Origin of the sequence: Streptomyces sp. NPDC059679 (genome assembly GCF_042734105.1) — a bacterium.
In the GTDB taxonomy this organism is placed as follows: Bacteria; Actinomycetota; Actinomycetes; order Streptomycetales; family Streptomycetaceae; genus Streptomyces.
Genome location: NZ_JBHWES010000008.1, coordinates 171644 through 228329, shown reverse-complemented (window position 1 = coordinate 228329; position 56686 = coordinate 171644). Strand labels below are relative to the sequence as shown.

Below are 56686 nucleotides of genomic sequence, written 5' to 3'. Positions count from 1 at the left end.
TACCGCGAACTGGTCCGCACCGGCGACCCCCTGCTGCGCGGCCCGGAGCAGGCGCGGTGGCTTGAGAGGTTCGAGGCGGAGCACGACAACGTACGGGCCGCGCTGCGGCGCGCCGTGGAGCTGCGGGAGGAGCAGGAGGGGCTGTGCCTGGCGCTGTCCATGAGCTGGTTCTGGCAGCTGCGCAACCACTACGGGGACGCCCGCTCGTGGGCGCCCGCCGCCGCCGCGCTCGGCCCCGACCCGTTCCTCGCGCCCGTACGGCCCGCCGTGCCGCTGGCCGACCCCTGCACCGCCCAGGCGCCGCCCTGGTCCGAGGAGCAGCTGTGGGAGGCCCGGCGCGGGGTGCGGCTGATGGTCTTCGCGAGCGGCGGAGGGGGCGCCGACCCGGCGGACGGGGAGGGTGCCCAGGAGTATCTGCGCGGGATCGTCGACGCGTACCGGCCGGGGTTGCCGCAGACCTGCCGTCAGCCCGGCTTCCTCTGGTTCTCCGCCAGGCTGCTCACCGGTCAGTCGGCGAGCCTCGGCGAGACCCTGGACGACGCGGTGCGGGACTGCCGGGAGTTCGGATACGTCTGGGAGCTCGGCCTCGTCCTGCTGCTGCGGGCGAGGCTGCGGTACGGCCACCCGGGCGGCCCGGAGCGATCGGAGGGCGACGCCGATCAGGCGCTGGCCCAGTTCGAGCGAACCGGCGATCCGTGGGGGATCGCGGAGTCGCTGTCCGTACGTGGCGAGGCGTACGAGTGGCGGGGCCGGTACGAGGAGGCCGCCGCCGACTTCGCGCGCGCCATCGGGATCGCCGCGCGGGGCGGCGCCAAGGCCCAGGTCCCGGCGCTCAAGGCCAGGCTGGCGTCCGTACGGCTTGAGACCGCCCGGGACGCGGGGGAGGAGGCCGAGGCCGAGCGGGTGCTGCGGCAGGCGGTGGCGGAGTCGGGCCAGTACGCGGGGGAGGCCCTGGACACGGCGCGGCTGATCCTGGTCCAGCGCCTCGGCCGCACGGGCCGTACCTCCGCCGCGCGGGATCAGCTCGACCAGCTGGAGCAGGCTTTTCCGGCCGCCACCCCGGCGTTCCTCACCGGCATGGTGGCGGGCCTGCACGGCTGGCTGGACTGTCTGGACGGCGCGTACGAGCGCGCCCAGGGGCACCTCCGGCGGGCCGTGCGCTCCCTGGAGACCCTGGCCTATCTGGTCGCCCCGCATCTGGTCGCCGAGCAGTTCATCAGCGCCGCCTGGGCGAAGGCGCACCTGGGCGCGGCGGAGGACGGGGCGCGGCTGCTGGGCGCGTACGACCGCGGGCCCGTGATGGAGGGCTTCTGCTTCCGCTCCTTCTCGGCCGCGGCCGAGGTACGGCAGCGGGCCGAGGCGGAGCTGCGCCGCGCGCTGGACGCGCGGGCGTACGAGCGCGCCTACGCCGAGGGCGGCGGCCTCACGGTGAAGGAGGCCGCCGCCCTCGTGTGACGGCGCCGAACCCTCAAAGAAGGGCCGCCTCAGCCGTTCGGCTCCGACCGCGCGTCCGCCAGCCGCTCCCGCGCCTCGGCCAGGTCCTCCTCCGTCGGGGCGTCGTCCTGGGTGAGCTTCAGCCGCCAGTAGCCGGTGAAGTCGACCGACCGCCGGTCGATGCCGCGCTCGTCGACCAGGTGCCGGCGCAGGCTCCGTACCGCCCCTGCCTCACCGGCCAGCCATGCGAACACCGAGCCGGGCGGGAAGGCGGCCGAGCGCACCGCGTCGAGCAGCAGCCCGCGGGATCCGGCGGGGCGTCCGCCGCGGTGCAGTCAGTGCACCTCCACCTCGCCCGCGGTCGTGAAGCGCTGTTCCTCCGCCGCGTCGGCCACCTCGATGTACGCCAGCGCGCGGGCGCCCTCGGGCAGCGCCTCGATCAGCGTGCCCATCGCGGGCAGCGCGGACTCGTCACCGGCCAGCAGCGTCCAGTCGGCCGCGCCGAGCGGCACGGGGCGGGCGAAGGCCGCCGAGGGGCCGAACATCCCGAGCGTGTCGCCGGGCCCGGCCGCCCGCGCCCAGCGCGTCGCCGGACCCTCACCCCCGTCCCCGTCCCCGTCTCCGTTCCCGTGCAGGACGAAGTCGATGTCCAGCGCTCGGCGCCGCGGGTGGTACGCCCGGATGGTGTAGCTGCGCATCCACGGCCGCTCGTCCTCGGGGATCGCCTGGTACGCCTGGTACCACCGCATCACATCACCGTCCGCGCCGGGCTCCGGGAGGACGGGCGCCGACTGGCCGGGCCTGGGGAAATACAACTTGACCTGCTGGTCGGGCGCGTCGCAGACGAAGTCGGCGAGGTCGTCCCCGCCGAAGGTCACGCGCGCCATGCGCGGGGTGATCCGCTGGACCTCGGTGACCTGGATGAACCGGACCGGCAACGACCGCTGCACCGAACCTCCTGAAGGCAGTGGGGGCTTGGACCGGGCGGCACACCGGGTGTGCCGCCCGTGCCCATGACGGTCCCAGCCGCTCCCTACAACCGGTCGACAGCTCGCCTACAGATCGATGGGCGCCTTACTCCGGATAGAACGTGCGCGGCCGTCCCCTGCCGTCCCGCAGCCGCCCCAGCAGGCTCGCCGGGTACTCGATGACCCAGTAGCTCACCACCGCGCCCACCGTGGCCACCGCCAGCACGACCACCACGGCGAGCGGGAAGCCCGAGGGGCCGGCGGGCGGCAGCAGGCCGCCGTCGTAGAGGGCCAGCATGATCGGCTCGTGCCAGATGAACATGCTGTAGCTGATCAGCCCGAACCAGGTCAGCCAGCGGGCCGTCAGCGCCCGGTGCAGCCGGGTCCGCCGCCGTCCATGGACGGTGCCGAACAGCAGCACCGTCCACAGCAGGGCGGCGAGCGGGTGGTAGAAGGTGAACGCGGCGTTCTCCGGAGCCGAGTACAGCGACAGCAGATACAGGCCCGCCACCGCGCCCACCTGGAGCCCCAGCGCCGTGCGCGTGCCCAGCCGCCCGCGCTCGCCGAGGCCGACCAATGCCACGGCCAGCGCCATGCCCGCCGCGAACCCGCCGAAGCGGGCCTGCGGGCCGAAGTACACCGGCCAGTCGGTGTGCGGCACCTCGAACCCGTAGCGGGCCACCGCGATCCACACCATCGGCCCGACGTACAGCAGCAGACATCCTCCCGCGCACACCGCGACGCGCGTAGCGCGCCGGCGAAATGGCCGGCAGGCGCGCACCGCCAGCGGGCCGAGGGCGACGAGCGCGAGGTAGAACAGCACCTCCAGCGACAGCGACCAGGTCGGGCCGATGGTGTAGAAGATCTGCTCCCGGTCGAAGACATGGGTGAAGGTCAGATGCGCGACCAGGTCCCGCCAGTTGCCCGGCAGCTCCGGGTTGCGGCTCGCCCAGACGACCAGGACCGCGAGGAAGTACAGCGGCAGGATCCGGATGGCGCGCCGGAACAGGAACGCCCGGGCGGGCCGGGTCGAGCCCCCATCGATCGCGGCGCGCGCGTACGACAGCGTCAGCAGATACGCGGACATCACAAAGAAGAGGTCGATCACCTCCAGGGATATCAGGGAGCCGAGGTACCGGTTGCCGACCGGCGGATGCGAGCCGTCGCGGTCATAGGTGTAGTACTGCTGCCAGACGTGGAAGACCACCGTGCTCAGCGCGGCCAGGCCGCGGTAGCCCTCGATCTCGCCGGCCCGGCGGCGGGTAGGCGCCTCCTTGGACGGCCGGTGCGGCGCGGGGGTACGCCCCGTGACGGGGACGGAGTTCACGGTCACCGTGTGCGTGCTCATCGATTCGCCGCCCCCTTCGCCGCCCGCGGGGTGACCCGCCACTGACGGTCCCGCACCGCCTCCTTCAGACATGCCTGCCGGGCCACGATGTTCTTGAAGTGGCTGTAGAAGAAGGTCGACACGAGGAGATACCGCCAGAACCACGCCTTGCGGCGGCGCAGTTCGGGCACCGCGAGCCGCCAGGCGAAGGCGGCCTGCACCACCCCGGCCGACAGGGTGAACAGCATGGCCAGCACACAGACCGGCACCGCCCAGTCGAGCCGTCCGGGGCCGCCCGCTTTCCACACCGCGTACATCAGCACCGGCAGGATCTGCAGGGTCAGCCACGGCTGCACCTCGCGCCAGCCCAGCAGCACCAGGAGCCCCAGCTTCTGGCGGAGCGTGAAGGCGGGGGAGCGCAGGGCCCGCCACAGATGGCGGAGCGAGACCTGAAGCCACCCCTGGGCCCAGCGCGACCGCTGGTTCCACAGCGACCTGAGCGTGGTGGGCGCCAGCTCTCGCGAGATGAGCGTGCGGTCCATGGCGATCCGCGCGCCCTCGCCGAGGGCGCGCATCGAGGAGTCGATGTCCTCGGTCAGCATCGACCCGTGCATCCGGGTGCGGGCGAGCAGATCGGCGCGCCAGAAGCCGTTGGAGCCGCCGAAGACCCCGAATCCGTACAGCCGGGTCCGGCCCGGGTGGCTGACCGCGTAGATCGCCTCGAACTCCACCCCCACCAGCCCCGCGACCCAGGAGCTGTCGCCGTTGCGGATCACACAGTGGCCCTGGACGACGTCATAGCCGTGGGAGAGCCAGTGCCAGGCGTGGCGGAAGGCGTCGGGGGCCGGGTGGTGGTCGGCGTCGAAGATCCCGACCACCTCGCCGCGGACCCGGCTCACCGCCGCGTTGATGTTCTGCGCCTTGGAGGTGGATCCCGGCACGTGGAGCAGCACCAGCCGGGCGTCGCGGCGGGCCATCTCGCGCAGGGTGTCCTCGACGGGCAGGGGATGCGGCGTGTTGTACGCCACCACGATCTCCAGGTCGTTCGGGTACTCCAGGCGCAGGAACGACTCGACGGTGTCGACGATGGTCGCGGCCTCATTGGGCAGATAGGCGGCGATCACGGCGCTGGCCGGGGGGTACGGCTGCGCGGGCTGCTCGGGCCGGTCCACCGAGTCGAGCGCGAACAGACACTCCACCACGATCAGCGCCGCGGACAGCAGCAGACCGGCCACCACCACCCAGTACATCGCCGACCCCAGGTCCCAGCCCAGCTCGTACATCCGCTGGTACAGAACGAACGGCACGCCCACGCCCAGCAGTAGCACCAGGACCGGGGACAGCGCCGATATCAGCGGGCGCAGGGCCAGGGAGAACGGGCGCCGCCGCCGGTGGCGGCGCGGCGCGCCGCGCATCCACGGCGCGTAGCGCACCGGGCGCAGATCCCGGTGGCGCAGCGACTCGGCCACCGCGTCCCGGGCCTGCTCGACGGCCTGGTGGTGGTCGGCGCACTCGGCCAGCGGGGTCCAGCCGATCGCGGGCGTCAGCCGGACGTTCTCGTCGGCGACGATGAACCGGGTGCCGGCCACGGCGCCCGCGAACTTCTGCAGGCTGCGCCGCGCGGCCTCCTCGTCCACGCCGGGCAGCAGCATCAGCAGACGGCCGTCGTCGTCCCAGCCGAACCGGTCGCAGGCGCCGCCGAGTTTCTCCGCCACGCCGGCCAGCCGCTCGGCGACCTCCCGGCGCACCCGTGGCCCCAGCCGGGACTCCAGGACGCCCGTCTCGGCCACCTCCACCACGGCCATGACCCCGGCGCGTCGGCCGGCCACGGGCCGCTGGAGCTCCCGGCCGAGCTCGTCCAGGAAGTGCTGGCGGGAGTAGAGCCCGGTGCGCGGGTCGAGCAGCAGATTCTCCACCGGGACCGGGACCCGGCGCAGCTTGGCCTCGATCCGGGCGGCCAGCTCGACCGGGTCGGAGGTGTCCGGTACGCAGTCGTCGGCGCCCTGCCGCAGCATGTCCGCGACGCCGGTGGGCCGGGGGGCGGCGGTGACCATGAGCAGCGGCAGCGCGCGGCCTGCCGGGGCGGCGCGGACCTCGCGGATCACCTCGAGGCCGTCGTGCCCGTCGTGTCCGCCGTGTTCTGGGGGCTGGTCGTCCAGCGCGACGATCGCGTCCGGGGGAGCCTGCCGGACCCGCAGATCGACGTCTCCGGGCAGGGCGTGGCTGACCTCGTGCCCGGTCGAGCGCAGGGTGTCGGTCAGCCGGTCGAGTCTGGGCCCCGGCGTGCCGACGGCCAGTACATGGCCGGTGGGGCGGGAGGTGGGCGGTGGGGATGTCATGGGCATGGGGCGGTGCGCAGCGAGCACCTGGCCCAGACGTTCAGGCATAGACGTGGGTCCCATCCTGTCCGGATCGTGGGGGCGGACCGAACACAACTGGTGGTGCCGACCAGCGAGTTGTGGGGGTGCCGGTCAGTCACACCAATCACAGTGGATCACTGTGACACCACACGTACAAGACCGTCACGTTGTCATGAAGGGGCCGTGTCCGGGAGTCCGTACCCGTCCACCAGCGCGCGCGCCGCCCGCGTGGCGCGGGCGGCCACCTCCGCCGCCACCGCACTGGGGTCGCCGAACATCCCGTCGAGCAGCAGGGCGACATAGCCGCGCGCCATCACCGAGAGCGCTTCGAGCAGTTCGACCGCGGTTTTCGCGCCCTGCCCCGGCGGCACCACCTCGAACGCGCTCGGCAGCAGCAGATCGATGAACTCCCGGGTGCTGTTGCGCAGTTCGACGTGGTGGGCGCGCAGACCGGGGGCGAAGAGCAGCTCGAAGGCGCCCCGGTGGACGGCGGCGGCGCGCACATAGCTGCCGGCGACCATGGCCAGGCGCTCTTGGGGCGAGGAGGCCGTGGCCATGGCCTGGAGATGGATGGCCCGCAGCCGGTGTGACACCTCCAGGGCGGCGGCCGCCAACAGCGCGTCGCGGTCGGCGAAGTGGCGGTAGGGCGCCCCGGGGCTCACCCGGGTGCGGCGCGCGGCCTCCGCCACCGAGAAGCCGCGCACCCCTACCTCGTCTACGATCTCCAGCGTCGCCCGGACCAGCGCGGCGGCCAAGTCGCCGTGGTGGTAGGCGCCGCGTTCCCTGCCCCCGCTGCGTGCCATCCGGCTGACCTTATCGGATATCCGTTCGGTTTTCTCCGGCCCCGTCACGCATCGCCCGCAGGGCCTCGCGCGACCGCTCGATACGGATCGGCAGATCGCGCACCCGTACCCCGGTGGCGTGGTGGAAGGCGTTCGCGATCGCGGCGGCCGAGCCCACGATGCCCAGCTCGCCGATGCCCTTGCCACCGACCGGGTTGAGCCGGCTGTCGCGCTCGTCCAGCCAGTGCACCTCCAGCTGCGGCACATCGGCGTTGGCGGCGATGTGGTAGCCCGCGAAGTCGTGGTTGGCGAAGTCGCCGAACGCCGGGTCCACCTCGCCGACCTCCAGCAGCGCCATGGAGAGCCCCATCGTCATCGCCCCCAGGAACTGCGAGCGGGCCGTCGTGGGGCTGAGGATCCGCCCGGCCGCGAACACCCCCAGCATCCGGTCGACGCGGATCTCGCCGGTGTCGGCGTCCACCCGCACCTGGGCGAACTGCGCGCCGAAGGTGTGGCGCGAGAGGTCCGCCCGCTCCTGGAGGTCCTCGGTGGTGTCGGCCGTCACCTCCAGGCCCCCGTCCGGGACGACACCCGCGTAGCCGCGCATCTCCTCCACCAGCGCGCGGCACGCCTTGTGGACGGCCCAGCCCCACGACGACGTGCCCATCGAGCCGCCCGCGAACGCCGCCGCGCCCAGCGACGCCCGGCCGATCTCCAGCCGCAGCCGCGTCAGGGACACCCCGAGCGCGTCCGCCGCCACCTGCGTGAGCGCGGTGCGCGCCCCCGTGCCGATGTCGACCGCGCCGATCCGGACCACGAAGGTCCCGTCCGGCTCGGCACGCGCGGTGGCCGTCGAGGGAAAGGTGTAGTCGGGGTGGTGCGAGGCGGCCATGCCGGTGCCGACCAGCCAGCGCCCCTCCCGGCGGACCCCCGGCGCCGGATCGCGCCGCTCCCAGCCGAAGCGCGCCGCGCCCTCGCGCAGACACTCGACCAGGCTGCGGCTGCTGAACGGCTTGCCGGTGCCCGGGTCCAGCTCCGGTTCGTTGCGGATACGCAGCTCGATCGGGTCCATGTCCAGCTCGACGGCCAGCTCGTCGATGGCCGACTCCAGCGCGAACATGCCCGGGGTGTGGCCGGGCGCCCGGAACCAGGCGGGCGTCATGATGTCCAGCGGCGCCACCTTCACGGTGGTGCGCACATCCGGCGCCGCGTACATCATCCGCGTCGAGGACACCGTCTGGTCGGCGAACTCCAGCATCCTCGAGCGCGGCTGCACCGACTCGTGGTCGATCGCGGTCAGCCGGCCGTCCCGCTCGGCCCCGAGCCGGATCCGCTGGATCGTCGGCGCCCGGTGGGGGACCAGCGCGAACATCTGCTGCCGGGTCAGCGCGATCTTCACCGGCCGCCGTACGACCTGGGAGGCCAGCACCGCCAGGACGGCCGGCGAGCGCGGAATGCCCTTGGACCCGAAGCCGCCGCCGACGTGTTCGGTGACCACCTCCACCGCGTCCAGGTCGAGCCCGAACAGCGCGGCCATCAACTGCGCGGCCATGCGAGGGCCCTGGTTGGAGTCGTGCAGGGTCAGCCGGCCCTCCTGCCACGAGGCGATGGTGGCATGCGGCTCCATCGGGCTCGGATGCTCCACCGGGGTGGTGTACGTGGCGTCGGTGCGCACCGGGGCGGCCGCCAGGGCGCGCTCCACATCGCCGCGCTCCTCGAACCCGGGGCCGCCGTCGGTCACCCGCTCGGGGACGTACGCCGCCTCGTCGTCCGCGCGCAGCACCACATCGTGCGGCTCGGGCGCATAGCTCAGCCGCACCGCCGCCGCGGCCTCGCGCGCGGACTCCAGGGAGGTGGCCACCACCGCCGCCACGATCTGGCCGTGGTAGGCGACCTCGGGGGACTGCAGCACGAACAGGTCGGCGCTGACCTCCGCGTCCGCGTTCAGCCGCGGGGCGCTGCCGGAGTCGAGGACCGTCAGCACGCCCGGCAGCGCGAGGGCCGCGGAGGCGTCCACCTCCGTCACCCGGCCGCGGGCGATCGTCGACTGCACCGGCCAGACATAGGTGATGTCCGGGGTCGGGAACTCATAGGAGTACAGCGCCTCCCCGGTGACCTTCTGGGGGCCGTCCACCCGGGTCAGCGGGGCGCCGATCGTCTGCTCGACGGTGGTCATGCGCGGTCCTTCCTCGCGACCAGGTCGCGGATGGCCGCGACGATCAGATCAATGGTCAGGTCGACCTTGAACGCGTTGTCCGGCAGCGGGCGAGCGGCCGCCAGCTCCGCCCGCGCCGCCTCGCGCAGCGTCTCCACGCGCAGTGTCCCCTCGTCGGGGCGCTGCCCCCGCAGCAGCTCCTCCGCCGCCCTGGCCCGCCACGGGCGCGGCGCCACGCCGCCGAGCGCGATCCGGACGTCCGCGAGCCGGCCCGCCTCGTCCACACTCACCGCCGCGCCGACGCTGACCAGCGCGAAGGCGTAACTGCGGCGGTCGCGTACCTTGCGGTAGACCATCGCCGCGCCCGGCGGCGGGGCCGGCAGCTCCACGGCGGTGATCAGATCGCCGTGGACCAGTACGGTCTCCCGCTGCGGCGTGTCGCCGGGCAGCACGTACAGCTCCTCCACCGGGACGGTGCGCATGGCGCCGTCCGCCGAGCGCACCCGCACCACCGCGTCCAGCGCGACCAGCGCCACCGCCATATCGGACGGGTGACTGGCCACGCAGTGCTCGGAGGTGCCCAGGATCGCGAGGTCGCGGTGCGCCCCCTCGATCGCGGGACAGCCCGAGCCCGGCTCGCGCTTGTTGCAGGGCTTGGTCACGTCCTGGAAGTAGCCGCAGCGGGTGCGCTGCAGCAGATTCCCCGCCACCGTGGCGACCGTACGCAGCTGCCCCGACGCGCCCGCCAGCAGCGACTGCGACAGCAGCGGGAAACGCTCCCGTACGCCCGGGTCGCCGGCCAGCTCGCCGTTGCGCACCGCGGCGCCGATCAGCGCCGAGCCGTCCGCGCGGTGCTCGATCCGGTCGTGGTCCAGCCGGGAGACGTCCACGACCAGGCCGGGCCCGGCGACGCCGAGCTTCATCAGGTCCACCAGATTGGTGCCGCCGCCCAGATACACGGCGTCGGGCCGCTCCGCCACCAGCGCGGCCGCCTCGGCGGGGTCGGCGGCGCGTACGTACGCGAACTCCCTCATCGCGCGCCCCCCTCGGCGCCCGCCGCCTCCAGGACCGCTTCCACGATGCCGCCGTACGCGCCGCAGCGGCACAGATTGCCGCTCATCCGCTCGCGGACCTCCTCGTGGTCCAGCGCGCCGACGCCCTCGGCGGTGTCCTCAGTGACCTGGCTCGGCCAGCCGCGCCGGGCCTCGTCGAGCGCCCCGATGGCCGAGCAGATCTGACCGGGGGTGCAGTAGCCGCACTGCAGCCCGTCGTGGTTGAGGAAGGCGCGCTGTACCGGGTGCAGCTCCGCGCCGTCCGTAAGGTCCGCCACCCCCTCGATCGAGACGATCTCCCGCCCCTCGGCGGCCACCGCGAACATCAGGCAGCTGTTCACCCGCTCGCCGTCCATCAGGACGGTGCAGGCGCCGCACTGCCCGTGGTCACAGCCCTTCTTCGTACCGGTCAGGCCCAGCCGCTCGCGCAGCACATCGAGCAGGGTGGTCCGGTTGTCCACGGTCAGGGCGTGTGCGGCGCCGTTGATGCGCAAGGTGATGTCGCTACTTGGAGACGAATGTGAGAGGGTCATACATCCAATGTATCAATCTCTTACATGAGTTGAGGGAATTTCAGACATGCCAGAGGCAGAGATGCCGCGTGTCGCGATGCCGGGCCCTGGGGGATGGGCCGCCGGGGCCCCGGGTGGCGAGGCGCCGAGGGCGGTCGAGGAGGCGTACCGGTGGTGGCGGGCGGGCGAGCCCTTCGCCCGCGCCACCGTCGTGGACACCTGGCGCTCCTCACCCCTGCCACCGGGCACGAGCATGCTGGTCGGGCCGGACGGCTCCGCCGTCGGCAGCGTCTCGGGCGGCTGTGTCGAGGGCGCGGTCTACGAACTCGCCCAGGAGGTCATCGCCTCGGGCACACCGGTGCTCCAGCGCTACGGGGTGAGTGACGACGACGCCTTCGCGGTCGGGCTGACCTGCGGCGGAGTCATCGACATCCACGTGGAGCGGATCGACCCCACCGGATTTCCCGAGTACGGCGAGGTGGCCGAGGCGATCCGGGCCGGGACGCCGGTGGCCGAGGTGATCTGCGTGGCCGTCGATGGCCCCGACCCCGAGGGCAGGCTGGGCCGCCGACTGGTGGTCCGGCCCGACGGCACCACCGGGTCGCTCGGCTCCGAGCGGCTGGACGCGGCGGCCGCTCAGGCCGCGCGCGGCATGCTGGCCGGCGGGCGCACCGGCACCCTGCGCCACGGCTACGACGGCCGGCGCCTCGGCCAGGAGCTCACCCTGTTCGTATCCGCCCACGCCGCGCCGCCCAGGCTGCTGGTCTTCGGCGCCGTCGACTTCGCCGCGGCACTGGCCCGTATCGGCGGCTTCCTCGGCTACCGCGTCACCGTCTGCGACGCCCGCCCCGTCTTCGCCACCCGGCGCCGCTTCCCCGAGGCGCACGAGGTCGTGACCGACTGGCCGCACCGCTATCTGCGGGCCGAGGCGGAGGCGGGCCGGCTGGACGAGCGGACCGTGGTCTGCGTCCTCACCCACGACCCCAAGTTCGATGTGCCCCTGCTCGAGGTCGCGCTGCGCCTCCCGCTCGGCTACATCGGCGCCATGGGCTCCCGCCGCACCCACGAGGACCGGCTGCGCCGCCTGCGCGAGCGCGGCCTCGGCGAGGACCGGCTGGCCCGCCTGGCCTCGCCCATCGGCCTCGACCTGGGCGCCCGTACCCCCGAGGAGACCGCGGTCAGCATCGCCGCCGAGATCGTCGCCGACCGCTGGGGCGGCAGCGGCACCCGCCTGACCTCGCGTACCGGATCCATCCATCCGGCGGCCGGTGGCTGACATCCGGCGGCCGGTGGCTGAGACGGCCGTACGGAGCGGGGCGGGCCGGGGTCACAATGGGTCCGTTTCCGGAGATGGATGTAAGGGGAATCGAGTCAGCCGTGGAGACCGCGAGAAACACCGAGGAGGAGACCGGCCCGGCGCAGGAGGGCCGACCCGCCGGGGACGAGCCGAGCGGGGACGGGCCGGCCGGAAGGGGGTGGCGGCGGTGGGTCATGGATGTGCGGCCCCTGCGGCACCGTCCGTTCCGCCGCCTGTGGGCGTCCACCTCCATCACCACGATCGGCAGCCAGCTCACCGCGGTGGCCGTGCCCAAGCAGATCTACGACCTCACCGGCTCCTCGGCCTGGGTCGGCTACGCCAGCTTCGCGGGGCTGCTGCCGCTCGTGGTCTTCGCGCTGTGGGGCGGCGCGATCGCCGACCGGGTGGACCGGCGGACCCTGATGCTGGTCACGGGGGTCGGCATCGCCGTCATCTCGGTGCTGTTCTGGGCGCAGTCCGCCGCCGGGATCCACTCGGTGGCGCTGCTGATGGTGCTGCTCGCCGCCCAGCAGGGCCTGTTCGGGATCAACTTCCCGGCCCGTAGCGCCTCGATAGCCCGGCTCGTCCCCGCCGAGGAACTGCCCGCCGCGGGTGCCCTGCAGTCCACCGTCGCGCAGACCGGCATGGTGCTGGGGCCGCTGCTGGCGGGGGCGCTGATCCCGCTCATCGGCCTGTCCACGCTGTATCTGATCGACGCCGTCGCGCTGTGCTTCACCCTCTGGGCCGTATGGCGGCTGCCCGCGCTGCCCCCGCTGGACACGGGCAAGGACACGGGCAAGAAGGCGGGCAAGGACGAGGGGCGCGGCAGGCGGCGGGCCGGCGGGCGGGAGGTGGCGGACGGGTTCCGTTACATCGTGGCGCAGCGGGTGCTGCTGCTGTCCTTCCTCGCGGACATCGTCGCGATGGTCTTCGGCATGCCGCGCGCCCTGTTCCCGCAGCTGGCGTCGAGCACCTACGCGCCCTGGGGCGAGGGGTTCGCGCTCGGGCTGCTGTTCGCGGCGATACCCATCGGGGCGGTGGTCGGCGGGCTGCTGTCGGGGACCTTCTCCCGGGCCCGCCACCACGGGCTGATGGTCAGCGCCGCCGTGGTGGTCTGGGGGCTGGCCATCACCGGGTTCGGGCTGAGCGGCGGACTCTGGTGGGCGGCGGCCTTCCTGGCCGTGGCGGGGGTCGCCGACATGGTCTCCATGGTCTTCCGCGGGGCGATCCTCCAGTCGGCCGCCACCGACGATATGCGCGGCCGGATGCAGGGCGTCTTCACGGTCGTGGTGGCCGGTGGGCCACGCCTGGCCGACCTGCTGCACGGCACGGGCGGCTCGCTGTTCGGCCCCCGGGCGGCGGTGACCGCGGGCGGCCTGCTGGTCGTCGTCATCATGCTCGCCATGACCGCCGCGGTTCCTTCCTTCCGGCGCTACACCGCCTGAGGACCCTGGCGTGTCCTCAGGCGGCGGGCGGTCAGACGCGGTCGGCCGCGATCAGGAAGTACTGGAAGGAGCCGTCCTTGTAGGAGTTGATGAACGCCTCCTCAATGCCGGTGACCAGTGAGGACGTGGCCCGTAGCGCCCAGTAGGGCAGGGTCGCGGGAGTGAGGTCGACGACGGCCTGCGGTACGAGCCGGTTGTCGGCCATGGCGCGCAGATACTCCCGGCGGGAGTGGATGTTGCACTCGAAGTGCGCGTTGATCTGGGAGACCCACTTCGAGGGCTGGCCGTAACGCGGGTTCCAGCAGCCGGTGATGGTCACATAGCGGCCGCCGACCGCGAGGATGCGGGAGTGCTCGGCGAAGAGGTCGTGCAGGTCGACGTACATGCTCGACTCGTTGTTCCACGAGGCCGCGGCCTGCCCGGTCTCGAAGGGCGTACCGAGCATATTGCAGACGCGGGCGTGGACGTGGTCCTCGATGCCGAGTTCGCGGGCGCGCTGGTTGGCGAAGTCGGCCTGCCTGGCCGACAGCGTGACGCCCTCGACCGTGCACCCGAAGCGCTGGTGGGCCATGACCATCGAGCCGCCGCGGCCGCATCCGGCGTCCACGAGCGTGTCGTCGCGCTCGATGGGGCCGAGGTGGTCCAGGAGGAGTTCGGCCTGCGCCGACTCCAGGCGGTGGAGCTCGGCGATCAGCCTCTTCTCGTATTCGCCGGCGCCGTCGTCGGCGTTGCCCAGGGCGGCGTGGTCGACGTTTCCGATGCCGTAGTGGTGGTGGTAAAGGCCGTCGACATCGCCGAGCCGCAGGTTCACGGGCCTGGCCTCGTGGTCCCAGTAGCGGGCGATGTCCCCCTGGTAGGGCGTGCTCGGGGCGGGGATGAACACGGAGGTGTCGGCAGAGGTGGCGACGGTGGTGAGATCGGCGCTGGTCACGGATGAATCCATTCTTCTTTACCAGAAATCGGGCAGGGTGTAGCGATAGGTGTTGGTCTGGTGCCAGTAGTGGTTGCCGTCGACCCATACGGCCACGCCGCGCACAAAGCGCTGCACGCTCGGGACGGGGCAGGTGGCGGCCAGGGCCGCGGCCTCGGCCTCGAAGTCGTGCATGAGCTCGTTGTGGACCTCGACCGCCTTCAGATAGCCCTCGCGGTCGGAGCTGCCCTCACGTTCGGCGATCACCACGGGCAGGTTCAGATGCCTGCCGGGGCTCGCGAGTTCCTTGGTGTACGAGTACAGGTCGTTCACGATGGTGGTGGCGTTCCCGGCGAGCGCGATGACCCGCTGCATGGCGGGCTGGGCGTGCAGGTCCGCGGGGAGTTCGTAGCCGCCGACGGTGTCGGTGATGGTGGGGCAGGGACGGAAGTTGTTGAACTGGCGCATCGCCAGGTACTCCCACACCTCGGGGACGTGGTCCGTCTGGGCCCAGGCGGCCTCGGCGAGGTACCCCATGTGCAGCCGGGCCATGTCGTGCCGGAACCGGTCGGCCTGGGAGGGGCCGGCCGCTTGGAGGAAGTACTCCATGGCGGAGCGGTAGGCGCGTCGGGGCGCGTCCGAATGAAGCGACTCCGCCCACCGCGGTTGGTACTCCTTGGTCGTGTGCAGGGGGTCGAGGGCGGTGTGCGCCAGCAGAAGGCGTCCGCCGAGGCCGATGGGCGAGCCTCCGTGGTCCTCGCAGTAGCAGTCGTCCACCGCGTTCTCGGCGACCATCAGGCGCGTGGCGAGCATCAGATGGTCGACGGTGGGGGCGTCCGGATGGCAGGCGACCATGTAGCGCCCCACCGAGAAGCCGTCGAACTGGTCCTCCCAGTCCTCGGGGTACAGATCGACCTCGTCCAACGCCCATGCCTTGATCCTGCGGCTGACCTCCTCCACCCGCACGGGGTCGGGCTCCGCCACCGGGTGGTGGTAGAGGCCCGGAACCGGGTTGCCCTCCGCCGGAGTTGCGGGAGCCGTAGGCAGTTCAAGCGGCTCCGACGGTGTTGGTGGTTCCTCGCGCCGGGCCAGGTGCAGGCTCGCCGTGCCCAGGCCGCTGGGGCCACGCAGGATCCGTTCCAGGACGGTGCTCGGTGCCTCGGAGCGGGAAGCAGCCGCGGGCAGGCTCGACTGCGGAGGCTGTGGACTGGACTGCCGAGACGGCTCCGGCTGTGCTTCCGGGCTGGTGTCAACAGTCATCGGGCGAACTCTCCTTCGTCAGGGCGGTGGCCGGCGTGCGTGCGCGTCACCGGGAAACGCGTCACCGGGAAAGCGGAAGGGAGGGGGCGAACATCCGGGAATCCGTCCAGATCCCGGGGAACAGTAACGGCCGGTGCGCCCAGGGGGCCTTCGGAAGCCGATGACATTAACTCGATGCGATGATCTGACCCCGCACCATGTTTGCCCGGGCGACCGACGGTATTCGGACAGGGGCGTGGGTACCGTGATGATCAACGGACGGCCGTGGCCATGCCAACCCCGCGCGAGCCCGTCCGGAACCGCCGAGCGGCCCAGGAGGCTCTACTCAGCATGCCCACCCTGCCTCAGCAGCCGTCGGCGGATCCGCCCGGCCCGCACATGGTCGTCTGCGGCGACGACGCGCTCGCCCACCGCCTCGCCGCCGAACTCAAGGATGTCTACCTGGAGCGGGTGACCGTCGTCATCCCCGCCACGCCCTCCGCCTGGGAGCCACGGCCGGCCCGGACCGCGGCGCCCGGGGCAGGGCGCGGACGGGCGCGGGCCGCGGCGCTCTTCGGGCGGATGACGGCGGCCGTGGGCCGCCCGTCGCTGTCCCCGCCGGAGCCCGCCGCCGCGCCTTCGGGTGCGGGCATACGGGTCCTGGAGGCGGTCGAGCCGGACGACGAGGTGCTGACCGAGGCCGGAGTGGAACGGGCCGCCGCCCTCGCGCTGGTCTACGACGACGACGAGACCAACATCCACGCCGCGCTGCGCGCCCGCCGCCTCAACCCCCGGCTGCGGCTGGTGATCCGGCTCTACAACCGCAAGCTCGGCGAGCATCTGCGGGAACTGCTCGACCAGGCCGCGGCGGTCGCCGACCCGGGCCTCGACGCGACGGAGCCGGACGCGTCGACCACCGTCCTGTCGGACGCCGACACCGCCGCGCCCGCGCTCGCGGCCACCGCCGTCGCGGGCACCAGCAAGGTGATCCAGGCCGACGGGGTGCTGCTGCGGGCCGCCATCCGCACCCCGCGTGGCCGCGACGCCATCGCCGACCCCGGGCTGGCCACCCTCGCACTGCTCTCCTCGACCACCAACGACCCGGCGGGCCAGGAGGGTTCGGACAGCAGCGGGGCCGAAGGGCCGCGCATGCTGCCCGACGACCAGGCCGCGGCCGCCGCGACCGGGCGTCGTACGGTGGTGCTGGAGGCCGTCTCGCACACCGGATCCGCGCTGCCGCCGCGCCGGCTCGGCGGCCGGGGCGTGCCGCTCGGCTCGCTGTTCTCCCGTCGGCTGCGGCGGACCGTCCTGGGGTTCGCCGCGGCGCTGCTGGCCCTCGCCGTCGCGTCCTGGCAGATCACCGGGGAACACCCGCTGCGCGCCGCCTATTTGACGCTGCTGGACATCCTTGGCACCGGCGACCCCGCGCTCGGCCAGCCGCTCGCCCGGCAGATTCTGCAACTGCTGTCCGGACTGGTCGGCCTGATGCTGCTGCCGGTCCTGGTGGCCGCCACGCTGGAAGGGCTCGGCACCTTCCGGACCGCGTCCGCCCTGCGCCGGCCGCCGCGCGGGCTGTCCGGCCATGTCGTACTGCTCGGCCTCGGCAAGGTCGGCACCCGGGTGCTGGCCCGGCTGCGGGAGATGGACATCCCCGTGGTGTGCGTCGAGGAGGACCCCCAGGCGCGTGGCATTCCGCTGGCCCGCCGGCTGCGGGTGCCCACCATCATCGGGGACGTCACGGAGGAGGGCGTGCTGGAGGCCGCCAAGATCGACCGGGCACACGCACTGCTCGCGGTCACCAGTTCCGACACCACCAACCTGGAGGCCACGCTGTACGCCCGCTCGCTCGAGCCCGGCCTGCGGGTGGCCATGCGACTGTACGACGACCGCTTCGCCAGAGCCGTCTACCGCACCCTGCGGGCCGCGCACCCACAGGCGCTGACCCGCAGCCGGAGCGTGTCCACGCTGGCGGCCCCGGCCTTCGCGGGTGCCATGATGGGGCGTCAGATCCTCGGCGCGGTCCCGGTCGAGCGGCGGGTGCTGCTCTTCGCCGCGGTGCCGGCCGCGGGCCACCCGCAACTGGAGGGCCGCACGGTCGCCCAGGCGTTCCGGCCGGGCGCCTGGCGGGTCGTCGCCCTGGACACCGCGGACGCCGGCGGCCGGCTCCGCGATCTGGCCGTGGCGCCCCCGGACGACGGCAGCGGGCGGCAGCGGGGCCTGGTGTGGGACCTCCCGCCGGACTACGTCCTGCGGCCCCAGGACCGCGTGGTGCTGGCAGCGACCCGCCAGGGTCTGGGCGAACTCCTCGGTCGCGGGCCGGTGTCCGGCCGTACGGATGGCCGTACGGATGGCCGTACGGATCCCGCCGCGCGGCCCGCCTCCCCGGGCCCGGCCTGAAACAGGGCCCATGGGGTCAGGACGGGCCTGCCCAGTCCAGCGTGGGGGCCAGGGATCCCTCCAGGGTCAGCAGCCACCGCTTCACCGCGAGCCCCGTCTCCCCGCCGCCGAAGCCGCCGATGCCATCGGCGGCCACCACACGGTGGCACGGCACCAGCAGCGAGATCGGGTTGGAGCCCATGATCGACCCGACCGTGCGCGCCGCGAGCGCCCGCTGCTCCGGGTCCGCCGCCTCGAACGCCCCGCTGCGCTCGGCGAGTTCGCCGTAGGTGATGGTGCGGCCGAAACCGACCCTCTGCTGGAGCGTACGCAGCACGTCCTGCTGCGCCCCGGACGTCAGCCGCCAGTCCAGCGGCAGGTCCAACTCCCGCCGCCGCCCGGCGAAGTAGTCGGCGAAGCGGCCGACCACCGCCGCCGCCCTGCGATCGCCGGATGCCTCGGATATCAGCGGCCCCGCCGGTAACCCGGCCGCGCCCTGCGGGGTGTAGGCAGCCGCCGCCACGCCCTGGTCGGTCACGCCCACCCGCATCCGCCCGGTGGGAAGCGGCGTCTCCACGGTCACCCACATCACGCTCACCCGGCGACCCTACTGGGCACCACCGACACCCGGCCCGGGAAGGATGTCGTCAGGCGCCCCTCAGCTGATTGTGGTCACCGGCGCCGTTGACGGAGGACGGCGGGCGGGTGGGGCGCTCCAGGATGCCCCGGGCGTCGCTCGGGATCGCCTCGGGGGCCGGGCCGGGCGGTGCGCCCGTGGTCTCGGCCGCACCCTGGTAGGGCTGGGCGGAGCCGTTGATCTTCTCGATCGCCTGCCGCGCCTGCTCACCGGGGGAGCGGGCGGTCAGGGGCGCGGCCGGGGCCGGGGCGGGCGCGGGGAGCTGCTGGCCGCGGTCCTGGGCGGGCTTGGCGTGGCTGGCGTGAGTGGTGTGCGTGGCGTGGACGGCGGAGGCCGGCCGGCCGCGCAGCCGGTGGCTGACGGCCTCGTCGAGGCTCACCGGGCGTTGCAGCTGGGCGGCCAGCCGGCCGGCCTCCTGGCCGAGCCTGGCGATGTCCTCCCAGGACAGATGGAGCACGAGGCGGAGTTCCGCGTCCCCGCCCGGGAGAGCTTGTACGGGAGGGATGGCCGGCTCGTTCACGATCGGTTCTCCAAGCGTCGGGCGGCTGTTGGGCCGCTGTCGGGTCGGCGTCGTGCGCCGTGCGTCGCGCGCCGTGCACGGGCGCACGAAAGGTGGTACGTGGCCCGGCCCCTGCCCGTTCAATGCCTTGTTCAACACCTCCTCCTTCCTAGGGGTTTCCCTCGTTGGTCTTCCTCCAGCCGACGGCCCTGCCCCGGGGGCCGCTCGATTGTGATCGAATGATCGCTACTATGGGCGGGTTCTGGGAAAACCGATCACGGGCGGTGGGGTATGCGGGAGCCGGCGCGGGGCAGGCAGGCGCGGATCGTGGGCATCGTGGAGGCCCGCGGGCTGGCGAAGATCACCGATCTGGCCGATGAGCTGGGGGTCTCCGTCGTCACGGTGCGCCGGGACATCGAGGAGCTGGCGCGCCGCGGGGAGGTGCGCCGCGGCCACGGGGTGGCGCGTTCGCTGCGGCCGTTGCCCGAGCCCGGCGGGGGCACCGGCGACGCGATCGGCATGGTCGTCCCGGAGCGCAACACCTATCTGACGGAGGCCGTGCAGGGGGCGCGGGAAGCCGCCGAACAGGCGGGTCTGCGGCTGGCGCTGCACATCGCCGCCGACGAGCCGGGCGCGGGCCGCCGCGCGGTCCGCCAGGCGCTGGACGCCGGGGTGCGCGGTCTGCTGCTCGCGCCGCGCTGGCGTACGGCGGCGGAGGCGGCGGCGGACCACGCGTGGCTGTCGGCCCTGGAAGTGCCGGTGGTGCTGGTGGAGCGCCGCCCCGAGCGGGGCAGCGCCATCTACGGCCTCGACTCGGTCCGCGCGGACCATGGGCACGGGGTGCATCTGGCCCTGGACCATCTGCTCTCCCTCGGCCACCGGCGGATCGTGCTGGCGGCGCGCGACGACAGCCCCACCGCGCGGGTGATCCGCGCCGAGTTCGCCGCGCAGACCGCGGCCCGCGAGATCGCCGAGGGGTGCCGTACGATCCTCAGCTCGCGCACTGCGGGGCCCGATCCGAGCGTCGCCGACGCGCGGGCGGCCGATCTGGCACACGCGCTGCGCGAGACCGGGGCGACGGCGGCGCTGATCCACAGCGACATGGACGCGCTGGTGCTGTTGCAGCGGCTCGAGGAGGCCGGTATCGAGGTGCCGCGGGACTGCGCGGTCGTGGCGTACAACGACGTGGTCGCGGACATGGGGCATATCGCGCTGACCGCGGTGGCCCCGCCGAAGGCGGAGATCGGGCGCGCGGCGCTGGATGTGCTGCGCCGTCAGTTCGACGCGGCGCGCGAGGGCCGGCGGCCCGGTGCCACCCGTCATCTGGAGCTGCTGCCGGCCCTCGTGGTCCGTGAGTCCACGGCACCCGCGGCGGCCCGCCAGTGCTGATCGTTTGACCGCTTTAGTTTCTTCTGTTCGATGTATTGACGTCTTTTCAGTCAAGCGATCAGGATTCCCCGTGACTCCACCGTTGAATCAGGGGAGGGTCCATGCCTGGCCATAGACGCCCAGGACGCCTGGCAACCCGACGCCGGGCCACGGCCGGAACAACGGCACTACTCACTCTGCTCGTCCTCGTACTGGCGGGCTGCTCCACGGACCGCGGGTCCGACACCGTCGGCGACGGTCCCGTGCGCCTCACCTTCTGGTCGGCGCTGCGCGGCAGTCAGGAGGTCGTCGACGAGTTCAACCGCACCCACACCAAGATCAAGGTCGATTTCCAGCAGGTTCCCTCGGGGGAGCAGGGCGGCTGGGCCAAGCTCAGCAACGCCGCGCGCGCGGGCAATTCCCCCGATGTGGCCACCATCGAATACCCGCAGCTGCCCAGTTTCACCATCGACGGCGTGCCCCGGGACATCACCAAGCTGTTGCCGGACTCGGTGCGCAGCAAGATCCTGCCGCAGGCGCTTGACCTCACCACTTTCGAAGGCCGCACCTACGCCGTACCGGTGGACATCGAGCCGATGGTCTTCCTGTACCGCAAGGACATCTTCACCAAGAACCACATCCCGGTGCCCAAGACCTGGGCGGAGTTCGAGAGTTCGGCCCGCAAGCTCAAGAAGGCCGAGCCGCGGTCCCGTATCGCCAGCCTCTTCACCACCGGCGGCACGCTCTACATGGCCGCGTACGCCTGGCAGGCCGGGGCCCAGTGGTACGACACCGCCGATGACACCTGGCGCATCAACATGGACGACGCCCCCACCCGTAAGGTCGCGCGGTACTGGCAGCGGCTGATGGACCAGGACCTGGTACGCGTGGAGCCCGGGTCCAGCCAGCAGTGGCGGGCCCATCTGCGCAGCGGGGAGACGGTCGGCTATCTGGCGGGCGCCTGGGCCGCGGGGTCCATGATGGCGTCCACCCCCGACGGCAAGGGCAAATGGGCGATCGCGCCGGTTCCGCAGTGGGACCCGGCCAAGCCGAAGGTGTCCACCCAGGGCGGCTCGACCTTCATGGTCACCAAGGACAGCCACCGTCCCAAGGAGGCCATGGAGTTCATCTCCTGGATGGTCACCAGCCCCGACGCACTCCGCGCCAAGCTCGCCAGCGGTGTCAGCAGCGCCTTCCCGGTCGTGCCCGATCTGGTCCCGGTCGCCCGCAAGGAGATGGACACCAGCTACTACTCCGGTCAGGACATCTTCGGCCTCTTCCAGCAGCAGGCCGAGCTGATCTCCCCGACCTGGAAGTGGGGGCCGCGGATGGTCTCGACCACCACCTCCGGCGACGACGGGCTCGCGAAGGCCGGTGTCGGCAGCGGCGACATCCTGAAGGTCCTGCGTGAGGCCCAGAACAAGACGATGCCCGATCTGAAGAGCCTCGGCCTGTCGGTCACCACCGGCTGAGCCCGCCGCCCCCGCCGCCCCGTTGTCGCACCCCTGAGCCGCTCGTCTCACCCCTGAGCCGCACCTCACCCTGTCTGAGCCGAGGTATCCCGTGAGCACAGTCATGTCCTCGAAACGGACGGCGCCGCCATCGGCGGCCGCCGCCGACCCGCCCCGCAGAACCGGACGACGCCAGCAGCGGATCGCCGCCACCGTGCTGCTGACCCCCTTCACGGCCCTGCTCATCGCCGTGTTCCTGATCCCCGTCGGCTATGCCATCTACCTCAGCCTCTTCTCCGAGGACCACGAGGGCCTGGGCTTCGGCGGTGGGCGCACCGTCTTCACCGGGCTGCGCAGCTATCTCTCGGTGCTTCAGGACCCGAGCTTCCTCGCCGGGTTCGGCACCATCGCCCTCTACTGCGTGATCTTCGTACCCCTCGTGGTCATCGGCTCGCTCGCGCTCGCCCTGCTGCTCGACTCGGGCCTCATCCGGCTGCGGCGGACCGCGCAGATGCTGGTCTATCTGCCGCACGCCGTCCCCGGCATCATCGCGGCCGTCATCTGGCTGTACCTCTACACCCCGGGGCTCAGCCCGGTCATCAAACTCTTCGCCCAGGCCGACATCACCATCGACTTCCTCGGTCTGCACACCGTGCTGCCGTCGATCGTCAACATCGCTCTGTGGAGCGGGCTCGGCTACAACATGATCATCTTCTATGCCGCGCTCCAGGCGCTGCCGCGTGAGGTGATCGAGGCGGCGACCATCGACGGCGCCGGGGGCATCCGCACCGCGCTCCAGGTCAAGGTGCCCATCGTGCGCGGCTCCGTCGTCCTGGTGTGCATGTTCTCCCTGATCGGTGCGCTCCAGCTGTTCACCGAACCCATGCTGATGAACCAGGCCACCCCGATGGTCAACTCCCGCTTCACCCCCAACATGTACATCTACGACGCGGCCTTCCGCCGCAACAACTACGGACTCGCCTCCGCGGCCTCCGTGATCCTCCTGATCGTCACCTGCGTGCTGTCGTACGCCGTGACGCGCTGGTCGGGCCGCCGGGAACGGAGAGTGGGATGACCACGACCACACCCACCACCGCCGTGAACGCCGCCGGCGGACCACCGGCCCGACCGCTCGGCAGGCCCTTCGGCCGTTCCAGGCTGACCAGCCGCGGTATCGCCAACGCGGTGGTCCTGATCGCCGCCCTCTACACCATGCTGCCCACGCTGTGGCTGGTGCTGGCGTCCACCAAGAACGCCGACGCCCTCTTCGGCAGCGACATCTTCTCCCTCGGCGACTTCTCCTTCGCACGCAACCTCTCCGACCTGTTCTCCATGGACGGCGGGCTCTACGGCGAGTGGTACGTCAACAGCCTGCTGTACGCGGTCGTCGGCGCCCTGGTCGGCTCGCTCATCAGCGTCTCCGCGGGCTACGCCTTCGACAAGTACGAGTTCCGGCACAAGGAGAAGCTGTTCGGCCTCGTCCTCACCGGTGTCATGGTGCCGCCGACCGTACTGGCCCTCCCGCTCTATCTGGTGGCCTCAGGCGTCGGCATGGTCAACACCTTCTGGGCGGTCTTCATCCCGGTCCTCTTCAACCCCTTCGGCGTCTACCTCGCCCGCCTGCTCAGCAGCGGCTATGTGCCGAACGAGGTGCTGGAGGCGTCCCGGATGGACGGCGCCGGCGAGCTCACGACCTATTTCCGGGTCAGCCTGAGGATGCTCGGCCCCGGCTTCGTCACCGTCTTCCTCTTCCAGCTCACCGCCATCTGGAACAATTTCTTCCTCCCCATGGTGATGCTCTCCGACCAGCACCTGTATCCGCTGAGCCTCGGCCTCTACACCTGGAACAGCGCCGCGACCGTCTCGCCCGAGTACTACCCCCTGGTCGTCATCGGCTCGTTGCTCGCCGTCGTACCGCTGATCGCGGCCTTCGTACTGCTCCAGCGTTACTGGAAGTCCGGCCTCACCGCAGGGAGCGTCAAGTGATCCCACCGCACCCCCGTCCGCGCGCCGTCCTCGCCATGGCCTCCAGGACCGCGCAACAGGTGCTCGACGCCGAGGCGCTGGCCCGGCTGGCCCGGCTGACCGATCTCGACCCGGGGCTCGTCCTCGACGACTTCACCACGCCGGCCGCCCAGCACGCCCTCGCCACCGCCGAGCTCCTGGTCACCGGATGGGGCTGCCCGCCCGTCGACCGCCGGGCGCTGGACGCCGCCCCCCGGCTGCGCGCCATCGTGCACACCGCCGGGACCGTGCGCCACCACATCACCGACGCCTGCTGGGAGCGCGGCATCGCGGTCTCCTCGGCCGCCGCGGCCAACGCCGTACCCGTCGCCGAGTACACCCTCGCCATGATCCTCCTCGCCAACAAACGCGTCCTGGACATCGCCCGCGACTACCGTGCCGAACGCCGCCGGATCGACTGGACCGAGCGATACCCCGGCGCGGGCAACTACCGCCGGACCGTCGGCATCCTCAGCGCCTCCGCCATCGGCCGGCGCGTCATCGAACTGCTGCGCCCGCACGACCTCGACGTGCTGCTGTACGACCCGTACGTCACAGCCGAAGAGGCCCGCGAACTGGGCGCCCGGCTCGTCCCGCTGGCGGACCTGTTCGCCACCAGCGACGTGGTCAGCGTGCACACCCCGCTGCTGCCCCAGACCCGCGGCCTGGTCAGCCGCGAGCTGCTGGCGGCCATGCCCACCGGCGGCACACTGATCAACACCGCCCGCGCCCCGATCCTGGACCAGGCCGCGCTGACCGACGAGGTACGGGCCGGACGGCTGTACGCGGTGCTGGACGTCACCGAACCGGAGGTGCTGCCCGCCGACTCACCGCTGCACGACTGCGACCACGTGCTGATCACACCGCATATCGCCGGGTCGAAGGGCGGTGAGCTCAGACGCCTCGCCGATCTGGCGGTCGGCGAGGTCGAGGCGTACGCCCAGGGGCGGCCGTTCGCCCATCCGGTACGCCCGGAGGTCCTGGACCGCTCGGCGTGACGCGTGACGCGTGACGCGTGACGCGTGACGCGTGAGGCGTGACGCGCGAGGCCGGACACCTGTCGTCGGACACCTGAAACGCCTGAGGCCGGACACCGGGCCATCCAGCACAGACGCGAGTAGGAGACCCATCCCCGCCATGCCCACCTCCACCCTCTCCAGCACCCCCACCGCGCCGCTCCCCTTCCCGTTCCCCGCCGACGACCGCGCGCTCAGCCCGTACACCGGGCTGACCCGCGCCCACTGGGAGGCCGTCGCCGACGGGATGCTGCGCGCCGCCCTGCGGTACGCCACCCCCGGCCACGGCCTGATCGATCTGCCCGGACCGCCGTCGAAATCCGGAGTGCGCTCCGACGGCCTCGAGGGATTCGCCCGCACCTTCCTGCTCGCCGCCCTGCGCGTCGCGGGCGCGGGCGGAGCCGACCCGCACAGCTTCCTGCCCCGCTACACCGCGGGCATCGAGCGCGGCACCCTCACCCCCGGGCGGGACGACGCCGAGTCCTGGCCGCTGATCGGCCATCACGGCATCCAGGGCCAGCCGATGGTGGAGGCGGCGTCCGTGGCGCTGGCCCTGCGCATGACCGCGCCATGGACCTGGAAGAGGCTGCCCGCCGCCGCCCGGGACCGTACCGAGGAATGGCTGCGCGGCGCGCTGCGGCACACCCCCGCGCCCAACAACTGGTACCTCTTCCCGCTGACCGTCGCCGGCTTCCTGGAGTCGGTCGGGCGCGGTGACGCCGAGACCGCCCGGGCCATCGAGCGCGGCCTCGACCTGCTGGAGGGCTGGTACCGCGGCCAGGGCTGGTACACCGACGGCGACGGGCGGGCCTTCGACCACTACAACGGCTGGGCCCTGCACCTGTATCCGCTGCTGCACGCCCATCTCGCCGCCGACCACGCGCTGCTCGACCACCTCGGCCCGCGGCTGCGCGAGTTCCTGGAAGGCTTCTCGCTGCTCTTCGACGCCGACGGCGCACCCATCCACCACGGCCGCTCCCTCACCTACCGCTTCGCCGCCGGCGCCGCCGTCGCGCTCGGCGCCCTCACCGACCACACCCCGCTGGCACCGGGCGCCACCCGGCGCCTGCTCAGCGGGGCGCTGCGGCACTTCCTCGACCGCGGCGCGCTCACCGGGGACGGTGTGCTGAGCCTGGGCTGGTACGGGCCCCACGAGGCCACGCTGCAGCGCTACTCGGGACCGGGCTCCCCGTACTGGGCGTCCAAGGGGTTCATCGCCCTGCTGCTCCCGCCCGACCACCCGGTGTGGACCGCCACGGAGGAACCGGCCCCGTCCCAGCGCCGGGACCGGGTGCTGGCGCTGCCCGCGCCCGGCTTCCTGGTGCAGACCACCGGCCGCGACGGGCTGGTGCGGCTGCACAACCACGGCAGTTCCAAGATCCGCCCCTGGGACGCCGAGCGGCCGCCCAGCGACCCGCTGTACGCGCGCCTCGCCTACTCCACCCGCACCGGCCCGACCAGCGCCGCCAACACCCCCGACAACCACATCGGCCTCGAACTGCGCGGGCTGCGCAGCTTCCGGATCCGGATCACCCCGCTGGCCGCGGGCCCCAACTGGCTGGCCTCCTCGCATATCCCCGTCTTCCCCGACGGCGGCCCCGTCCTGCCCGCCGCGCGCATCGACAGCCTGACCCTGGTCCGCGGCCCGCTGGAGCTGCGGGTGCACCGTACGGTGAACGTCCCCGCCGGTACGGCGGTCCACCACAGCGGCTGGGCCGTCGCCGTCCCGCCGGACACCGCCGCCGAGCAGGCGGACGGGGCCGGTCCGGCGGGGGAGACCTGCCTGGCGGGGGCCGAGGTCACCGGCCGGCTGCTGCCGCTGCACGGCTGGCAGAGCTCCACGGTGCGCAGGGCCCCGCAGGGCACCGCGTACGGGTCCTGGGCCCTGGTCCCCGAACTCACCGGCACCGTCGGCACCCCCGTCGGGACCGTCGGCGAGGAGGAGCCCGGCACCGTCTTCGTCGCGCTCGCCTCGCTCACCGGCGACCCCGACGCCCCGCCCCTGGCCGGGCTCGCCACCGCCGAGGTGAGCGGAACCACCGTCACGGTCCGCTGGGCGGACGGGCGCAGCACCGTGGTGGACTTCGACGGCGGCGGCCCGGACGGGGACGCGCCGCGGGTGACGGAGCGGACCGCATGACCGGCGCCCCCGCGGCCGCCACCCGCCTGGGCATCTGCTCCGTCACCTTCCGCCATCTGGACCCGGACCAGGTGATCGCCGCCGTGGCCGGGGCGGGCCTGGAGTGCGTGGAGTGGGGCGCGGACCGCCATGTGCCCGCCGGGGACGAGCAGGCCGCCCGCCGGGTGCGCGAGGCCACCGAGGAGGCGGGCCTCGCGGTCGCGTCGTACGGCTCGTACTACCGCGCCGGGGTCAGAAAACCCGAGGAGTTCGACGCGGTCCTGCGCTCGGCGGTGCTGCTCGGCGCGGCGCGGATACGGATCTGGGCGGGTACCACCGGCACCCGCGAGACCCCGCCCGAGCGGCGCCGGCAGGTCGTCGAGGACACCCGGCGCGCCGCCGCGCTCGCGGCCGACGCCGGGGTGGCCCTCGCATACGAATTCCACCGGAACACCCTCACCGACGGCGCCGACCACGCGCTCGGACTGCTCGACGAGGTGGGCATGGACAGCATGGACAGGGTTCACAGCTACTGGCAGCCGCCTGTTGAACCTGCTCTGTCCGACGCCGAGGTGCTGTCCGGCCTCGACGCGCTGCTCGACCGGGTGGTCGCGGTGCACGCCTTCTCCTGGTGGCCCGGCACCACCCGGCTGCCGCTGTCGGCGCGCGAGGAGATGTGGCGCGCCGTCTTCGAGCGGCTGCGCGCCCACCGGGCCGCGCGGGCAGGCGTACCAGGGCCGCTGGACGTACTGCTGGAGTTCGTGCCCGGGGACGACGAGGGGATCCTGCCGAGGGAGGCGGCGACGCTGCGGGCCCTTGTGGGTGGGTGAGCCCGCGGGGTGCCCCGGCCGGGCACGGTGTGCCATGACCGGCTCCGACCCGACCGTTGCGTACGCTGACCTGGCCGTCTGACAAGCGGCCGGTTCGACCCGACGGTTCGACAGGAGTACGTCATGGCCAGCTCCGCCCGTGCGGGCCCCGGCGCCGGGGGAGGGGGGCGAGGGGTGCGGGGGCGCCTGCGCACCTGGATGCTCGAGGGCCTGGCCGATATCGCCAAGCAGCAGCCCGGTCCGTACGCCGAGGTGCAACACCCGGGGCGGCCCTGGTGGAAGGTCATGTGTCTGACCGGTGTGGACTACTTCTCCACCCTGGGCTATCAGCCGGGCATCGCCGCCCTCGCGGCGGGCGTGCTCTCCCCGGTGGCCACGCTGGTGCTCGTGCTGGTCACCGTCGCCGGCGCGCTGCCGGTGTACCGGCGGGTGGCCGAGGAGAGCCCGCACGGCCAGGGGTCGATCGCGATGCTGGAGCGGCTGCTGTCGTTCTGGCAGGGCAAGCTGTTCGTCCTGGTCCTGCTGGGGTTCGCGGCGACCGACTTCCTGATCACCATCACTCTCTCGGCGGCGGACGCCACCGCCCACCTGATCGAGAACCCCAACGTCGGCGGCACCCTGCGCGGCCACCAGGTGGCCGTCACACTGGTGCTGATCGCCCTGCTCGGCGGCGTGTTCCTCAAAGGCTTCACGGAGGCCATCGGTCTTGCGGTGGTGCTGGTCGGCATCTACCTGACGCTGAATCTGGTCGTCGTGGTGGTGGGCCTGCAACGTGTGATCGTCGAACCGCATGTGGTCTCGGACTGGACCACGGCGCTGACCACCGAACACGGCAACCCGCTGCTGATGATCGGGATCGCGCTGATCATCTTCCCCAAGCTGGCGCTGGGCCTGTCCGGCTTCGAGACCGGCGTGGCCGTCATGCCGCATGTCGAAGGGGACCCCGGCGACACCGAGGAGCGCCCGGTCGGGCGGATCCACGGGACCAAGAAGCTGCTGACCACGGCCGCGCTGATCATGAGCGTCTTTCTGATCGCCACCAGCTTCATCACCACCCTGCTGATCCCACAACGGGAGTTCGAGCCCGGCGGGGCCGCCAACGGCCGCGCCCTCGCCTATCTGGCCCATGAACACCTGGGCAACGGCTTCGGCAGCGTCTACGACGTCTCCACCATCGTCATCCTCTGGTTCGCGGGCGCCTCGGCCATGGCCGGGCTGCTCAACCTGATGCCCCGCTATCTGCCGCGGTACGGCATGGCGCCGCACTGGGCGCGCGCGGTGCGGCCCATGGTGCTGGTCTTCACCCTCATCGCGTTCCTGGTGACCTGGATCTTCGACGCCAATGTCGACGCCCAGGGCGGCGCGTACGCCACCGGGGTGCTGGTGCTCATCGCCTCCGCCTCCATCGCGGTCACCATCGCCGCGCGCAAGGCCAGGCAGCGCCGCTGGACCGCGGTCTTCGCCATCATCGCGGCGGTCTTCGTGTACACCACGGCGGCGAACGTCGTGGAGCGGCCGGACGGTGTGAAGATCGGCGCCTGCTTCATCGCCGGCATCATCGGGCTGTCCCTGATGTCCCGGATCGCCCGCGCCTTCGAACTGCGCGTCACCCAGGTGGACCTGGACCCGATGGCCGACCGGTTCGTCCGCGACATCGCCCACCGCACCATCCGGTTCATCGCCAACGAGCCGGACCGCCGCGACATGGCCGAGTACCGCGACAAGCTCCGCCAGATCCGGACCGACAACGACCTGCCGGCCGAGGAGGACTTCATCTTCGTCGAGGTCACCGTCGCGGACCCGTCGGAGTTCGAGACGCAACTGCGGGTGTGCGGGGAGGTGCTGCACGGCCGCTACCGCGTGCTGACGCTGGTCAGCTCCTCCATCCCCAACGCGCTCGCCGGGATGCTGCTGCACGTACGGGACCTGACGGACCAGCGGCCGCATATCTACTTCGAGTGGACCGAGGGCAACCCGATCCACCACTTCCTGCGGTTCTTCCTCTTCGGGCAGGGGGAGGTCGCACCCGTCACCCGCGAGGTGCTGCGCGAGGCCGAGCCGGACCGCGCCCGGCGCCCGCATGTGCACGTGGGCTGAGCACCGGCTGCCGTCAGGTGCCCGGGGTGTCGCAGCGGGTGAGGTCTCGCAGCCAGGTCTCGGCCGTACCGTCGGACGGCGCGCCAGTCACCGCGTGGCGAGAGGGGACCGCCGGCCGAGACCTTCGGCCCGTTCGGCATGACCGATCGCTCGCGGTGACGCCGAGCGCGGGCATCAGTTTGTGGGCGTTGTCCTTGGTGTGGTCGCTGGTGGCGAAGCCGGGCAGGGTGACGGCCAATATGTCGCCGCGCGGGCGGCCCGCGCGGTCCATCGCCCGGCGGAACGGCACCTGCCGGAAGCCACCGGTGCGCGCGGCGTGCGCACGGCGGTTGTCGTCGAACGCGCCCATGCGCTGCCGCTCCTGCCACAGCAGATCGAGGTCCACATCGGCCACCGCGTACCGGTCGTCGAGCGGGAACCGGTCGGTCTCGGCCAGCAGTACACCGTTCTCGTGGATCATGGTCTGGCCGTCCCAGGACAGGTCAGTGGTCGACTCGCCCAGTCCGGCCGCTGCGTGGACGTACGCCGCGAGGCAGCACCCACATGCCCTCGCAGATCTCCGCGTGCAGCACGAGCCCGGGGACGTCCTGCGCCGCAAGGAGCAGGTCCACCCCGAACGGCACCACCGCGCCGTCGACCCGGATCGTCCCGCCGCGCTCAGAGCACCGTCAGCAGATCCGCCGACCCGGCCGGCCGGTGCACGCGGCGACACGCGCGAAGCCGTGCTGATAGATCGACCGGAAGTTCACGGCCTGGGCCCCGGCCCGGTCGGATGCGTGCCCGTGACGCCCATGACCAGCGAGTAGAGGCTGGTCTGCGCCGTGATGAAGAGACGGTTGCGCTTGGCGCCGCCCCAGGAGATGTTGGCCACCGTCTCGGGGATGTCGAGCCGCCCGATCAGCGTGCCGTCGGGGTCGTAGCAGTGCACGCCGTCGTCCATCGCGGCCGCCCAGAGTCGCCCGCCGTCGTCGAAACGGAGGTTGTCGAAGCGGGCGGCCGAACGGGCCGCGGCCTCGGCGAAGATCTCGCCGTCCGACAGCGTGCCGTCATCGCGTACGTCGAAGACGCGGATGAAGCCGGCCCGGGTGTCGGAGACGAACAGTTGCCGCTCGTCGGCCGAGAAGACCAGGCCATTCGGCGCGCCGAAGCCATCGGCGACCAGGTGCACCGAGCCGCTCTCCGGGTCGATCCGGTAGACGTTGTTGGCGCCGATCTCGCTCTCGGCGCGATAGCCCTCATAGTCACTGGTGATGCCGAAGTCCGGGTCGGAGAACCAGATCGAGCCGTCGGACTTCACCGCCGCGTCGTTCGGGCTGTTCAGGCGCTTGCCCTGCCAGCGGTCGGCCAGCACCGTGACCGTGCCGTCGTGCTCGGTCCGGGTCACCCGGCGGTTGCCCTGCTCACAGGTGATCAGGCGCCCCTCGCGGTCGAGGGTGTTGCCGTTGGTGTGCCCGGCCGGGCGGCGGAAGACGCCGACCGCGCCGGTCTCCTCATCCCACCGCAGCATCCGGTCGTTGGGGATGTCACTCCAGATCACCTGCCGCCAGGCGGGCATGTACAGGGGCCCCTCGGCCCAGCGGCAGCCGGTGTACAGGACCTCGAGGCCGGCATCGCCGTTCATGCACCGTCCGGTGCGGAACCGGTCGTCGAACATCTCGTACAGCGCGGGGCGCTCGCTGTTCACAGGCACCTCCCCCTTCCGTGGAAGATCGGATCTACTCCGGCAAAAAGCATAGATGGCCGAATGAGATATGGTCATCGCGGATTTCTACTGAATGGAATGCAATGGATCACATCGACCGCGCCCTGCTGGCACGGCTCCAGCAGGACGCCACCCAGTCCTACGCCGCGCTGGGCCGGGCCGTGGGCCTTTCCGCCGGCGCCGCCCATGAACGCGTGCGGAAGCTCCGGGAGCGCGGCGTGATCCGACGCACCGCGGCCGACGTGGACCCGGCGGCGGTGGGGGGCGGTGTGCTGGCCTACGTGACGGTCGACTCCACCTCCTGGATGGGAGACGCCGCGGAGAGCTTCGCCGCGCTCCCCGAGATCCTGGAGGCGCACGTCATCGCCGGCAGCGCATCGGTGCTGGTCAAAGTCAGGACCGCGACCACCGAGCAGCTGCAGGACGTACTGCGCCGGCTCTACGCGATCGACGGAGTCAGCGGGACGCGGGCCACGGTGGTGCTGGAGACCTTCTTCGAGCGGCCGGTCTCCCCTCTGATCGCCGATCAGGAGTGATCCCGCGCGCTGTCTCGTCAGCGGCGGGGCGGCAGCCGGTGCAGTTCCACGCCGGTCAGCCGCCCGGCTGACACCTCGGCCGTCATATAGGTGCAGTGGGGCTGACGGCGCCGGTCGGTGGGGGAGCCGGGGTTGAGCAGCCGCAACCGCTCCTCGGCCATCGAGTCCCACGGGATGTGGCTGTGGCCGAACACCAGCACATCCAGCTCGGGAAAGCGCGCGGCGCAGCGCGCCTCCCGGCCCCGCGCCGCCCCGGTCTCGTGCACGACCCCGAAGCGCACCCCGCCCAGCTCCGCGTACGCCACCTCCGGCAACCGCGCCCGCAGCTGCGGGCCGTCGTTGTTGCCGTACACCCCGATCAGCCGCCGGGAGCGGGCCTCCAGCAGGTCGAGGGTGGCGGTGTCGACCCAGTCCCCGGCGTGGATCACGACGTCGGCGCGCGCCACCCGCGTCAGCAGCTCCTCGGGGAGTCGCTTGGCGCGCAGCGGGACATGGGTGTCGGACATCAGCAGCAACCGCACCCGGCGACCGTACCGTGCGGCCTGCCGTGGAATGCCCGCGATCGGGAGTGGGAAGGAGAGTTGCATGAAATAGTGTGCCAAGCGGACCGGATCGGGTCCGGAGAGGCGGACGGTGATGGCGGGGAACGGGGCGGACAGCCGGTATCCGCGGCCGGTGGTGTCGGACGCCGAGGCGGAGTGGGTGTGGCGGCTGCTGTCGGTGCAGGCGATGGAGCAGGGCACACGGCCGGAGACGGTGCGGCTGGCCGTGGTGGTCGGGCTGGCCCGGGCCACCGGCGCCCGCTACGGGGACCTGCTGCGCTGCACCGCCGACGCGCTGGACCTGGACGCGGGCGCGGTGACCATCGAGCACGGCAAGCACCGCGTCCCGCGCCGGCACGGCCTGGATACGGGCACCGTCATGGTGCTGCGGCGGTGGCTGCGGGTGCGTCAGGAGCTGTGCGCGGAGCTGGAGGGGACGGTGCCGAGGGCGTTGCTGCTGACGGTGCACCACACCCATGACAACGGGATCACGGTCGCCGCCGGGCTGCCCATCACCCGCCAGGGCCTGGTGCTCTCCTGGCGCCGCTTCGTCCACCGTACGAACGCGACCTACGCGGCCCGGCGCCCCCCGCTGCCCACCCGTTTCGAGCAGTTGCGCCGCGTCTGGTCCACGGGCTGAGCCGCAGGCGTACGCTGCCGCGGGCGCCGAGCGTCACCCGTCACCGCCGGCCGAAGAACTCCACCTCGGCGATGGCCACCCGGCGATCGGACCGGGCCCCGTACGCACCGCCGACCGTCAGCCGCACCCGAGTGACCTCCGTCCCTGTGACGTCGAAGGTCTGCTGGCCGGGCTTGTCGTTCAGCTTCAGGGTCTTGGTGCTGCGCTTCCCCTCGGAGGAGACCAGCGTGACGGTGAGCTCCGAGGGCCGCGCCTGGGTCAGGAACTCGGCCTCCTTCGCCGAGCTCCCGGAGGTGATCAGCAGCTTCCGCAGCCGCACCGGCTGGTCGAAGTCGGCCTCCAGATACTGGCCGTTGGCGGGGCCGCCGGTGGCGGGCGCCCAGTACTTGTTGTTGTAGCCGTCGAAGGCCGCATGGGCCGTATGCCCGGGTGCCTGGCTGGAGCCGCGGAACTGATCGGCGTGCAGCGGTTTGGGATCGCTGGTCCGGTCCTGGGTGAAGGTGAACAGCTCCGAGAGCTGGCCGCGGCCGAACCAGGCCGCCGCGGCCAGGACGAGCAGCACGACCGGCAGCAGCAGCCGGGGCCGCGGCCGGCTCCTGAGGCGCGGCCGCTCCCCAGCCGTCAGCGGACGCCGGTCCCCGCGCCGGAAGATCCGCCGCCACCAGGGGAGCGGGCGGTTCGTGGCGGGCGCGGACGCGACATCCAGCAGCGCGCCGCAGCGCACACACAGCCTGCGGTCGTACGGGGTTTCCGCCCGGCACCGCGGGCAGGGGCGGCCCGGCCGGCGCGGTGCGACATCCGGGCGGGGCGGCACCGGAGGCGTGGCGGGCGTGGCCGGGGCGGCCGGAGCGGCCGGGGAGTCCGGACGGTGGTGGTCCGGGCCGGCGTCGGGCGGGCCGTCCAGCGGGTCGCCGGGGCGCCGAGGGGCAGCGGTCGGCTCCGTCGTCGCCCCCTCCCGCTCCCACTCCAAGAACGCCTGACACGAGGCACAGAACTGCGCCCCCGCCGCATTGCGATGTCCGCACTCGGGGCAAATCATGTCGGCCCGACCCCCTCCGTCGCGTCCCCCTCCGTAGCGGCCACGATCTCCACCCGGTACGGAACGTGCGCCGGAACCTCCGCCGCGACCAGCTTCTCCACCCGCGTCCGGTCGAACCGCTCCGGATCGGGCACCCGCAGCCGTACCGTCACCCACGGCCGGGCCGAACCGGGCAGCGCCGCCCCGGGCTCGGAGGACCATGACGTACCGCCGCTCTCGCTGATCTCCGGTTCGATACCGGTCTCCACCCGCACCGCCGCCGCCAGCCCCTGCCGGGTGCCCCGCTGACGGTGGCGGGTCACGGCGGTGGCCACCACCGCCCGCCGCTGATTGACCGGGCGGTCCTGGTCCACCTCCACCGCCACCCACTGCGCCAGCCAGGCCAGCAGGTCCTCGGGGGCGGTGCGCGGATGCAGATGCGCGGGCAGGTTGTCGAGCGTGAGCAGCACCGGGGCCAGCATCTCGTCCAGAGCGCTCAGGAATCGTTCGAGGAATTCCTCGCCGTGATAGACCGCCGGCAGCTGGTGGAGCAGGGGGTGGGCGGTGGGCAGCCCGGGAAGTAGTCCGCGCACTCAGGCCTCCCGCACCCGGAGCTGGTGCTCATAGCTGAACACCAGCGCGTGTCCATCGAGTTCGATCTTGTTGCTCGCCTCGCCCCGCTGCCCCGTCACGGGGTCCGCCGGGAACAGCCGTACGTCCTCGACCAGATCCACCCCGGGCACCTGCTGGAGCACCGCGAACACCTCACCGGAGTGGACCGGCCGCCCGAACGGCCAGCCCTGTCCGTCCGGGCCGCCGGTGAGCGGGTTGAAGTAGCCGTACAGCGCGGTCAGGGCGGCGTCGCGGAGCCGTTCTGCGGCCGTCCCGCGGCTCGGCTGGACGGTGGCGACCACCGTGACGCCCTGGTAGTAGGGCGGCTCGACGGACAGCTGGGCCCCGATGGGACGCCGCTCCTCCAGATGGTCGGCCAGCCTGGCCAGGGTGGCCGGCGGTGGGATGAGGTCCTCGAACCGGATCCGGCCCTGCTCGTCGTCGCCACCCGCGGGCACCACCAGCAGCCGCACCCCGCCCGTCTGTGCCCCGCCCGTCCGTGCCCCGTCCCCGCCCTCGGCCCGGTCTTCGCCTGCCGGTATGCAGGCCACCCGGGCGGCGTCCGGCGCGAACTCGCGGGCCAGCTGCTCGTAGTCGTGCGGCACCACGGCCCGGTGCAGGGTGCGCAGCGTCATCGGCCCGCGCACCCGGGCGTCCTCGACGGTCTCGCCGTCCACCCCGCCCAGCGCCGGACGCCGGTTCTCCACCCGCGCCACGTACGGCAGTGAGCTGCGCAGCACCCGCAGCGCGCCGCGCGACACATTGCCGCGCCGCCCGCCGCCGGTGCGGTAGGCGCGCACCCGTACCGGACACCCCTTCGGCGGCACCGCGCCGAACAGCCGCAGGGTGCCATCGGCCTCCCGGACCGCCGGGCCGAAGTCCACCTGGCCGGAGTTGGGGTCCACGGTGATATGCCGGTCGTACGGGGTGGAGTGCGCGAAACTGTCCACCCGGGTCCACTCCAGCCAGCCGGGGCCCTCCGCCACCTCGACCACGAATGGCTCCTCGCCCGCCACCACCGGCACCCTGGCGACCTGGAAACCCTGCCCCGGCACCCCCTCGGACAGCCCGAGGACTTCCTCCACGACCTTCTCGGAGTGTTCGGCTTCCACCGTGCCGCCGATGGTGAACGCGCCGGCCTGACGTACTGTCGGGGATGCCACGTAGGTGGGCTGGTCCGGTGCGGCCTGCAGCAGCCGGCAGCGCAGCCAGCCCGCGGACTGCCGTACCAGCACCGAGCCCGTGTGGGTGGCGGGCACATGCAGGATGACCTCTCCCGCCTTGTTGAACCCGCCGGTGTCGTCCTTCTCCACCTCGCACGCCACCCAGGCGTTGCCGTCCCACGCCTCCCACAGCAGCGGCGGGCGGCGCGGGTCGACGCCCACCCCGTCCACCCGGCAGTCAAGACGCAGCACCACCGCGCAGCCGGGCACCGGATTGGACAGCCCGATGTACAGGCTGTCCCCTGGGGCGGGGGTCGGGCCGAAGCACGGTACGTCACGGCCGAGCGCCAGCTCCTCCGAGCGGTCGGCGGCGTTGCCGGAGGCCGGCCAGGTGGCGAGGTGGGTCAGCGCGCACGGCACCACCGAAAGGTCCCGGCTGGTGGTGAAGACCACCGCCTCCTCGGTCTCGGTGCGCACCGTGGCGATCTCCGTACCGGCCCTGATGCGCACCGGCTCCGGCTGCGGTGCGGAGAGCCAGAAGGTGGCGTCGGTGTGCGCCGCGGTCGGCGGGTACAGCCGCACGCCGATCAGGTCGAGGAAGGCCAGATAGTTCTTGTCCGGCACCCGGTTCAGCCGGTAGACGAGCTGGTCGACCATGGTGGCGAACGCCTCGATCAGGGTGACACCCGGATCGGAGACGTTGTGGTCGGTCCACTCCGGGCAGCGCTGCTGCACCAGCCGCTTGGCCTCGTCCACCAGGCTCTGGAAACGCCGGTCGTCCAGGTTGGGGCTGGGGAGCGTCATCCGCCGTCCTCACTGTGCGGGATCACGTAGAACGGGAACACGAGGTTGCGGGGGTCGTTGGCGCCGCGCACCGCGTAGCTGATGTCGATGTACAGCACCCCCTGGTCCGCCTCGTCGAACCGGACGGCGACCTCCGCCACTTCGATGCGCGGCTCCCACCGCTCCAGGGCCAGCCGCACCTCGTAGGCCAGCTGTCCGGCCGTACCGGCGTCGGCGGGCGCGAACACGTAGTCGCCCAGGGCGCAGCCGAACTCCGGACGCATCTGCCGCTCGCCGGGGGAGGTGGCGAGGATCAGCCGGATCGACTCCTCGAGCTCGCGCTCGTCCCGGACCAGCGCGATGCTGCCGGTGGCGTCCGTACGGGGCGGGAACGCCCAGCCCGCGCCGATGAACTGCTGGCCCATGCCCGCTCACCCGCCGATCTGTACGCTCGGGCACCCGGCGGTGATCGGGGAGCCGCAGCCCGCCGTGTCGCCCACGCGGGCCGCGGGCTGCCCGCCGATCAGGACGGTGGCGCTGCCGGGCGGCGCGATCCGGGACTGCGGATGGGCGGCGGGCGCACTGCACTGGTGCGGGGTGCCCACGGTGGCCGCGGGCCGGCCGCCGATGAGCACGGTGGGCTCGCCGGGCGGGCCGACCACGCCGGGGTGACCGGTGGGATCGCCGACGCGTGCGGCTGCTGGCATGTGTGGTGCCCCCTGACTGTCCTCGTCTGTTCCTGTGTGCGGTGTCCGGTCGCTTTGCTGAGCGGTCAGTTGATCCGTACCAGGGGCGCGTTGACGGAGAGGGAGTTGCCGCCCTTGATCTCGGTGCGGTTGGTGCTGCCCACCGCCACCTGGCCGCCCTGCACCTCCACCGTGCCGCCGGTGGACAGCTTCACCTGGCCGTTGCCGCCGTCCACCGCCACTCCGTTGCGGGCCGTCAGCTTCACCGAGTCGCCGCCCAGTTCGAGCGGGCCCTTGCCGGCCTCCAGCGTCACCCCGCTGCCCGCCTTGATGGAGACCTGCTCCTTGGCCTCGATCTCGACTTTGCCGTCGCTGTGCACCACGATGGTGGTGCCCTGGCGATCGAGATTGATCTTGAGTTTTCCGTCGCCGGTGACCAGCCGTACCCCCTGCGGGCCGTTCGCGGTATCGAGCAGTTCCAGCTTGTTGCCGCCGCGCGAGCCGAAGGCGCGTTTGTTGACCGCCCCGCTGGTCGGGTCGACCGCCTCCGCCTCCTGTCCGCCCCCTTGGCCCTGGCCCTGTGCCTGTGTCTGGCCGGGGCCGAGACCTTGTGGCTGCCCCTGGCCCCCCTGCCCCCCTTGTCCCGGCTTGTCCTTGCCGTTGTACAGACCGGCGAGCACATACGGCCGGTCCAGATGCCCCTGCTCGAACCCGACCAGCACCTCGTCGCCCACCTCGGGGATGAACGCCTCGCCGCCCGCCGTCCCGCCCGCCTGTGCGGTCCGCGCCCAGTCACTGGCGTATTCGTCCGACAGCCAGGGGAAACGCACCTTGACCCGGCCCAGCCCCTCCGGGTCCTTGGTGTCGGTGACCGTGCCGTTGGCCAGTCCCGAACACCGGGCACTGGTGTCCGTACCCCCGCCGGAGCCGCCGCCCGTCAGCCCGAACAGCGAACGCTCCTGCTGCCCGGAGACGGTCACCCAGGTCTCGTAACCGCGCACCGGGTCGAAGACATGCCGCGAGGAGGTGACCGTATAGCGGCCCTCGAAGGGTTTGCCCACCCCGGCCAGCGTGACCGCGCCGCCCGCCCGTACCTCCGGGTTGCCCCGGATCACCGCCTCCAGTTCGGCGAACGACCCCGCGATGCGCGCCGCCAGCGCCTTGGCCGCCTGGTCCACCTGGGCCTGGCTGCCGTACGGGGCGTCCGAGACCACAAAACTCGCCTCGCCGAAGGGCCGCGCCACTTCCGCCGCCGTCAGGCCCAGATCCAGCGTCGCCGCCTTCCCTGCGTCGGCCCGCCCCACCAGCGGCTCTTTGGCCCGTACGTCCCAGCCCCGCACCTCCACCGCCGACACCTGCTCGGCGGCGGACACTCCGGCCCGGCAGCGCAGCAGGTTGTCGCCCATCTCCAGCACCAGCGGCTCGCGGGCGGCGCGCGCCGACACATCCGGGGCGCCGCCCGCCTCGGTCGGCTTGGCGATGTGCAACTGGCCTTCTGTCACATACGCCTGTGCGCCCGCCTCCTCGGCCAGCGCGCGGATGAACTCCCAGTCGCTGATGTTCGGCTGCGCCACGTGTTCCAGCACCGGGCCCGCGACATCCATCTTCCCCGGGCGCAGCCCGGCCCGCCGGGCGACGCTGGTGCAGATGTCGGAGAGCGTCATGTTCTGGTAGCTCGCGACCTGGCGGCCGCGGAAGAGGCGGTGCGACTCGTCGAGGCCACGTACCACGGTGAAGGTGCCGGTGTCGTCGATCTCCACCTCCAGCGCGGTGACGTTTCCCGACAGCAGCGGGCGCGGCGACGGACCGCCGCCCGCGCCGGCCAGCAGCCGTACCTCGGTGCCGATGGTCAGCCCCGCCTGCTCCAGCAGCACCCGGCTGGGGTCGCGGAAGCGCAGCACGAACAGATCGGGCAGGGTGCGGCTGTCGTCCACGTACCCCTCGACGAGCGTGTTGGCCAGGCCGGGCGGGAGCGGACGGCCGCCGAACTCCACGACCAGGGACTTCGCCACACTCTGATTGACCATGCCTGGCTCACCGCCCCCTGTCGTGGTCGGCGCTCCGGCCCTGCTCCTGGGCAGTGGCTTCAAGGCGCTCCAGCTCATCGAGGGCGGGGAGCAGCAGCTCACGGCCGTTGGCCAGGCGCATCGGATCGTCGATTCCGTTCGCCTCCGCGATCACCCGCCAGGCGGCCGGGTCGCCGTACTCCCGCCAGGCCAGCAGCGGCAGCGTGTCACCGGCGCGCACCCGGTGCACCCGGCGGGCGTGCAGGGCGCCCGACGTCGGGTTCTGGCCCGGGGTGTCCCCGGTGATCTCCTCCATCGTCACCTGGCACACCGCCCGGATCGGTACACCGGAGGTGGTGAACAGGGTGTACTTCGCCTGAACTTGACTCACATAGCCGGGAAACCCGGTCAGCCCGCCCCAGTGGAACACCACCCACGGTGGCGACGAGCGCTGCTGCTGTCGGGTCTCATTGGTCGGTACGCAGCAGGTGAACAGCTGCTCCACGGAGGTCACGACGCTGGTGTCCTGGGTGTCGCTCGCGTCGAAGAACATCTCGACCGTCAGCTTGCTGGGCTGCGGCCCCTGGTACTCCGGCGGCCCGGCGCTCTTCGCGCCCTTGGCGGGAGTGCGCTTCCACGCCGCGGCCTTGGTCAGGCTCAGCTCCTTGGGGTTGAACTGGAAGTCGATACGTCCGCAGGCGCCGCCCGGGGTCAGCCCGCCACCGGGTGGCGGGGTGCGCAGCTCCAGATACGCGTGCTCCAGCTTGGGCCGCGCTCCGCCGCCCCCCTTGGCACCTTTGGCCGCGGCGGCCCCGCCCGCCGCGCTGAACGCCACGGGTGAACTCATGACTCCGGCTCCATGACATAACCGTGGTGCGCGATCTCAATGGTCTCGATGGCCACCTTGGGGGACTCCGGGTTGAACGAGGGCCCGGTCCAGCGCACCGGCACGACCTCCAGCAGCCCCCACTGGGCCACCTTGCGGCCGTCGCCCGTACGCGCCTCGATATGCGCGGTCCTGCGGCGGATACCGGTGGTCATGCTCGCGAACCACTTGGCCACCTTCTCGGTGTCGCGGGTCAGCGGCCGGGACAGCTTGATGTTGGGGTACTTCAGGCGGGTCGGCAACTGCCAGAGATGGATGTTGTTGCCGCCCTCCTCGCGCTGTTCCAGCACCACTTCACAGCCCAGGCCCTCGCAGGTGTTGAACGAGCCGAGCTCGATCCCGTCGACGGTGACGACGAAGCAGACGCTGACCGCCGGGTCATCGGTAACGGCCACGCCGTCTCCCTTCTCTCCGCACTTGTCAGTGCCTGACTTGTCAGTGCCTGGTGTTGATCAGAAAACCGGCTCGCTCGCGCTCCAGCCGCAGCTCCGCCTTGAGCAGTCGGCTCAGCGGCGCGTACAGCGCCCGGACCAGTTCGTCGTCCACTTTCGGTGGCCCGCCTTTGCCGTCGCTGGTGGGGGCCGGAGGGGTGGCGGCTTCTGAGCCTTGTGGCGGTTCGGGGGTAGGTCCGGGTTCGGGTTCGGGGGGTGGGGGCTCGGTGTTCTCGGAGTCGCGCTGGACGGGCGGAGGGAGCGGTACGGAGGGAACGGTGGGGGTGGCGGCGCCCGCGACCGATGGTGGCGGCGCCGGCGACGGTGGCGCAGAGGGCTTTGACGACGGGGGTCCTGGCGACGGGGGCCGGAACACCACCGACCCATCGGCCATACGCTGCGCCACACCCGCGGCAATGGCCACCGCCCCGGCGTCGACCAGCCGCCCGCCCGAGGACTTCGACGGCCCAGCTGTGACACGGGAGGCCGACGGGGGCGGGGGCGCGGCCGCCGAAGCGACGGACCGCTGAGCCGAGGGCACTCCTGAGGCGCCAACGGCCCTGCCCGCCGGGGGGCTGTCGTTCGGGTCGGACCACCGCACCGGTACGACCGGAGGTTCCGGGGCAGGCAACGGGGAAACCCCCGACGGGCCGTCGGTCGGACTGTCGGTCGAGGGCGGCCGTACCCCCGAGAAGAGGGGCACCGACCGCTGCGCGATCAGAGGCACCACCGGCCCCGCGACCGGTGCGGGCGGCACCTCCGCCACAGGCGTCCCGGCCGCCGAGGCCCGCTGGATCGGGACCGGCGGCCGATCCGCGACGGGCTGGGGCTGGGGCTGGAGATGGGGCGCGGCGGGTATCGGCGCGGGTGGTGTGGGTGGCGTGGGCGGCTCCGGCCCGCTGTCGGCCGTATGGACTTCCAGCGGATCGTCGCCGAGCAGCGGCCTGGACACCTCGGCCTGCTCCGCCTCCGCCGTACCACCGCCGGGCTCGTCCAGCGGTACGGCGCCGGTGCTCGCGGCGGGTGTGCGCTGCGCGGTGGGCGGCAGCCCGGTCAGCGGCTCGCCGAGACCGACGGTGTGCGGCCGGGGAGGCGTGGGGGGCGTGGGCGCCGCGGAACGCCGCTGGACGGCGGGCGGAGTGGTGCCCGTATCCGGGACGGCCCGCTGCGCGGGCGCGACGGGCAGCGCGGGCAGCTGACGTATCCGCATGGCCGGTGGCCGAGCGGAGATCAGCGGCTCCACGACGTTCGAGTCCGCGATTCGCTGCAAGGCCACGGAGGGGGTGCCGGATGGCCGCGCGTCGCCGCCACCGCCGCCACCGCCGCTCCGGGGCAGGTCGAACACGCGACTCACCGTCGGCGTATCGGGCACGCCAGCCGCACTGCCCGCGTCCGGTGCCTGTGGCACGCCCGGCGTGGCGAGCCCGTGCCCCAGGCCGGACGGAGCCTCGGGGCTGACCAGGTGGCCCAGTGGGGTCAGGAAGGACGAGTCCCGCCAGGTGTCCAGGGAGCCGCGGAATCCGCTGGGGTCGGTCACCAACTCCGGTTCGGCGACCGTACGCTGCAGGGCGGGCAACTCCAGCCACCCTGGCGCGGCGGATGCGACCGGCGCGTCAGGTGTAGGGGGCGCGGCCGGCCCGGGCCGGGAACCACCGCGCCGAACCCCACTCCACCAGGACAGCAATCCCATCCGCCCTCACCGCTCACTCAGCCGGGCGATGTGGTTGACATACCGCAGCCGGTCGGGGTGTTCGAGGTCGAGGATCTGGTCCAGGGGCCAGTGGAAGTGGTAGGCGAGGTACGCGACTTCCTCGTAGATCCGGTCGGTCGCGTACGTCACGATTCCCCCAGGCGACCACCGCCGGACAGGTCCACCGCGAAGTTCTCGTGGCAGGAGGGGCAGGTGACCGCGGCGCGGGTGTGTCCCTCGGCGTTGATCCTGCGGTAGAAGTCCTGGAGGAAGGCGAGATCGGAGGCGAACAGGTCCTCCACGACGCCCGGGTGGACGTCGTCGATCGTGCCCAGGCGCGTGATCACGCGGGAGATGAGCACGACGGACAGATACGCGGAGTTCTCCCGGACCCGGTCGTCCCGTAGCGGAATCAGCTCGTCGCGGGCGGTCGCCAGCCGCATCACACCGCTGCGGTGCACGGTGCCGGACTCGTCGACGTATCCGCGTGGCAGCTCGAAGGCGAACTCGGTGCGCAGCGTACCGCTTCCGGGCTCCTCGCCGGTGCCCTCCTCCTGCCGCGCGGAGGGGGCGAACGCGCGCCGCATCAGTCGACTTCCACACTCTCGTAGGTGATCGACAGTTTTTCGGTGAGCACGGAGGTGTCCCCGGCCTTGAGCGTGCTGATCTCCAGCGACTTGGGCCAGGCGTTGATGAGCTTGTAGCGCTTGATCGGCATGCCCTCGTAGTCGTAGACGATGATCGAGCCATTGCGGCGGGCGCTGACCATCTTCCCGAACCGGGAATCCTTGATCCACTGCTCGAAGCTGTTGTCCTCGGTCAGCCCGCGGGTGACGGTGACCTCACCGGCCTTGGGCCGGCCCGGCAGCTTTTTGATCGCGTATTTTCCGTCCGCGGTGTTCTGCTTCAGCTCGATGACGTCCTGTTCCATCTTCAGACCACTGACCTCGGTGATCTGCCGGATGAGAACGCTGTCGAATTCCAATCCGAAGGAATGGCCTACGGAACTGTCAAATTCGGCGAGCGGCATACGACCTCCTCAGGTCAGTCAGTCATCCAGTCGTGGTTGGTCACTCGGTCACTCGTCGACCCCGCCGGTCCCGGCGGAGAGCTGGGCGAGCCGGAACACCACGAACTCCGCGGGCTTGACCGGGGCCACTCCCACCTCACAGATGACCTGCCCCGCGTCGATGCTCTCCGGCGGGTTGGTCTCGCGGTCACACTTCACGTAGAAGGCCTCGTCCGGGGTCACCCCGAACAGCGCCCCCTTGCGCCACTCATTGACCAGGAACGCGGAGATCGTGCGCCGAACACGGGCCCACAGGGCGTCGTCGTTCGGCTCGAACACCACCCACTGGGTTCCGGCGAGAATCGACTCCTCGAGGTAGTTGAAGAGCCGCCGCACATTGAGATAGCGCCAGGCCGGATCGTCGGCCAGCGTCCGCGCCCCCCACACCCGGATGCCGCGGCCGGGGAACGCCCGGATGCAGTTCAGGCCGATCGGATTGAGCAGATCGTGCTCGCCCTTGGTGATCTGGGTCTGCAACGCGACCGCCCCGCGCAGCACTTCGTTCGCCGGCGCCTTGTGCACCCCGCGCGAGTCGTCGTTGCGCGCCCACACTCCGGCGACATGCCCGCTCGGCGGTACGAACGCATCGCGGCCGACGGCCGGGTCGAAGACCTTGATCCATGGGTAGTACAGGGTGGCGTACTTGGAGGCGAAGCCGGTCGTCTCCTCCCGCCAGGTCTTGATCTGCCGCGGGCTCAGACCGGGCGGAGGATCGAGGATCGCGATCCGGTCGCCCATCGCCTCGCAGTGCGTGATCAGCCCGCGCTGCACCGAGATCACCGACTCCAGGTCCAGCAGACCGCGCTGATAGGCGCTCATCAGATCCGGCGCGGCCACCATCGTGATCTCTTCGACCGCCTCCAGGCCGCCGAACCCGGTGCGCCGGTCGGGGTCGCCGACGTACGAGTCCGCCGACAGCGCGTCGGGCACGGCCGCCCCCGGCCCGGCGCCAGGGGCCGCCGCCAGGGTCACCGACTGCGCCTCGGGCCGCGCGGGCGCGGCACCCTTGCCGGGCTCCTCCAGCCTGATCAGCTGGGACCGCGCCCTGACCTGGGTGGCCACGTTCTCCTTGCTGCGCTTGGTGGTCACGTTCGGATAGGTCTCCGCGACCGCCCCGTCCCGCTTGACCACCAGCGTGAAGACATCCTGCGGCGGGTCCTCCCCCTCGGGCTCGGCCACCTCGACGGTGATCTCCCCGGTGACGCCGGGGAGGGCCCGTACGGTATACGGCCCGAGTTGGGCGGTGGTCCCGGCGCCGATCTCCTTGGGCGCACCGGCTTTTCCCTGCTCCGCCTGATCTGCCTGACCGCCTCCGCCGATGCGTACGACGTAGCAGATGCCGCCGCCGTTGGCGAAGAAGCCGTAGACGGAGGAGGCGAGATAGGTCCCCTCGACGAAGTCGCCGAAAACGCTCGTGAACTGGGTCCAGTTGGTGATGAGCGTCGGCTCGTTGAACGGCCCCTTCTGCGCGAACCCGATGAAGGCGGCGACGGAAGTGCCGACCCCTTCTATGGGCCGCGACCCGGATTCCACCTCTTCGACGTAGACACCCGGGGACAGGTATGACGGCATGCCACTCTCCTCGACCGGGGAAACGAAGCGATTCTTCCCGGGCAATGGATCAATGGGAAAGGGCTTTCGGTCGCCCCCGCGTACAGAGCCGGGTGCCCGAAGGGGCAGCAATGGCTCTTTCCCTATCGGGCAGAAAGCTCTGCCCTCATCATGACCCGGCCGTCGGCGACTTAGGGTCCCGGGGCCCAGCACCCTGACAGACACAGTGCCGGCCGACCGGTGACGGGGTGATCCGGTGAAGGGAGCGAAGGCCACAAAGCCTGCCGCTAAGGACGGCAACGAGGCCTCGACACAGCGCACACCCGAAGCGGCAGCGCCCCCGGAACAAACGCCCGGCCTGACCCCGAGCCACCTCCACCGCCTCCAGCGCATGGCGGGCAACGCGGCCGTCTCCCGCCTGGTGGCGCAGCGCTATACGGCCCCGGTGAAGCCCCCACCGTCGCAGGCGCCTGGCTTCCGCAAGGTGCAGTCGGACGTCGCCGCGAAGAAGCAGAAGCTGTCCCAGCACAACCCGGCGGCGAGCGAGTCCCAGTCCGCGCAGGACGCGGCGGTGGCCCCGCCGGACGACAAGGAGGCGCAGGGCAAGGCGGCCAACGCGGAGAAGATGAACGACGCGAAGCCGGGGGAGTTCAACAAGGCGGCGTTCATCGAGGCCGTCAACAAGGCGATCGCGGACCAGGCGCCGAAGAACCTGGACGAGGCGGACAAGTTCTCCGGCTCCGGCAAGGCCGAGAAGATCAAGGGCGAGGTCGACGGCAAGGTCACGGACGGGAAGAAAGCGTCGTCGAAGGACATCGAGACCACCACCAAGGCGGCCCCGGACACCTCGCAGGCCAAGGAAAAAGAAGTCACCCCGATGAAGCCGGACCAGCCTCCGGCCAACCCGGGCGCGCCGAACGCCGCCGACGCGACGCCGCAGCAGCAGCCGCCCGAGGTCACGGACTTCTCCGAGGGCCCGAAGAAGACCGACCAGCAGATGGCGGACGCGGAGGTCACCGAGGAGCAGCTGGCCAAGAGCAATGAACCGGAGTTCACCGACGCCCTGGGGGAGAAGAAGAAGGCCGAGCAGCACTCCGCGCAGGCCCCGGCGCAGGCCCGGGGAGCGGAGAAGCAACAACTGGCCACCGCCAAGTCGAACGCGGCCGCGGCCGGCACCCAGGCCATGTCCGCCCTGACCGCCACCCGCGCGGGCGCGGGCAAACAGGTCGACGGCGGCAAGGGCGAGACCAAGTCCAAGGACGAGCAGAAGCGGGAACAGGTAACCGCCAAGCTCCAGAAGGTCTTCGACGCCACCCAGAAGGACGTCGAGGGCATCCTGTCCGGCCTGGACGGCAAGGTCGACAAGCAGTTCGAGGAGGGCGAGAAGAAGGCCCGGGACGCCTTCAACAAAGACCAGAAGCGCCGGATGAAGCAGTACAAGGACAAGCGCTATGGCGGTTTCTGGGGCCCGGCCAAGTGGGCCAAGGACAAAATCGCCGGGATGCCGGAGGAGGCGAACCAGCTCTTCCAGGAGTCCCGCAAGCTCTACGTCAACATGATGCAGGGCGTCATCTCGTCCATCGCCGACACCATCGGCGCCGAACTCGGCAAGGCCAAGGCCCGCATCGCCCAGGGCCGCGCGGACATCAAAACCGAGGTCGACAAGCTTCCCGCCGACTTGAAGCAGTACGGCCAGGAAGCGGCCAAGGACTTCGCGGGCAAGTTCGACGACCTGGAATCCGAAGTCAACGAAAAATCACAGCAACTGGTCCAGACCCTGGCCCAGAAGTACACCCAGGCCCTCAATGCGGTCGACGAGGAGATCAAAAAACTCCAGGAAGCGAACAAGGGCCTTGTCCAGAAGGCCGTGGACGCCGTCGTCGGTGTCATCAAGACCATCAAGGAGCTCAAGGATCTCCTGATGGGCATCCTGGCCAAGGCCGCCAGCGCCATCATGAAAATCATCAAGGACCCCATCGGCTTCCTTGGCAACCTGGTCCGCGCCGTCGGCGCGGGCCTTCAGCAGTTCATCTCCAACATCGGCACCCACCTCCAAACCGGCCTGGTCTCCTGGCTATTGGGCACCTCGGCCAAAGCAGGGTTGGAAATCCCCGCCAAGTTCGACCTAAAAGGCATCATCCAACTGATCGCCTCGCTCCTAGGCCTGACCTGGGCCAACATCCGCGCCCGCATCACCCGCCAGGGCGTCCCCGACCAGGCCATGAACGCGGCCGAACAATCCGTCCCCGTAGCCAAGGCCCTGGCCACCGAAGGCCCGGCCGGCGCCGCAAAAGAAATCACCGCCGAGACCGGCGACCTCAAGTCCACGATCCTCGACGACCTGAAGTCCTACCTCATCCCCACCGTCATCATCGCGGGCATCACCTGGATCCTCTCCCTCCTCAACCCCGCCTCGGCCTTCGTCCGCGCGGTCAAGGGCATCATCGACATCGTCTCGTTCATCGTGAACCAGGGCGCCCAGATCGTCGAATTCGTCAACGCGGTCCTGGACGCGGTCATAGTCATCGCGAACGGCGGCTCCGCCGGCGTCCCCAAAATGGTCGAAACCGCCCTGGCCGCCAGCATCCCCCTCCTCATCGGCCTCCTGGCCTCCCTCCTGGGCGTCGGCGGCCTGGCCAACAAAATCAAGCAGGTCTTCCAAAAAGTCTCCCGCCCGGTCAACCGCGCCATAGACAAGATCGCCGCCAAGATCGCCCAGGCCGCCAAGAAAATATCGAAGAAATTTGAGGCAAAGTTCGGCAATAAGAAAGAGCGAGAACTTCCTGCCGCGATAGCGAAGGCGCAGACGATCGTTCGCAATCACGAAATGAGGAAGTCGCCCGCGATAAGATTAACCGCTGCTCTTGGTCTGTTGCGAGTGCGGTACAGGTGGATACGCGGGTTTGAAGTTGAGTCGACCAAGCCGCGCACTGTCTGGCTGCTAGCAAGCAAAAACAAGGTTCATGATGACTACGAAGATGGTGAGCTCGGCTCCACTGGAGGCAGTAAGGAAAAAAGAGACATAGAGGCAGCTAGGAAGCGTTTTTTCAAGAGAGGGTCGTCAACTAATTGCTACTACTGCCGTTTACCGAACGCGGAGGCCGTGGATCATTTCATAGCACGGCACAGAGGAGGAGACAATGAGGAAACAAATCTCGTCCCTGTGTGTGTGCATTGTAACTCTTCAAAAAGAGATCGCGGTATTCCCAAGACCCCGCCTCGAGGGTACTCGGGTACTTGGCCTCCTGAATGGTGGACGCAAGACATGAAGAACGAACATGCCCGCAGGTACGGCCCTCCTGGAGATTGGACACTTGAAGAGGATGAGTCTTCCCATGACTCCACTCGACTGGAGCCCCGAATTCCTCCAGGATCACAGGGTGGAAGTACCGAAGGACGGCATTTCTCGGAAAACAAGCAGCGTATTTTCGCGGGCCGTCAGGCCGTAGCTTGCATGTATTGCAGGAAGCCTCGGGCATCCGCGGTTGAACATGTCGTCCCGCGCGTTGCGGGCGGAGACAATGAAGAAAGGAACCTAGGCCCCTCCTGCGCGTTGTGCAACTCTTCGAAGGGAGACAGTCCAGCTCCAAAAACGCCGCCGTACGATTATGAGGGCAAATGGCCCCCATCGTGGTGGCCCACGGGACTTCAAGTTTGGCATGTGATGGAGTACGGTCCACCGAAAACCTATTGACGCGAGAATCGTGTTGCCTAATTCGACGATCATGGGATATAATCAATTTTAAAATGCCCGACGCAATGGGGAGATGTGCATGGTGGACATCAACGATATCTGCGGCCACTCTGAACCTGTCTGGCAAGGCGAAGCCGATTCGCTCGTCATGTGTGATCTTTCTGATTCAGGGCTGCCGGGTAAATGGGAGCAATTGTGGGCAAAGCGCTCAGGAGGGCATGAGTTTGTTATTTGCTGCATCCCCTTCTTTGCCCGCGAAATTTCGCTGGGCGACAAAGTGAGCGTCAAGCCTTCCGGGGGCTTTGAATGGGTTATCGACTCCGTTGTCGGTGATTCGGGGAACACGGTTTACCATGTAATTTTCGAGGAGGATGCGGCTGAATACGACACCACTGAGAGGCAGGGTGAGCTAATTCGCAACCTGAACGCCTTGCGGCTTGAGTACGAAGTTTTCCAGTTGGGTTATGTTGCCATTAATTGCCCAATGCAATCCTCCGAGTGCGAGGAGCTTGAAAGGGTGCTAAATGCTTACTCGTTGTTGGAGTGGAGCCAATTCGAGAACACCAAGAGAAATGCTTGATCCCAATGTCGTGCCATGGCGTCCGAGCAGCTACTACTGTCCTGTGCCGGAAGTCTTTCGGCAGTTCCAGTTTTTACTCCAGTAGCAGTTGTCGGCTAGAATACCTGGGATTTCTTGTGGGTAGTGCGGCGGATCATCTGGTTGGCCAGGAGCCCGAACAAGTTCAACTCGTGATGTCGGTCGGCTGTCCATGATCGGGTCGGTATGGGCGAGGCAGCCGTCAACCACCCGCTCTGCACCTCGCATGGGGAACCGGTGTCGCTGACAGCCGAGCTTTCCCTGCTGTCCGGGCTCATGGACGACACTACCTTCCCCGGGGCTGTCCCGGTTTACGTACCACGGACCGTTCTCCGAGGACCGGGTTGCCACAATGATCCGCCGACTGTTCGCTCAAGCCACCCCTACTGCCCCCGATGCCGGCGCTGGACATCGGCTGTGGCTGGGGAGAGTTCATGTTCCGCCTCCTTGGGGTGACGCCCGCCGCGACCGGCATCGGTATCGGCCTCAACGAGGACGACCTTGCCCGCGGGCGCGCCGATGCCGAGGCCCGCGGGTTGGCCGAGCGTCCACTCCGTCCAAGAGTCCGCCGTCGACACCACGCAAGGCTCCTCCGACCTCATGCTGTGCCTGGTGAGAGCCACGCCATCAGCGATGCTCGGCCACCCGAGCACCCCGCTGCCGCTCTCCGTCGCCTGGTCACCCCGGGCGCCCGTGTCGTTCTCGGTGAGGGATTTTGCCAACACCGTCCATTCCAAAGGAGTTGTCGGCTATGTGGCCAGACGCCTCCCCCTCTGAGCGCCACGACCTCGCTGGCCTCGCCATCGCCGCGGGCCTTCGGCCCGTCTGGATCGAGACCGTGAGCAACGACGAATGGGAAGACCTCGGGTTCGCTTACCTCACCCTTTGGCGAAGGAGACCCTCGACCGCGTGGATCGTCACCGCAACATGTGGCTGCGGGGCTATCGCGGCGTCATAGGCCTCGGCTACCTGACCCTCCTTCCCATGAGCTGAGGGATGTGAAGCTCAGCTCTCAGCATGGTGGTCAGCCGTCCGTAATCAGGCCGGCGCTGGCTGGACAGCCGTCAAGGACGTCTCGCAGATACTGGAGTTGGCGTACGCCTCGCCGGACGGCGGTGACGTCGCGGCGCATTTCTGTGGTGAGGTGCGTGTTGAGGTCGTCCCAGACCAACACGGTCGCGCCGCCGAGCTGGTGGTGCGCGGCCTGGATGAGGCCTCGGTAATCGGTCCATGCGAAGCTCTTGCGGCCGTCCACCGTGCGTCGGTGCTGGGCCGGAAGAGCTCGCCGGGCTTGTGGCAGGCCAGGGCTGCGACCGATAGGCGACGGTGGCAGCGGCCCCGGCCCCGGACCCGGACGGTCTTGATCCGGGACAGGGCTCAGGTCTGGTCGGGCCACCCATGGGCCACCGGGCCTTTGTCCAGGTCAGCGTTCCAGGGCGGCGAACAACTCGTCGCTCAGCAGCGGGAGCGAGGCAGGCCCCTTCGAGGCCAGCGAGCTCGGGCCGCCTTCTGGCCAGGTTTTACACCACCGTTGCACCGAACGGATGCTCACTCGAAGGTCACGTGCGATGACGGCGCAGGATATTGCGTCCGGTGAGGCGGTGGGCCCGCGTCCGGGTTCTGCAGGTGGGCGGAGCGTCGCGCTCGTGGGGATCAACTGCGCTGGTGCGAAGGTCTCGGCGCAGAAGTCCAGGTCGAGGTTGGTGGCGCAGGGGGAGGACGGGGCCCACGTAGCGGTCCCACAGGGTGCGGTGGTGGGTGGCGTCGGAGAGGAAGATGTCGATGACGAGGTCCAGGCGGCGGGTGAGGGCGTCGCCTCCATGCGCGGGAGGCGGTGCGGGCTCTCGACGTTGGTGTAGCGGTCGTGGGCGTCCTTGACCTCGGATCGCTTGCCGAAGATCGTGTCAGTCTTACTCGAGATCAACCTTCTGGTTCCGATGCCAGCGGTAGCTCGAACCACACCAGCTTGCCGATGATATTTCGGGGACTCACGCCCTACTTGTCCGCTAAGGCGTCGGCGAGCAGCAAACCGCGTCCGCGCTCGTCGTTGTCATCCGCTGTGCGTTGCTGGGGTTGTTCGTCTGAGGCGTCCGCGACCTCGATGCGCAGGCGGCTGCTGGACAGTTCGTAGCGGACTTCGATCTCTCGACCTGGTGGGACGCGTGCGTGCTGTACGGCGTTGGTGACCAGTTCCGACAGAAGTAGCGCCTCGGTAGAGGAGCGGGACGCGCTCGTGCGGGTGGCCAAGTCACAGACCGACGGTTGGTGGGTGGGGAACAGCGCCGTGCCGGAGTGGATGGACCCGCTCGTCTCCTTCGAGCACAAGGCCGCCTACGAGCACGTCTACGCCAACACCGTTGTCCTCGGCCTGCTCCAGACGCGCGCCTACGCGCTTGCCATCCACCAAGCGCGGGAGAAGCGCAGCTCCAATATCGAGATCGAGCGCATGGTGGATGCCCGCATTCAGCGGTAGGCGATCCTCACCCGTAACCCGACCTTGCACCTATGGGCCGTTCTTGATGAGGCTGTTCTCCTGCGCGACGTTGGTGGGCGGGCGGTCATGGCCGAGCAGATGGACCACTTGCATGAGGTGGCTCAGGCTCCGAACGTCGACATCCAGGTCTTGCGGTTCACCGCCGGGGCCCACGCGGCAGGCACGGGGCATTTTGTGATCCTGGGGCGGGACGACGAGCGGAATCCGCTCAATTCCATGGCGGTTGTCTACATCGAGATGCGTCGTCGGGGCCTGTATCTGGACGATGCGGACGACATTGGTTCCTATAAGTTGAGCTTCGACTACCTTCGTTCGCAAGCGGCCGACCCTTCAGCGTCTCTGCGGCTGCTGGCCAAAGTCCGACAGGAGTTGCCCGTGACTGAGCGCGCCCCCGACACAGGCCCCATAGTGGAGGTCTGGTTCAAGAGCAGCTACAGCGGCGGTGAAGGCAACGAGTGCGTCCAGGTCGCACACCTCCGGGCGCGAGTGGGGGTGCGTGACTCCAAGGCTCCCGATGGACCGGTGCTTGCCTTCGCCACTGAGGCGTGGGGCGCTCTTGTGGGAGGTATCGCGGAAGGCGAGTTCGGTTACTGACGGCGCAGGATGCCGCATCCGCTGAGACGTTGGGCCTGCGCCCCGGCGTTGCAGGGTGGGCCTGGTGTCGCGCTCGTGGGGGTCATGGGCGTCGGAGGGCCTGGCGGAGGGGGATGAGCATGGAGTCCGAGCGGTAGGTGTCGGCCCAGGTGAAGTGGAGCAGCGTCAGGCCGGGGGTGCGGCTGTGGTGGATTCTTCTCCAGGGCGAGCAGACGACGGCCAGGAGGACGTAACCGACACCGCGTGCTTCAGGTGCGGCACGGGGCTGCGGATCCTGGCCGGAGGCTTGTCGCCCGTCTCTCAGGAAGCGGTGATTGCGGCCTCCAGCGTGGCTGTGATCATCTCCATGGCCAGACGGGGCTTGGTGGCGAACTGCACCGTCTCGGGTATCCCGGCCGCGTTGGGGCGTTCGGGATCACTGGATGGACAACGAGAACGCTGCCGTCGGTGCGATCCACAGTGGCGCATTCCCCGGAGGGGGCCCAAGCAGGTCTTCCTCGCTGAAATTGACGCCCGTTCTCCGGGCCAGCAGCTTCGTAGTTCGCGACTCGCCGTCCTCGTCACCGTCGGGGCGATCTCGAACACCTGCTGACCGTTCCGGTAGTGGAGCGCGATCGGCTTGCCGGCGATCCGTACAAGGTGCGGCTCTTTCGGCGGTCAGTTGACTGGCCTGGTGGTGTCGTGGATGTTGACCGCCTCCCCGTCGCGTAGACATCGGTGCGGCAGCCCGCTCTCGGCGAGATGAGCCGCGGCTCGCTCCGCGCGCTCCGCTTCGGGGTGTTCGGATCGCCAGTGGGGAACGATCCGGTAGGGCACCAGGAGGAGGCATTCTGGTGCGGTGGTCGGTGGATAGCCTTCGGGCAGGACGGTTGGGTCATCCATGAGGTCGATGCCCTGGAGGTCCGGTCCGGCGACGCAGGCTCCCGCTGAGTAGCCGCCGTAGGTGAACTCGGCACGATGCTGCTGCTCATGGAGGGCATCGCGGAATCCGGTCCGGGTCATGGCGCGGGCCAGGACGAACGCGTTGCCGCCCAGAGCCCAGACGAGGTCGAGGTCGGCCAGGCGCTTGGGGAGTTCCTTGGGGGCGGAGAAGTAGTCGCGGAGGTCGAGTTCTTCGCAGGAGTAGCCGAAGGTCTCAAGAGTGCGCCTCTCACGGGCATAATCGCGAGCGCGTGAGGGGCCGTACCCGTCGAGCGCGTTCAAGACGATGCCTGCCTTGCCGGTGCGAAGGGTGCTGGGCAGCGCCGACGGGCGGCTGTCGGGGGTCAGAAACCAGGAGCTCAGCAGCAGCCTCATCAGTACCTCTCCGTCAATGGATCACGCCTAGGCGATTGCTCATGCTGCCGTGAATGATGCCTGGCTGCGTACTGGAACCGTTCAAGGGGCATCTCAACGCTCGCTTCACCGAGGCACCGGGTCAGGTCAGCGACACCCGCCTCTGCCTGGAGATCCGCGAACGCGGCTACCGCGGCAGTAAGTTGTTCCGATGGCCGATTCTCTGCCGCCCGGCGGCACCGTCCTTGACGCGGACGAACTGCATGCCCGGTGGGCGGACGCCTGGGGGCCGGAACAGGTCGCGGAGCGGTTGGGCGGGATCAGCGCGCCCTGGTGCGTCGTGGCCGGGTGGGCGCTGGATTTGTTTCGCGGGGGACAGTCGCGACCCCACGGCGATCTGGAGATCGCGGTGCCCGCGGCGGGGTTCGCGGAGGTTCGGGACCGCTTCCCCGAGTACATGTTTGACGCGGTGGGCTCGGGACGGATCTGGGCAAGGGCAGGAGCTGAGGCGCTCGCGGCCACGTACCAGACCTGGCTGCGGGATCCGGCGAGTGGTCAGTTCCTCTTCGACGTCTTCCGCGAGCCGCACGAGGGCGGGATGTGGATCTGTCGGCGGGACGAGAGCCTGCGGCTGCCGTACGACGCGATCATCGAACGGACGGCGGACGGCATCCCGTACCTGGCGCCAGAGCTTGTGCTGTTGTTCAAAGCGAAGGCGACACGACCCAAGGATCACGCCGACTTCGACGGGGTCCTGCCGCTGCTGAGCCAGGCGCGGCGCGACGATCTCGGCGGGTGGCTGAGGCGCGTGCACCCCGGACATCCATGGCTGGCGAAAGTGGCGAAAGTGGCGAAGCAGTGACGCGGGCCGGCTGTACGACGTCACGCCGATGACCCCCGGACCTGCTCCACGCGGCGCAGGGTGCCGCATTCGCTGAGGCACTGGGCCCGCGCCCGAGTGTTGCAGGGTGGGCCTGGCGTCGCGCTCGTGGGGATCACGGGCGTTGGAGGGCCTGGCGGAGGGGGATGAGGATGTTGTCCGGGCGGTAGGTGTCGGGCCAGGTGAAGCGGAGCAGAGTCAGGCCGGGGACGAGGGTGGCCAGGCGGTTCTGGCGGAAGCGGTCTCGGTAGAGGGCCTGGGGTGTGTCGTGGGGGCCATGGCCGTCGGCTTCGATGCCGACCCGCTGAGCCGGCCAGCCCAGGTCGATGCGGAGGACTCGGCCACGCTCGGGGTCCGGGATGGGCCACTGGGGGAGGGGTGGGGGCAGGCCGCCGTCGAGGCAGATGAGGCGGATGCGGGTTTCGAGGGGGGATTCGGCCCGGGCGTCGGCCAAGGGGACCCAGGCGCGGGCCTGGCGTGCGCCGGGGCGGCCGGACAGGTGGGTGGGGAGGGTGAGATGGTCGGCAGAGGTGAGTACGCCTTGGTGGAGGGCGGAGTCCAGCATGCTCACCGCCTCGGCGCGTGGGAACTGGAGGAGGAGGTCAGCGCAGGTGCGGACGGGGGTGGTCAGGGGGATGCCGCGCAGCGTTGTGTGGGCATGGTCGGGTACGAGGGTCCTGTGGATATGGACGCCTTGGCGGCTGCGGATGGTGTCCTGCGGGGTGGCCAGGTGCAGAGTGCCGTCGTCCAGTGGGAGGCCCTGGATGCCCAGCAGCCGGGCGGCCGTGGGGCCCGCCGCCATGGCCTGTGAGCCGCAGGTGAGGAGGAGGCCCCGGACCCGGGCCCGCAGCGATGGCCCCCGCGCGTCCCGCCCGAGCCAGTAGCTGCCCCGGGTGAGCGGCACCCACTGGCCCGCCCGGAGCATGCGGCGGACGTCCGCTCGCTCGGCGCCGATCGCGCGGAGCTGTGCCGTGGTCACCACCCAGTCCTGCTTGGCAGCCAAAGCGTGGACGTTTCTGAGGACTTCGCCGCTGATCGTCATGCTGCACTATGGCGTGATGGCCCTTTTCGTGTGTGGGCCTGTGGATAACCATCCCGGTGCCCCTCAGGACAGCAGCGACATATACGGGCCGAACTCCGACGCCAGGGTCAGGCGGCCCAGCTTCTGGTACTCCCGCTGTACGGCATGGATCAGGTCGGACATGGTCACGGGATGCCCTGACTCGGCGGCGAAGTAGGCGGCGGTGACCGCGATCGAGCGGATGTTGCCGCCGGCGAGTTCGAAGGAGTCGGCGCAGAAGTCCAGGTCCAGGTCGGCGGCGCGGGGGAGGGTGGGGCCCAGGGAGCGGTCCCAGAGGGTGCGGCGTTGGGGGGCGTCGGGGAGGGGGAAGTCGATGACGAGGTCGAGGCGGCGGGTGAAGGCGTCGTCGAGGTTGGCGCGGAGGTTGGTGGCGAGGATCGCCAGGCCGTCGAAGGTTTCCATGCGCTGGAGGAGGTACGCGCTCTCGACGTTGGCGTAGCGGTCGTGGGCGTCCTTGACCTCGGAGCGCTTGCCGAAGATCGCGTCGGCTTCGTCGAAGAGCAGGACGCCGTTGATTCCGGCCGCTTCGGAGAAGATGCGCTCCAGGTTTTTCTCCGTTTCGCCTACGTATTTGTCGATGACGGTCGCCAGATCGACCGTGTAGAGATCCAGACCCAGGTCGGCGGCGATGACTTCGGCGGACATCGTCTTGCCGGTGCCCGAGTCGCCCGCGAAGAGGGCGGTGACGCCCCGGCCCCGCCCTCCGCCCGGTCGCATGCTCCATTCGCCCAGCACCCGGTCGCGGTGGCGGGCGCGGGCGGTGAGTTCGCGGAGTTGGGCGAGGGCGTCCGGTGGGAGGACGAGGTCGGGCCAGGCCACCGCCGGTTCGATACGGCGGGCCAGGCGGTCGAGGCCCGCGGCGTTCTGGGCGCGGGCT

The 56686-nt window shown here is 70.8% G+C and carries 48 protein-coding genes and 3 pseudogenes (2 of these 51 cut by a window edge); 19 read left to right on the top strand and 32 right to left on the bottom strand.

Annotated features, from left to right (window positions below; translation table 11 throughout):
• Positions 1-1455: the 3' portion of a BTAD domain-containing putative transcriptional regulator gene (locus tag ACFV2X_RS12790; RefSeq protein WP_385615028.1), read on the top strand. It extends 1926 nt beyond the left edge of the window; the window shows 1455 of its 3381 coding nt (coding positions 1927-3381); its start codon lies off the left edge, out of view; its stop codon occupies positions 1453-1455.
• 29 nt (positions 1456-1484) lie between these two features.
• Here the strand turns inward: ACFV2X_RS12790 and ACFV2X_RS12785 are convergent.
• From ACFV2X_RS12785 to ACFV2X_RS12755, 7 genes and pseudogenes are all read right to left on the bottom strand, one after another.
• A pseudogene (locus ACFV2X_RS12785) lies at positions 1485-2384 on the bottom strand (siderophore-interacting protein).
• 124 nt (positions 2385-2508) lie between these two features.
• Positions 2509-3750, bottom strand: a complete 1242-nt coding sequence (locus ACFV2X_RS12780) for an acyltransferase family protein (RefSeq protein WP_385615026.1) — start codon at positions 3748-3750, stop codon at positions 2509-2511.
• Positions 3747-6116 (bottom strand): glycosyltransferase, encoded by a 2370-nt coding sequence (locus ACFV2X_RS12775; RefSeq protein WP_385615024.1) that lies wholly within the window; start codon positions 6114-6116, stop codon positions 3747-3749. The genes ACFV2X_RS12780 and ACFV2X_RS12775 overlap by 4 nt, the downstream gene beginning before the upstream one ends.
• Positions 6117-6259: 143 nt before the next feature.
• Complete coding sequence (locus ACFV2X_RS12770) at positions 6260-6892, bottom strand: TetR/AcrR family transcriptional regulator (RefSeq protein WP_385615022.1); 633 nt, start codon at positions 6890-6892, stop codon at positions 6260-6262.
• 10 nt (positions 6893-6902) lie between these two features.
• Positions 6903-9047 (bottom strand): xanthine dehydrogenase family protein molybdopterin-binding subunit, encoded by a 2145-nt coding sequence (locus tag ACFV2X_RS12765; protein WP_385615020.1) that lies wholly within the window; start codon positions 9045-9047, stop codon positions 6903-6905.
• Entirely contained in the window at positions 9044-10060 is a 1017-nt protein-coding gene (locus ACFV2X_RS12760; RefSeq protein ID WP_385615017.1) for an FAD binding domain-containing protein, read from the bottom strand. Before ACFV2X_RS12760 ends, ACFV2X_RS12765 begins: the two co-directional genes overlap by 4 nt.
• Positions 10057-10611, bottom strand: coding sequence for a (2Fe-2S)-binding protein (locus ACFV2X_RS12755; RefSeq protein WP_043488085.1), 555 nt, complete (start codon positions 10609-10611; stop codon positions 10057-10059). Before ACFV2X_RS12755 ends, ACFV2X_RS12760 begins: the two co-directional genes overlap by 4 nt.
• A gap of 46 nt (positions 10612-10657) precedes the next feature.
• Here ACFV2X_RS12755 and ACFV2X_RS12750 point away from each other — a divergent pair, with 46 nt between their 5' ends.
• Complete coding sequence (locus tag ACFV2X_RS12750; protein WP_385615014.1) at positions 10658-11866, top strand: XdhC family protein; 1209 nt, start codon at positions 10658-10660, stop codon at positions 11864-11866.
• 101 nt (positions 11867-11967) lie between these two features.
• Positions 11968-13332, top strand: coding sequence for an MFS transporter (locus ACFV2X_RS12745; protein WP_385615012.1), 1365 nt, complete (start codon positions 11968-11970; stop codon positions 13330-13332).
• 31 nt (positions 13333-13363) lie between these two features.
• Here the strand turns inward: ACFV2X_RS12745 and ACFV2X_RS12740 are convergent, their stop codons facing one another.
• A complete protein-coding gene (locus ACFV2X_RS12740) occupies positions 13364-14275 on the bottom strand; it encodes a geranyl diphosphate 2-C-methyltransferase (protein ID WP_385615010.1) in 912 nt (303 codons plus the stop codon).
• A gap of 6 nt (positions 14276-14281) precedes the next feature.
• Entirely contained in the window at positions 14282-15502 is a 1221-nt protein-coding gene (locus ACFV2X_RS12735; protein WP_385615008.1) for a family 2 encapsulin nanocompartment cargo protein terpene cyclase, read from the bottom strand.
• Positions 15503-15832: 330 nt separating this feature from the next.
• Here ACFV2X_RS12735 and ACFV2X_RS12730 point away from each other — a divergent pair, with 330 nt between their 5' ends.
• A complete protein-coding gene (locus tag ACFV2X_RS12730) occupies positions 15833-17878 on the top strand; it encodes an NAD-binding protein (protein WP_385615005.1) in 2046 nt (681 codons plus the stop codon).
• Positions 17879-17894: 16 nt separating this feature from the next.
• On the opposite strand, the gene ACFV2X_RS12725 is transcribed toward ACFV2X_RS12730, so the two are convergent.
• Complete coding sequence (locus ACFV2X_RS12725; RefSeq protein ID WP_385615083.1) at positions 17895-18446, bottom strand: methylated-DNA--[protein]-cysteine S-methyltransferase; 552 nt, start codon at positions 18444-18446, stop codon at positions 17895-17897.
• 58 nt (positions 18447-18504) lie between these two features.
• Positions 18505-19014 carry a hypothetical protein gene (locus ACFV2X_RS12720; protein ID WP_385615003.1) on the bottom strand — a complete coding sequence of 170 codons (510 nt, stop codon included), beginning with the start codon at positions 19012-19014 and terminating at the stop codon, positions 18505-18507.
• A gap of 270 nt (positions 19015-19284) precedes the next feature.
• Here ACFV2X_RS12720 and ACFV2X_RS12715 point away from each other — a divergent pair, with 270 nt between their 5' ends.
• The 8 genes from ACFV2X_RS12715 (at position 19285) to ACFV2X_RS12680 (ending at position 29878) form a co-directional block, all read left to right on the top strand.
• Positions 19285-20382: a LacI family DNA-binding transcriptional regulator gene (locus ACFV2X_RS12715; RefSeq protein WP_385615000.1), complete on the top strand. Its 1098-nt coding sequence runs from the start codon at positions 19285-19287 to the stop codon at positions 20380-20382.
• Positions 20383-20483: 101 nt separating this feature from the next.
• Positions 20484-21833: an ABC transporter substrate-binding protein gene (locus tag ACFV2X_RS12710; protein WP_385614996.1), complete on the top strand. Its 1350-nt coding sequence runs from the start codon at positions 20484-20486 to the stop codon at positions 21831-21833.
• A gap of 103 nt (positions 21834-21936) precedes the next feature.
• Positions 21937-22887: a carbohydrate ABC transporter permease gene (locus ACFV2X_RS12705; RefSeq protein ID WP_385614993.1), complete on the top strand. Its 951-nt coding sequence runs from the start codon at positions 21937-21939 to the stop codon at positions 22885-22887.
• On the top strand, positions 22884-23798 hold the full coding sequence (locus ACFV2X_RS12700; RefSeq protein ID WP_385614991.1) for a carbohydrate ABC transporter permease: 915 nt from the start codon (positions 22884-22886) through the stop codon (positions 23796-23798). Before ACFV2X_RS12705 ends, ACFV2X_RS12700 begins: the two co-directional genes overlap by 4 nt.
• A gap of 35 nt (positions 23799-23833) precedes the next feature.
• Positions 23834-24814, top strand: a complete 981-nt coding sequence (locus ACFV2X_RS12695) for a hydroxyacid dehydrogenase (protein ID WP_385615080.1) — start codon at positions 23834-23836, stop codon at positions 24812-24814.
• Between the two features lie 139 nt (positions 24815-24953).
• Complete coding sequence (locus ACFV2X_RS12690; RefSeq protein ID WP_385614988.1) at positions 24954-26972, top strand: DUF2264 domain-containing protein; 2019 nt, start codon at positions 24954-24956, stop codon at positions 26970-26972.
• Positions 26969-27781 (top strand): sugar phosphate isomerase/epimerase family protein, encoded by an 813-nt coding sequence (locus ACFV2X_RS12685; RefSeq protein ID WP_385614986.1) that lies wholly within the window; start codon positions 26969-26971, stop codon positions 27779-27781. Before ACFV2X_RS12690 ends, ACFV2X_RS12685 begins: the two co-directional genes overlap by 4 nt.
• A gap of 123 nt (positions 27782-27904) precedes the next feature.
• Complete coding sequence (locus ACFV2X_RS12680; RefSeq protein ID WP_385614983.1) at positions 27905-29878, top strand: amino acid transporter; 1974 nt, start codon at positions 27905-27907, stop codon at positions 29876-29878.
• A 145-nt stretch (positions 29879-30023) separates the two neighbouring features.
• Here the strand turns inward: ACFV2X_RS12680 and ACFV2X_RS12675 are convergent.
• Both ACFV2X_RS12675 and ACFV2X_RS12670 read right to left on the bottom strand, forming a co-directional pair.
• A pseudogene (locus ACFV2X_RS12675) lies at positions 30024-30537 on the bottom strand (hypothetical protein); the annotation flags it as partial.
• Between the two features lie 86 nt (positions 30538-30623).
• Entirely contained in the window at positions 30624-31532 is a 909-nt protein-coding gene (locus tag ACFV2X_RS12670) for an SMP-30/gluconolactonase/LRE family protein (RefSeq protein ID WP_385615079.1), read from the bottom strand.
• Between the two features lie 131 nt (positions 31533-31663).
• On the opposite strand from ACFV2X_RS12670, the gene ACFV2X_RS12665 reads away from it, so the two are divergent.
• Positions 31664-32116, top strand: a complete 453-nt coding sequence (locus ACFV2X_RS12665; protein ID WP_385614980.1) for an Lrp/AsnC family transcriptional regulator — start codon at positions 31664-31666, stop codon at positions 32114-32116.
• A gap of 17 nt (positions 32117-32133) precedes the next feature.
• On the opposite strand, the gene ACFV2X_RS12660 is transcribed toward ACFV2X_RS12665, so the two are convergent.
• Entirely contained in the window at positions 32134-32637 is a 504-nt protein-coding gene (locus tag ACFV2X_RS12660) for a metallophosphoesterase family protein (protein WP_385614978.1), read from the bottom strand.
• 115 nt (positions 32638-32752) lie between these two features.
• On the opposite strand from ACFV2X_RS12660, the gene ACFV2X_RS12655 reads away from it, so the two are divergent.
• Positions 32753-33298, top strand: coding sequence for a tyrosine-type recombinase/integrase (locus tag ACFV2X_RS12655; protein WP_385614976.1), 546 nt, complete (start codon positions 32753-32755; stop codon positions 33296-33298).
• Between the two features lie 40 nt (positions 33299-33338).
• Here ACFV2X_RS12655 and ACFV2X_RS12650 read toward each other — a convergent pair whose 3' ends face one another.
• From ACFV2X_RS12650 to ACFV2X_RS12590, 13 genes are all read right to left on the bottom strand, one after another.
• Positions 33339-34337, bottom strand: a complete 999-nt coding sequence (locus ACFV2X_RS12650) for an NADase-type glycan-binding domain-containing protein (RefSeq protein WP_385614973.1) — start codon at positions 34335-34337, stop codon at positions 33339-33341.
• Positions 34334-34909: a phage tail protein gene (locus tag ACFV2X_RS12645; protein WP_385614970.1), complete on the bottom strand. Its 576-nt coding sequence runs from the start codon at positions 34907-34909 to the stop codon at positions 34334-34336. The genes ACFV2X_RS12650 and ACFV2X_RS12645 overlap by 4 nt, the downstream gene beginning before the upstream one ends.
• The gene (locus tag ACFV2X_RS12640) at positions 34910-36895 is read right to left on the bottom strand and encodes a putative baseplate assembly protein (protein ID WP_385614967.1); all 1986 of its coding nucleotides are present in this window, start codon (positions 36893-36895) and stop codon (positions 34910-34912) included. It lies immediately after the preceding gene.
• Entirely contained in the window at positions 36892-37299 is a 408-nt protein-coding gene (locus ACFV2X_RS12635) for a GPW/gp25 family protein (RefSeq protein ID WP_385614965.1), read from the bottom strand. The genes ACFV2X_RS12640 and ACFV2X_RS12635 overlap by 4 nt, the downstream gene beginning before the upstream one ends.
• Positions 37300-37305: 6 nt before the next feature.
• The gene (locus tag ACFV2X_RS12630; protein WP_385614963.1) at positions 37306-37581 is read right to left on the bottom strand and encodes a PAAR domain-containing protein; all 276 of its coding nucleotides are present in this window, start codon (positions 37579-37581) and stop codon (positions 37306-37308) included.
• A 65-nt stretch (positions 37582-37646) separates the two neighbouring features.
• Positions 37647-39587 (bottom strand): VgrG-related protein, encoded by a 1941-nt coding sequence (locus tag ACFV2X_RS12625; RefSeq protein ID WP_385614961.1) that lies wholly within the window; start codon positions 39585-39587, stop codon positions 37647-37649.
• A gap of 7 nt (positions 39588-39594) precedes the next feature.
• Positions 39595-40413, bottom strand: a complete 819-nt coding sequence (locus ACFV2X_RS12620; protein WP_385614957.1) for a peptidase M23 — start codon at positions 40411-40413, stop codon at positions 39595-39597.
• Entirely contained in the window at positions 40410-40847 is a 438-nt protein-coding gene (locus tag ACFV2X_RS12615) for a phage tail protein (protein WP_358640752.1), read from the bottom strand. The genes ACFV2X_RS12620 and ACFV2X_RS12615 overlap by 4 nt, the downstream gene beginning before the upstream one ends.
• Before the next feature lie 40 nt (positions 40848-40887).
• Positions 40888-42459: a hypothetical protein gene (locus ACFV2X_RS12610; RefSeq protein WP_385614955.1), complete on the bottom strand. Its 1572-nt coding sequence runs from the start codon at positions 42457-42459 to the stop codon at positions 40888-40890.
• Positions 42460-42579: 120 nt separating this feature from the next.
• Complete coding sequence (locus tag ACFV2X_RS12605; RefSeq protein WP_089508240.1) at positions 42580-42723, bottom strand: DUF6760 family protein; 144 nt, start codon at positions 42721-42723, stop codon at positions 42580-42582.
• Positions 42720-43160, bottom strand: coding sequence for a hypothetical protein (locus ACFV2X_RS12600; RefSeq protein ID WP_385614951.1), 441 nt, complete (start codon positions 43158-43160; stop codon positions 42720-42722). Before ACFV2X_RS12600 ends, ACFV2X_RS12605 begins: the two co-directional genes overlap by 4 nt.
• Positions 43160-43603, bottom strand: coding sequence for a phage tail protein (locus ACFV2X_RS12595; RefSeq protein ID WP_014181557.1), 444 nt, complete (start codon positions 43601-43603; stop codon positions 43160-43162). Before ACFV2X_RS12595 ends, ACFV2X_RS12600 begins: the two co-directional genes overlap by 1 nt.
• A gap of 48 nt (positions 43604-43651) precedes the next feature.
• The gene (locus ACFV2X_RS12590) at positions 43652-45214 is read right to left on the bottom strand and encodes a phage tail sheath family protein (RefSeq protein ID WP_385614946.1); all 1563 of its coding nucleotides are present in this window, start codon (positions 45212-45214) and stop codon (positions 43652-43654) included.
• Positions 45215-45449: 235 nt separating this feature from the next.
• Between ACFV2X_RS12590 and ACFV2X_RS12585 the strand changes: the two genes are divergently transcribed.
• Positions 45450-48887, top strand: coding sequence for an HNH endonuclease (locus tag ACFV2X_RS12585; RefSeq protein ID WP_385614943.1), 3438 nt, complete (start codon positions 45450-45452; stop codon positions 48885-48887).
• Positions 48888-48966: 79 nt separating this feature from the next.
• Positions 48967-49467: a DUF4265 domain-containing protein gene (locus tag ACFV2X_RS12580; protein WP_385614940.1), complete on the top strand. Its 501-nt coding sequence runs from the start codon at positions 48967-48969 to the stop codon at positions 49465-49467.
• A gap of 1042 nt (positions 49468-50509) precedes the next feature.
• Here ACFV2X_RS12580 and ACFV2X_RS12575 read toward each other — a convergent pair.
• Positions 50510-50740, bottom strand: coding sequence for a hypothetical protein (locus ACFV2X_RS12575; RefSeq protein ID WP_385614937.1), 231 nt, complete (start codon positions 50738-50740; stop codon positions 50510-50512).
• A gap of 740 nt (positions 50741-51480) precedes the next feature.
• Entirely contained in the window at positions 51481-51732 is a 252-nt protein-coding gene (locus ACFV2X_RS12570) for an ATP-binding protein (protein WP_385614935.1), read from the bottom strand.
• 49 nt (positions 51733-51781) lie between these two features.
• On the opposite strand from ACFV2X_RS12570, the pseudogene ACFV2X_RS12565 reads away from it, so the two are divergent.
• Both ACFV2X_RS12565 and ACFV2X_RS12560 read left to right on the top strand, forming a co-directional pair.
• Positions 51782-52321, top strand: a pseudogene (locus tag ACFV2X_RS12565) (DUF5753 domain-containing protein); the annotation flags it as partial.
• A gap of 33 nt (positions 52322-52354) precedes the next feature.
• Entirely contained in the window at positions 52355-52573 is a 219-nt protein-coding gene (locus ACFV2X_RS12560) for a DUF397 domain-containing protein (protein ID WP_385615077.1), read from the top strand.
• A 657-nt stretch (positions 52574-53230) separates the two neighbouring features.
• On the opposite strand, the gene ACFV2X_RS12555 is transcribed toward ACFV2X_RS12560, so the two are convergent.
• Entirely contained in the window at positions 53231-53869 is a 639-nt protein-coding gene (locus ACFV2X_RS12555) for a Type 1 glutamine amidotransferase-like domain-containing protein (protein WP_385614932.1), read from the bottom strand.
• A gap of 190 nt (positions 53870-54059) precedes the next feature.
• On the opposite strand from ACFV2X_RS12555, the gene ACFV2X_RS12550 reads away from it, so the two are divergent.
• Positions 54060-54710 (top strand): nucleotidyltransferase domain-containing protein, encoded by a 651-nt coding sequence (locus tag ACFV2X_RS12550; protein WP_385614929.1) that lies wholly within the window; start codon positions 54060-54062, stop codon positions 54708-54710.
• Positions 54711-54843: 133 nt separating this feature from the next.
• Here ACFV2X_RS12550 and ACFV2X_RS12545 read toward each other — a convergent pair whose 3' ends face one another.
• Both ACFV2X_RS12545 and ACFV2X_RS12540 read right to left on the bottom strand, forming a co-directional pair.
• Positions 54844-55770 (bottom strand): type IV toxin-antitoxin system AbiEi family antitoxin domain-containing protein, encoded by a 927-nt coding sequence (locus ACFV2X_RS12545; RefSeq protein WP_385614927.1) that lies wholly within the window; start codon positions 55768-55770, stop codon positions 54844-54846.
• A gap of 63 nt (positions 55771-55833) precedes the next feature.
• On the bottom strand, positions 55834-56686 hold the final stretch of the coding sequence (locus ACFV2X_RS12540; protein ID WP_385614925.1) for an ATP-binding protein. Its footprint extends 1343 nt past the window's final position; 853 of the gene's 2196 nt are visible here — the last part of the coding sequence; its start codon lies beyond the right edge, outside the window — the gene reads right to left on this strand; it ends in the stop codon at positions 55834-55836.

What these genes read in the sequence shown, in the direction of transcription:
- ACFV2X_RS12780 (WP_385615026.1), bottom strand. Translation starts at nt 3,750, where the DNA reads ATGAGCACGCACACGGTGACCGTGAACTCCGTCCCCGTCACGGGGCGT.
- ACFV2X_RS12725 (WP_385615083.1), bottom strand. Translation starts at nt 18,446, where the DNA reads ATGTGGGTGACCGTGGAGACGCCGCTTCCCACCGGGCGGATGCGGGTG.
- ACFV2X_RS12735 (WP_385615008.1), bottom strand. Translation starts at nt 15,502, where the DNA reads ATGACTGTTGACACCAGCCCGGAAGCACAGCCGGAGCCGTCTCGGCAG.
- ACFV2X_RS12630 (WP_385614963.1), bottom strand. Translation starts at nt 37,581, where the DNA reads ATGCCAGCAGCCGCACGCGTCGGCGATCCCACCGGTCACCCCGGCGTG.
- ACFV2X_RS12655 (WP_385614976.1), top strand. Translation starts at nt 32,753, where the DNA reads ATGGCGGGGAACGGGGCGGACAGCCGGTATCCGCGGCCGGTGGTGTCG.
- ACFV2X_RS12700 (WP_385614991.1), top strand. Translation starts at nt 22,884, where the DNA reads ATGACCACGACCACACCCACCACCGCCGTGAACGCCGCCGGCGGACCA.
- ACFV2X_RS12590 (WP_385614946.1), bottom strand. Translation starts at nt 45,214, where the DNA reads ATGCCGTCATACCTGTCCCCGGGTGTCTACGTCGAAGAGGTGGAATCC.
- ACFV2X_RS12770 (WP_385615022.1), bottom strand. Translation starts at nt 6,892, where the DNA reads ATGGCACGCAGCGGGGGCAGGGAACGCGGCGCCTACCACCACGGCGAC.
- ACFV2X_RS12635 (WP_385614965.1), bottom strand. Translation starts at nt 37,299, where the DNA reads ATGGGCCAGCAGTTCATCGGCGCGGGCTGGGCGTTCCCGCCCCGTACG.
- ACFV2X_RS12715 (WP_385615000.1), top strand. Translation starts at nt 19,285, where the DNA reads ATGCGGGAGCCGGCGCGGGGCAGGCAGGCGCGGATCGTGGGCATCGTG.
- ACFV2X_RS12685 (WP_385614986.1), top strand. Translation starts at nt 26,969, where the DNA reads ATGACCGGCGCCCCCGCGGCCGCCACCCGCCTGGGCATCTGCTCCGTC.
- ACFV2X_RS12750 (WP_385615014.1), top strand. Translation starts at nt 10,658, where the DNA reads ATGCCAGAGGCAGAGATGCCGCGTGTCGCGATGCCGGGCCCTGGGGGA.
- ACFV2X_RS12760 (WP_385615017.1), bottom strand. Translation starts at nt 10,060, where the DNA reads ATGAGGGAGTTCGCGTACGTACGCGCCGCCGACCCCGCCGAGGCGGCC.
- ACFV2X_RS12710 (WP_385614996.1), top strand. Translation starts at nt 20,484, where the DNA reads ATGCCTGGCCATAGACGCCCAGGACGCCTGGCAACCCGACGCCGGGCC.
- ACFV2X_RS12690 (WP_385614988.1), top strand. Translation starts at nt 24,954, where the DNA reads ATGCCCACCTCCACCCTCTCCAGCACCCCCACCGCGCCGCTCCCCTTC.
- ACFV2X_RS12640 (WP_385614967.1), bottom strand. Translation starts at nt 36,895, where the DNA reads ATGACGCTCCCCAGCCCCAACCTGGACGACCGGCGTTTCCAGAGCCTG.
- ACFV2X_RS12775 (WP_385615024.1), bottom strand. Translation starts at nt 6,116, where the DNA reads ATGCCTGAACGTCTGGGCCAGGTGCTCGCTGCGCACCGCCCCATGCCC.
- ACFV2X_RS12765 (WP_385615020.1), bottom strand. Translation starts at nt 9,047, where the DNA reads ATGACCACCGTCGAGCAGACGATCGGCGCCCCGCTGACCCGGGTGGAC.
- ACFV2X_RS12600 (WP_385614951.1), bottom strand. Translation starts at nt 43,160, where the DNA reads ATGCGGCGCGCGTTCGCCCCCTCCGCGCGGCAGGAGGAGGGCACCGGC.
- ACFV2X_RS12695 (WP_385615080.1), top strand. Translation starts at nt 23,834, where the DNA reads ATGGCCTCCAGGACCGCGCAACAGGTGCTCGACGCCGAGGCGCTGGCC.
- ACFV2X_RS12680 (WP_385614983.1), top strand. Translation starts at nt 27,905, where the DNA reads ATGGCCAGCTCCGCCCGTGCGGGCCCCGGCGCCGGGGGAGGGGGGCGA.
- ACFV2X_RS12555 (WP_385614932.1), bottom strand. Translation starts at nt 53,869, where the DNA reads ATGAGGCTGCTGCTGAGCTCCTGGTTTCTGACCCCCGACAGCCGCCCG.
- ACFV2X_RS12595 (WP_014181557.1), bottom strand. Translation starts at nt 43,603, where the DNA reads ATGCCGCTCGCCGAATTTGACAGTTCCGTAGGCCATTCCTTCGGATTG.
- ACFV2X_RS12625 (WP_385614961.1), bottom strand. Translation starts at nt 39,587, where the DNA reads ATGGTCAATCAGAGTGTGGCGAAGTCCCTGGTCGTGGAGTTCGGCGGC.
- ACFV2X_RS12730 (WP_385615005.1), top strand. Translation starts at nt 15,833, where the DNA reads ATGCCCACCCTGCCTCAGCAGCCGTCGGCGGATCCGCCCGGCCCGCAC.
- ACFV2X_RS12620 (WP_385614957.1), bottom strand. Translation starts at nt 40,413, where the DNA reads ATGAGTTCACCCGTGGCGTTCAGCGCGGCGGGCGGGGCCGCCGCGGCC.
- ACFV2X_RS12545 (WP_385614927.1), bottom strand. Translation starts at nt 55,770, where the DNA reads ATGACGATCAGCGGCGAAGTCCTCAGAAACGTCCACGCTTTGGCTGCC.
- ACFV2X_RS12580 (WP_385614940.1), top strand. Translation starts at nt 48,967, where the DNA reads ATGGTGGACATCAACGATATCTGCGGCCACTCTGAACCTGTCTGGCAA.
- ACFV2X_RS12705 (WP_385614993.1), top strand. Translation starts at nt 21,937, where the DNA reads ATGTCCTCGAAACGGACGGCGCCGCCATCGGCGGCCGCCGCCGACCCG.
- ACFV2X_RS12650 (WP_385614973.1), bottom strand. Translation starts at nt 34,337, where the DNA reads ATGATTTGCCCCGAGTGCGGACATCGCAATGCGGCGGGGGCGCAGTTC.
- ACFV2X_RS12550 (WP_385614929.1), top strand. Translation starts at nt 54,060, where the DNA reads ATGGCCGATTCTCTGCCGCCCGGCGGCACCGTCCTTGACGCGGACGAA.
- ACFV2X_RS12755 (WP_043488085.1), bottom strand. Translation starts at nt 10,611, where the DNA reads ATGACCCTCTCACATTCGTCTCCAAGTAGCGACATCACCTTGCGCATC.
- ACFV2X_RS12665 (WP_385614980.1), top strand. Translation starts at nt 31,664, where the DNA reads ATGGATCACATCGACCGCGCCCTGCTGGCACGGCTCCAGCAGGACGCC.
- ACFV2X_RS12740 (WP_385615010.1), bottom strand. Translation starts at nt 14,275, where the DNA reads ATGGATTCATCCGTGACCAGCGCCGATCTCACCACCGTCGCCACCTCT.
- ACFV2X_RS12670 (WP_385615079.1), bottom strand. Translation starts at nt 31,532, where the DNA reads ATGTTCGACGACCGGTTCCGCACCGGACGGTGCATGAACGGCGATGCC.